This is a genomic window from Brevibacillus sp. SAFN-007a, assembly GCF_051967035.1.
In the GTDB taxonomy this organism is placed as follows: Bacteria; Bacillota; Bacilli; order Brevibacillales; family Brevibacillaceae; genus Brevibacillus.
The window spans coordinates 56,062-113,130 of the sequence record NZ_JBQCKK010000011.1 but is presented as its reverse complement, the minus strand read 5'-3'; the positions used below and the strand labels follow the sequence as shown (position 1 = coordinate 113,130).

The 57,069-nt window shown below is 56.4% G+C and carries 52 protein-coding genes, 1 pseudogene and 1 riboswitch (1 of these 54 only partly in view); of the genes and pseudogenes, 36 read left to right on the top strand and 17 right to left on the bottom strand.

What is annotated here, in order from left to right; genetic code table 11:
• Window positions 1–7 precede the first annotated feature (7 nt).
• From kdpC to ACTHO6_RS13500, 16 genes are all read left to right on the top strand, one after another.
• Complete coding sequence (kdpC, locus tag ACTHO6_RS13575) at window positions 8–568, top strand: potassium-transporting ATPase subunit KdpC (protein WP_440242108.1); 561 nt, start codon at window positions 8–10, stop codon at window positions 566–568.
• Between the two features lie 15 nt (window positions 569–583).
• Entirely contained in the window at window positions 584–2,911 is a 2,328-nt protein-coding gene (locus ACTHO6_RS13570; RefSeq protein WP_440242107.1) for a histidine kinase, read from the top strand.
• Window positions 2,912–2,923: 12 nt separating this feature from the next.
• Complete coding sequence (locus tag ACTHO6_RS13565) at window positions 2,924–3,700, top strand: hypothetical protein (protein WP_440242106.1); 777 nt, start codon at window positions 2,924–2,926, stop codon at window positions 3,698–3,700.
• Between the two features lie 167 nt (window positions 3,701–3,867).
• Complete coding sequence (locus ACTHO6_RS13560) at window positions 3,868–4,830, top strand: sporulation protein (protein WP_440242105.1); 963 nt, start codon at window positions 3,868–3,870, stop codon at window positions 4,828–4,830.
• Window positions 4,831–5,066: 236 nt separating this feature from the next.
• Window positions 5,067–5,816, top strand: coding sequence for an MntP/YtaF family protein (locus ACTHO6_RS13555; RefSeq protein WP_440242104.1), 750 nt, complete (start codon window positions 5,067–5,069; stop codon window positions 5,814–5,816).
• A 242-nt stretch (window positions 5,817–6,058) separates the two neighbouring features.
• Window positions 6,059–6,811 carry a DeoR/GlpR family DNA-binding transcription regulator gene (locus ACTHO6_RS13550; protein WP_440242103.1) on the top strand — a complete coding sequence of 251 codons (753 nt, stop codon included), beginning with the start codon at window positions 6,059–6,061 and terminating at the stop codon, window positions 6,809–6,811.
• On the top strand, window positions 6,808–7,722 hold the full coding sequence (gene pfkB, locus ACTHO6_RS13545; protein WP_440242102.1) for a 1-phosphofructokinase: 915 nt from the start codon (window positions 6,808–6,810) through the stop codon (window positions 7,720–7,722). The genes ACTHO6_RS13550 and pfkB overlap by 4 nt, the downstream gene beginning before the upstream one ends.
• A 13-nt stretch (window positions 7,723–7,735) precedes the next feature.
• Window positions 7,736–9,652 carry a PTS fructose transporter subunit IIABC gene (locus tag ACTHO6_RS13540; RefSeq protein ID WP_440242101.1) on the top strand — a complete coding sequence of 639 codons (1,917 nt, stop codon included), beginning with the start codon at window positions 7,736–7,738 and terminating at the stop codon, window positions 9,650–9,652.
• 260 nt (window positions 9,653–9,912) lie between these two features.
• Complete coding sequence (locus tag ACTHO6_RS13535) at window positions 9,913–12,717, top strand: calcium-translocating P-type ATPase, SERCA-type (RefSeq protein WP_440242100.1); 2,805 nt, start codon at window positions 9,913–9,915, stop codon at window positions 12,715–12,717.
• Between the two features lie 230 nt (window positions 12,718–12,947).
• Window positions 12,948–13,940 (top strand): copper amine oxidase N-terminal domain-containing protein, encoded by a 993-nt coding sequence (locus ACTHO6_RS13530; protein ID WP_440242099.1) that lies wholly within the window; start codon window positions 12,948–12,950, stop codon window positions 13,938–13,940.
• Between the two features lie 251 nt (window positions 13,941–14,191).
• Window positions 14,192–15,283, top strand: a complete 1,092-nt coding sequence (locus tag ACTHO6_RS13525) for an ATP-binding protein (RefSeq protein ID WP_440242098.1) — start codon at window positions 14,192–14,194, stop codon at window positions 15,281–15,283.
• Complete coding sequence (locus ACTHO6_RS13520; RefSeq protein WP_440242097.1) at window positions 15,258–15,914, top strand: response regulator transcription factor; 657 nt, start codon at window positions 15,258–15,260, stop codon at window positions 15,912–15,914. Before ACTHO6_RS13525 ends, ACTHO6_RS13520 begins: the two co-directional genes overlap by 26 nt.
• A 169-nt stretch (window positions 15,915–16,083) precedes the next feature.
• The gene (locus ACTHO6_RS13515) at window positions 16,084–17,781 is read left to right on the top strand and encodes a YcdB/YcdC domain-containing protein (RefSeq protein WP_440242096.1); all 1,698 of its coding nucleotides are present in this window, start codon (window positions 16,084–16,086) and stop codon (window positions 17,779–17,781) included.
• A gap of 205 nt (window positions 17,782–17,986) precedes the next feature.
• Window positions 17,987–18,154: a cytochrome c oxidase subunit 2A gene (locus ACTHO6_RS13510; RefSeq protein ID WP_440242095.1), complete on the top strand. Its 168-nt coding sequence runs from the start codon at window positions 17,987–17,989 to the stop codon at window positions 18,152–18,154.
• Window positions 18,155–18,178: 24 nt separating this feature from the next.
• Window positions 18,179–18,646, top strand: a complete 468-nt coding sequence (locus tag ACTHO6_RS13505) for a cytochrome c oxidase subunit II (RefSeq protein ID WP_440242094.1) — start codon at window positions 18,179–18,181, stop codon at window positions 18,644–18,646.
• 15 nt (window positions 18,647–18,661) lie between these two features.
• A complete protein-coding gene (locus tag ACTHO6_RS13500; protein ID WP_440242093.1) occupies window positions 18,662–20,335 on the top strand; it encodes a b(o/a)3-type cytochrome-c oxidase subunit 1 in 1,674 nt (557 codons plus the stop codon).
• A 227-nt stretch (window positions 20,336–20,562) separates the two neighbouring features.
• On the opposite strand, the gene ACTHO6_RS13495 is transcribed toward ACTHO6_RS13500, so the two are convergent.
• Window positions 20,563–21,318: an SDR family NAD(P)-dependent oxidoreductase gene (locus ACTHO6_RS13495; RefSeq protein WP_440242092.1), complete on the bottom strand. Its 756-nt coding sequence runs from the start codon at window positions 21,316–21,318 to the stop codon at window positions 20,563–20,565.
• Window positions 21,319–21,481: 163 nt separating this feature from the next.
• Between ACTHO6_RS13495 and ACTHO6_RS13490 the strand changes: the two genes are divergently transcribed.
• Window positions 21,482–22,114: a nitroreductase family protein gene (locus ACTHO6_RS13490; RefSeq protein WP_440242091.1), complete on the top strand. Its 633-nt coding sequence runs from the start codon at window positions 21,482–21,484 to the stop codon at window positions 22,112–22,114.
• A 198-nt stretch (window positions 22,115–22,312) separates the two neighbouring features.
• Here ACTHO6_RS13490 and ACTHO6_RS13485 read toward each other — a convergent pair whose 3' ends face one another.
• From ACTHO6_RS13485 to ACTHO6_RS13475, 3 genes are all read right to left on the bottom strand, one after another.
• Window positions 22,313–23,734, bottom strand: a complete 1,422-nt coding sequence (locus ACTHO6_RS13485) for a sensor histidine kinase (RefSeq protein WP_440242090.1) — start codon at window positions 23,732–23,734, stop codon at window positions 22,313–22,315.
• Window positions 23,721–24,431 carry a response regulator transcription factor gene (locus tag ACTHO6_RS13480; protein ID WP_440242089.1) on the bottom strand — a complete coding sequence of 237 codons (711 nt, stop codon included), beginning with the start codon at window positions 24,429–24,431 and terminating at the stop codon, window positions 23,721–23,723. The genes ACTHO6_RS13485 and ACTHO6_RS13480 overlap by 14 nt, the downstream gene beginning before the upstream one ends.
• A 71-nt stretch (window positions 24,432–24,502) precedes the next feature.
• On the bottom strand, window positions 24,503–25,864 hold the full coding sequence (locus ACTHO6_RS13475) for a VCBS repeat-containing protein (RefSeq protein ID WP_440242088.1): 1,362 nt from the start codon (window positions 25,862–25,864) through the stop codon (window positions 24,503–24,505).
• A 224-nt stretch (window positions 25,865–26,088) separates the two neighbouring features.
• On the opposite strand from ACTHO6_RS13475, the gene ACTHO6_RS13470 reads away from it, so the two are divergent.
• Window positions 26,089–27,039, top strand: a complete 951-nt coding sequence (locus ACTHO6_RS13470) for a hypothetical protein (protein ID WP_440242087.1) — start codon at window positions 26,089–26,091, stop codon at window positions 27,037–27,039.
• 59 nt (window positions 27,040–27,098) lie between these two features.
• Window positions 27,099–27,275, top strand: a pseudogene (rpmG, locus tag ACTHO6_RS13465) (50S ribosomal protein L33); the annotation flags it as partial.
• Window positions 27,276–27,440: 165 nt separating this feature from the next.
• On the opposite strand, the gene ACTHO6_RS13460 reads toward rpmG, so the two are convergent.
• The 5 genes from ACTHO6_RS13460 to ACTHO6_RS13440 form a co-directional block, all read right to left on the bottom strand.
• Complete coding sequence (locus ACTHO6_RS13460) at window positions 27,441–28,580, bottom strand: glycerate kinase (RefSeq protein WP_440242086.1); 1,140 nt, start codon at window positions 28,578–28,580, stop codon at window positions 27,441–27,443.
• 149 nt (window positions 28,581–28,729) lie between these two features.
• A complete protein-coding gene (locus tag ACTHO6_RS13455) occupies window positions 28,730–29,896 on the bottom strand; it encodes a cation:proton antiporter (protein WP_440242085.1) in 1,167 nt (388 codons plus the stop codon).
• A 378-nt stretch (window positions 29,897–30,274) separates the two neighbouring features.
• On the bottom strand, window positions 30,275–30,409 hold the full coding sequence (locus tag ACTHO6_RS13450) for a hypothetical protein (RefSeq protein ID WP_440242084.1): 135 nt from the start codon (window positions 30,407–30,409) through the stop codon (window positions 30,275–30,277).
• Between the two features lie 27 nt (window positions 30,410–30,436).
• Window positions 30,437–30,724, bottom strand: a complete 288-nt coding sequence (locus tag ACTHO6_RS13445) for a hypothetical protein (RefSeq protein ID WP_440242083.1) — start codon at window positions 30,722–30,724, stop codon at window positions 30,437–30,439.
• 98 nt (window positions 30,725–30,822) lie between these two features.
• The gene (locus tag ACTHO6_RS13440) at window positions 30,823–31,236 is read right to left on the bottom strand and encodes an Lrp/AsnC family transcriptional regulator (RefSeq protein ID WP_440242082.1); all 414 of its coding nucleotides are present in this window, start codon (window positions 31,234–31,236) and stop codon (window positions 30,823–30,825) included.
• A 122-nt stretch (window positions 31,237–31,358) separates the two neighbouring features.
• Between ACTHO6_RS13440 and ACTHO6_RS13435 the strand changes: the two genes are divergently transcribed.
• The 5 genes from ACTHO6_RS13435 (at window position 31,359) to ACTHO6_RS13415 (ending at window position 34,465) form a co-directional block, all read left to right on the top strand.
• The gene (locus ACTHO6_RS13435) at window positions 31,359–32,132 is read left to right on the top strand and encodes an MBL fold metallo-hydrolase (RefSeq protein WP_440242081.1); all 774 of its coding nucleotides are present in this window, start codon (window positions 31,359–31,361) and stop codon (window positions 32,130–32,132) included.
• Window positions 32,133–32,281: 149 nt separating this feature from the next.
• A complete protein-coding gene (locus ACTHO6_RS13430) occupies window positions 32,282–32,875 on the top strand; it encodes a winged helix-turn-helix domain-containing protein (RefSeq protein WP_440242080.1) in 594 nt (197 codons plus the stop codon).
• Window positions 32,872–33,135, top strand: a complete 264-nt coding sequence (locus ACTHO6_RS13425; protein WP_440242079.1) for a hypothetical protein — start codon at window positions 32,872–32,874, stop codon at window positions 33,133–33,135. Before ACTHO6_RS13430 ends, ACTHO6_RS13425 begins: the two co-directional genes overlap by 4 nt.
• Before the next feature lie 40 nt (window positions 33,136–33,175).
• Window positions 33,176–33,757, top strand: coding sequence for an ATP-dependent Clp endopeptidase proteolytic subunit ClpP (clpP, locus tag ACTHO6_RS13420; RefSeq protein WP_440242078.1), 582 nt, complete (start codon window positions 33,176–33,178; stop codon window positions 33,755–33,757).
• 261 nt (window positions 33,758–34,018) lie between these two features.
• Window positions 34,019–34,465, top strand: coding sequence for a metal-dependent hydrolase (locus ACTHO6_RS13415; RefSeq protein ID WP_440242077.1), 447 nt, complete (start codon window positions 34,019–34,021; stop codon window positions 34,463–34,465).
• A gap of 54 nt (window positions 34,466–34,519) precedes the next feature.
• Here the strand turns inward: ACTHO6_RS13415 and ACTHO6_RS13410 are convergent, their stop codons facing one another.
• Window positions 34,520–36,166: a hypothetical protein gene (locus ACTHO6_RS13410; protein ID WP_440242076.1), complete on the bottom strand. Its 1,647-nt coding sequence runs from the start codon at window positions 36,164–36,166 to the stop codon at window positions 34,520–34,522.
• Between the two features lie 178 nt (window positions 36,167–36,344).
• Here ACTHO6_RS13410 and ACTHO6_RS13405 point away from each other — a divergent pair, with 178 nt between their 5' ends.
• The 7 genes from ACTHO6_RS13405 to ACTHO6_RS13375 all read left to right on the top strand — a co-directional run bounded on the left by ACTHO6_RS13405 (window position 36,345) and on the right by ACTHO6_RS13375 (window position 44,231).
• Window positions 36,345–37,259: a LysR family transcriptional regulator gene (locus ACTHO6_RS13405; protein ID WP_440242075.1), complete on the top strand. Its 915-nt coding sequence runs from the start codon at window positions 36,345–36,347 to the stop codon at window positions 37,257–37,259.
• Window positions 37,260–37,380: 121 nt separating this feature from the next.
• Window positions 37,381–38,487: a citrate/2-methylcitrate synthase gene (locus ACTHO6_RS13400; protein ID WP_440242074.1), complete on the top strand. Its 1,107-nt coding sequence runs from the start codon at window positions 37,381–37,383 to the stop codon at window positions 38,485–38,487.
• A 172-nt stretch (window positions 38,488–38,659) separates the two neighbouring features.
• A complete protein-coding gene (locus ACTHO6_RS13395; RefSeq protein WP_440242072.1) occupies window positions 38,660–39,688 on the top strand; it encodes an NADH:flavin oxidoreductase/NADH oxidase in 1,029 nt (342 codons plus the stop codon).
• Window positions 39,689–39,848: 160 nt separating this feature from the next.
• Window positions 39,849–40,436 carry a TetR/AcrR family transcriptional regulator gene (locus ACTHO6_RS13390; RefSeq protein ID WP_440242071.1) on the top strand — a complete coding sequence of 196 codons (588 nt, stop codon included), beginning with the start codon at window positions 39,849–39,851 and terminating at the stop codon, window positions 40,434–40,436.
• A gap of 78 nt (window positions 40,437–40,514) precedes the next feature.
• Window positions 40,515–41,888, top strand: a complete 1,374-nt coding sequence (locus tag ACTHO6_RS13385; protein ID WP_440242133.1) for an MFS transporter — start codon at window positions 40,515–40,517, stop codon at window positions 41,886–41,888.
• A 69-nt stretch (window positions 41,889–41,957) separates the two neighbouring features.
• Window positions 41,958–43,337 (top strand): MocR-like pyridoxine biosynthesis transcription factor PdxR, encoded by a 1,380-nt coding sequence (gene pdxR, locus ACTHO6_RS13380; RefSeq protein ID WP_440242070.1) that lies wholly within the window; start codon window positions 41,958–41,960, stop codon window positions 43,335–43,337.
• 120 nt (window positions 43,338–43,457) lie between these two features.
• Window positions 43,458–44,231 (top strand): HAD-IIB family hydrolase, encoded by a 774-nt coding sequence (locus tag ACTHO6_RS13375; RefSeq protein ID WP_440242069.1) that lies wholly within the window; start codon window positions 43,458–43,460, stop codon window positions 44,229–44,231.
• A gap of 274 nt (window positions 44,232–44,505) precedes the next feature.
• Here the strand turns inward: ACTHO6_RS13375 and ACTHO6_RS13370 are convergent, their stop codons facing one another.
• The 6 genes from ACTHO6_RS13370 to ACTHO6_RS13345 form a co-directional block, all read right to left on the bottom strand.
• Window positions 44,506–45,855, bottom strand: coding sequence for a DUF4129 domain-containing protein (locus ACTHO6_RS13370; RefSeq protein ID WP_440242068.1), 1,350 nt, complete (start codon window positions 45,853–45,855; stop codon window positions 44,506–44,508).
• Window positions 45,852–47,042 (bottom strand): DUF58 domain-containing protein, encoded by a 1,191-nt coding sequence (locus ACTHO6_RS13365; protein WP_440242067.1) that lies wholly within the window; start codon window positions 47,040–47,042, stop codon window positions 45,852–45,854. The genes ACTHO6_RS13370 and ACTHO6_RS13365 overlap by 4 nt, the downstream gene beginning before the upstream one ends.
• Window positions 47,043–47,046: 4 nt before the next feature.
• On the bottom strand, window positions 47,047–47,985 hold the full coding sequence (locus ACTHO6_RS13360) for an AAA family ATPase (protein WP_440242066.1): 939 nt from the start codon (window positions 47,983–47,985) through the stop codon (window positions 47,047–47,049).
• Window positions 47,986–48,037: 52 nt separating this feature from the next.
• Entirely contained in the window at window positions 48,038–49,264 is a 1,227-nt protein-coding gene (locus ACTHO6_RS13355; protein ID WP_440242065.1) for an MFS transporter, read from the bottom strand.
• The gene (locus ACTHO6_RS13350) at window positions 49,264–50,319 is read right to left on the bottom strand and encodes an ArsR/SmtB family transcription factor (protein ID WP_440242064.1); all 1,056 of its coding nucleotides are present in this window, start codon (window positions 50,317–50,319) and stop codon (window positions 49,264–49,266) included. Before ACTHO6_RS13350 ends, ACTHO6_RS13355 begins: the two co-directional genes overlap by 1 nt.
• Before the next feature lie 233 nt (window positions 50,320–50,552).
• Window positions 50,553–51,857: a homocysteine synthase gene (locus ACTHO6_RS13345; protein ID WP_440242063.1), complete on the bottom strand. Its 1,305-nt coding sequence runs from the start codon at window positions 51,855–51,857 to the stop codon at window positions 50,553–50,555.
• An 87-nt stretch (window positions 51,858–51,944) separates the two neighbouring features.
• Window positions 51,945–52,053: riboswitch (SAM riboswitch) on the bottom strand.
• A gap of 249 nt (window positions 52,054–52,302) precedes the next feature.
• Here ACTHO6_RS13345 and ACTHO6_RS13340 point away from each other — a divergent pair.
• Together ACTHO6_RS13340 and ACTHO6_RS13335 are read left to right on the top strand one after the other, a co-directional pair.
• Window positions 52,303–52,614, top strand: coding sequence for a rhodanese-like domain-containing protein (locus tag ACTHO6_RS13340; RefSeq protein WP_440242062.1), 312 nt, complete (start codon window positions 52,303–52,305; stop codon window positions 52,612–52,614).
• Window positions 52,615–52,732: 118 nt separating this feature from the next.
• The gene (locus tag ACTHO6_RS13335) at window positions 52,733–53,356 is read left to right on the top strand and encodes an SCO family protein (RefSeq protein WP_440242060.1); all 624 of its coding nucleotides are present in this window, start codon (window positions 52,733–52,735) and stop codon (window positions 53,354–53,356) included.
• Here the strand turns inward: ACTHO6_RS13335 and ACTHO6_RS13330 are convergent, their stop codons facing one another.
• Window positions 53,357–53,695: a YqzG/YhdC family protein gene (locus ACTHO6_RS13330; RefSeq protein ID WP_440242059.1), complete on the bottom strand. Its 339-nt coding sequence runs from the start codon at window positions 53,693–53,695 to the stop codon at window positions 53,357–53,359.
• A gap of 245 nt (window positions 53,696–53,940) precedes the next feature.
• Here ACTHO6_RS13330 and rnjA point away from each other — a divergent pair, with 245 nt between their 5' ends.
• The 3 genes from rnjA to ACTHO6_RS13315 form a co-directional block, all read left to right on the top strand.
• On the top strand, window positions 53,941–55,611 hold the full coding sequence (gene rnjA, locus ACTHO6_RS13325) for a ribonuclease J1 (protein ID WP_440242131.1): 1,671 nt from the start codon (window positions 53,941–53,943) through the stop codon (window positions 55,609–55,611).
• Window positions 55,612–55,699: 88 nt separating this feature from the next.
• Window positions 55,700–56,128, top strand: a complete 429-nt coding sequence (locus tag ACTHO6_RS13320; RefSeq protein WP_440242058.1) for a BrxA/BrxB family bacilliredoxin — start codon at window positions 55,700–55,702, stop codon at window positions 56,126–56,128.
• Between the two features lie 171 nt (window positions 56,129–56,299).
• Window positions 56,300–57,069, top strand: partial view of an LCP family protein gene (locus ACTHO6_RS13315; RefSeq protein ID WP_440242057.1) — the 5' portion only. Its footprint extends 238 nt past the window's final position; only the first 770 of its 1,008 coding nucleotides appear in the window; the start codon lies at window positions 56,300–56,302; its stop codon lies beyond the right edge, outside the window.

Sequence of the window (57,069 nt, the reverse complement as noted above, 5' to 3'; positions counted from 1 at the left end):
AACCTGTATGGTCTGGAAAAATCTCCGCTTGTCTCTCGTGTTGCTGCTCGTTTGCGGCCTGGCCTACCCGCTGGCAATGACGGCAATCGCGCAGGTCGTCATGCCAGCCAAGGCGAACGGCAGCCTGATTGCCGATGCGAACGGAACCGTGATCGGCTCCGAGCTGATCGGGCAAACCTTCACCGATCCGAAGTATTTCTGGGGCCGCATTTCTTCCATCGACAACCATGCGGTAGGCTCCGGCTCGAACAACTATGCGCCGTCCCATCCAGCCTTGATTGAGCGCGTGCAAACAGACATCGCCGCTTTTCTGGCAGCCAATCCCGGCGTCAGGCAGGAAGACATTCCGGCCGACCTGCTGACCAACTCCGGTTCCGGTCTGGACCCGCATATCTCGCCGCAGGCGGCTGCCATTCAGGTGCAGCGCGTCGCGAAAGCGCGCCAGCTCGACCCGGCGAAGGTGCAGGCATTGGTTGCTGCGCATACGGAAGGGAGAAGCCTCGGCGTATTCGGCGAGCCGCGGGTGAACGTGCTGAAGCTGAATATCGCTCTGGACCAGTTGAAATAGCAGGAGGGCTGCCAGATGGTCGAGCAGTTTCGCCGAAAGTCCCCGGAGGAAATTTTGCAGTCCATCTCCAGGATGCACCGGGGCCGACTGAAAATCATTTTGGGGGCCGTAAGCGGCTCGGGCAAGACGTATCATCTGCTGATGGAGGGGCAGAGCCTGCGGAAAAAAGGGATTGATGTCGTGATCGCCGCTACCGGAGGGGACGCCTCGCCAAAGCTCGCCCAGATGCGGGAAGGGCTGGAGCAAATCCCTTCTCACGTCTGGCTTTTGCAAGGGGAGGCGCGGCACGATCTCGATGTGGAGAAAATCGTGGAACGCGATCCCGAGGTCGTGCTGGTCGACGGGCTGGCCCATCGCAATCGTCCCGATGCGCCCCGTCCGACGCGACTCGATGACGTCCGCTATTTGCTCGACCATCAGATCAGTGTGATGGCGACCGTCAATATTTACGAGCTGGCGGGCATGAAGGAGCTGGCGGAGCGGTTGACCCGGACGCAGGTGCAGATCGACCAATGTGTACCGGAAGACACGCTGTCGCTCGCGGATGAGGTGAAGCTGTTGGACGTGACCCCGGAAGCGATTCTGAAGCGGCTTCAGGAGGACGGAGCGGCCACCCGCAGCAACCATCCGCTGTTTCGCCGGGACAATCTGCACGTGCTGCGGGAGCTGGCTCTGCGCTTCGTCGCCACAGGCGTGAATGAAGATTTGGAGGACTACCGCGAGAAGCACGGCATGGTCGGCGCATCCGGGGCGACGGAGCGAATTCTCGTCTCGGCCCAGTATCATTGGAACGGCTCGATTCTGGTCCGGCGCGGACAACAGGTTGCCAAACGGCTCGGCGGAGAACTTTTGGTCGTCTGTTTTCGCCCGTTGCACAAAAAGCTGACCAAAGAGGAAGCGACGTTTCGCAGAGCGATCGTCAAGCTCGTCGATAAAGTGGGCGGGACGTTTGCGGAAGCGCCGTTGCGGCGGGAAACGGACGTGGCGGGCGAGCTGGTCGCCTACGCGATGGCCCGCAATGTGACCCGCATCGTCATGGGGCAGTCCAAGCGAACGCGCTGGGAAGAAATCTGGCGCGGCTCGGTTGTCCATAAAATTCTCAGGCAGACCCAAAACATTGATATTTTGATCGTGGCCGACCGCTCGGAGCGCGACGGGGAGCGGGTCCTGCCAGCCAGGCGCAAAGCTGCGGAAGCCGCCAACCCATACCGCCGTCTGTCGCAGGCAGAGCTGGAGCAACAGATCGGGAAAATCAGGCGCGGCACCTTGAAGGTGTATGTCGGAGCAGCGCCGGGCGTCGGCAAGACGTACACGATGCTGCGGGAAGGAAACGAGCTGGCCAAGAGCGGCATTGATGTGGTGATCGGCCTGCTGGAAACCCACGGGCGAAAAGAAACCAGCGAGCAGATCGGCGCGCTTCCCCTGATTCCGCGCAAGCGCATCCCCTACAAAAACGTGACGCTGGAAGAGATGGACACGGACGAGATTATCCGGCGCAATCCGGAGGTCGTGCTGGTGGATGAGCTGGCTCATACCAACGCACCAGGCAGCGAGCGCGAAAAAAGGTACCAGGATGTGGAAGCGCTTCTTGCGGCAGGCATCTCGGTGATTGCCACGATGAACATTCAACACCTGGAGAGCTTGAATGACAGCGTAGAGCAAATCACGGGCGTCCGCGTGCGGGAGACGGTTCCCGACCATATTTTGCACCAGGCGGACGAAGTGGAGCTGATCGACATTTCCCCCAAGGCGCTGCGGCAGCGGATGCGTGAGGGCAACATTTACGCGCGGGAAAAGGTAGAGCAGGCGCTGGCGAATTTTTTTCGGACGGGGAACCTGATTGCCTTGCGGGAGCTGGCCTTGCGCGAGGTGGCGGACGATGTCGACGAACGGCTGGAGGCGTGGGAGCGGCGAACGCTGCGCGGGCCCTGGCGACAGCGGGAGGTCATTTTTGTCTGCGTCAATCTGCGTGCGGACAGCGAGCGGTTGATTCGCCGAGGCTTCCGTATCGCCTATCGGCTGAAGGCTGTCTGGTATGTGGCGTATGTCCAGGATCACGAGCCGCTGACGGAAGAGGAAGCGGGGCAACTGGCCAAGCTGCGCGCCTTGACCGAGCGGCTGGGGGGACGCTTCGAGTCCTACAAGGCAGCGAGTCGGCGCCAGGTTTTTACCCAGCTCATCTTCCACATGAACGAAAAAGGCGCGACACAGGTCATCATCGGGCAATCGGCGCGGACGAGGTGGAAGGAAATCTGCGAAGGCTCAGTCGTTCAGCGGCTGCTGCGGGAAGCGCGGCACATGGATGTGTTGGTCGTAGCCGATCAGGCACCGGACAAAAGCTAGAGGAGGAGTAGCATGGGCACAGAAAAAGCAGGGCAATGGGCGAAAAGCCTCCGGGACGCCTACAGCCGTTTGGAGTGCCTGACCGAAGCGTGCGCCCGGCAGGGGCAGGAGGACGAGCGCCCGCGGAGGGCGGAAGCCTTGCTGTTTTTGGCGCTGGCGCGGATTTATGTGGAGGAAGAGGAAATACGCGTTCGGCAAAAGCTCAAGCGCAAGTCTTCCCAACGCATCTCGCGGGTCATTCATGAGCGGGTCGGGGAGTTTTTGGCGGGGCGAATTGCCGGATTGTCTGTTCAGGTAATGGACGGTCTGCTGTTTCTTTGGAGCAAGGACCAGTTGGTCGCGGCGCTCAAATGCATTCCCGATCTGGGCAGCTACGACACTCGCTCCTGGAACGCTACCCTGGCCCGTTTTGCCAAGCAGTATCAGAAGCGTTACAAGCTTTCGCCCGACAAGCTGCTGTTTGTCGTCTGCTCGCTCGCCAAAAGCCTGGATGCCGCGCACGCCAAGGAATTGACCGGAATCGAAGTCCGCTGCGGGACGGCGCTGACCGCTCCGCGCTATCAGGAGGCGCTGCAAACGTATGTCAACAAATGCGTGGCAGCGATGGACGCGATTCCGGCGCCGTTTCAGCAAGTGTATTTTTTGAGTCCGGGCGTCCATCCGAATACGTTTGCCTGCCGCCTGCTGCGAGGCGAGCAGGCCCGCATGCCGGAATGCTGGCTGGCGCCTTCTGTCAGCGAACTGGTGCAATCGATCCAGTCCAGGCTGTGCTGTACGGGTAATGGCTAGTTCACAAGCACGGGATTGTCTAGGGGGGAAAAGCGGCCGGTATTCCGCTGTTTGTACGAGCGTCTCATCGGGCAATTGCTCGTTCGCGCATGTGCCACTCGCGTTCCAGGCTCTTTTTCTGCTACACTATCAATATAAGTAATTGCTTATATACGGAGGAGAAGCCGATGTTCAAAAAGCTGATGGCAAAATTCGGTGTAGGAGCGGCAACGGTTGATCTCAAGCTGGACGCCCCTGGCTACCGACTGGGAGAGACGATGACCGGTGTCGTGCGAATCGAGGGCGGCAACGTGGAGCAGCGCATTTCCGAGCTGAGCGCAGTCCTCTTGATGCGCGTGAATCTGCGCGGGCAGGAAGTGACCAAGCAGGTGCAGGTCTACCCGATCAGCCGTCACTTTACGGTACAGCCAAAGCCGTTCGTGCAGGAGATTCCGTTTTCGTTTGCGATGCCGTATGGACTGGCTGCGTCGACGCCAGCGATCCAGTACGCGCTGCAAACCAAGCTCGATGTGGAAATGGCGCTCGACCCGACCGATTTTGACCGCGTCGAGATTTTGCCTCCCGAGCCGGTGGAGCGCGTACTCTGTGCGTTTGACCGCCTGAACTTGCGCCAAAAGCCAGACTCCGGCAAGCTGACGCCGTACGGACAAGAGTTCTCCTTTTTCCCGGCTGCCAACCTGGGTATTCCGCTCAAGGAGCTGGACGTAATCTTTTTCACTGCGCCAGACGAGCTGCGCATGCTGGTAGAGCTGGATCTGGCTACAGGCTTTTTGCGCCGCGAGAAGGAGTACAAGGCCGAAATCGTGGTTCCGCAGCCATTGCTCGCAGACGGACAGGAGGAAGAGCTGTCCCGCTATCTGATCGAGAAAATTCGCGAATACGCGAACAATCCGCAAGCGATTCCGTACGTGTCGCTCGCTTCCTACCAACAGGGGCATTACGGATACGGCCACCACGGCCATCGCGGCAGCGGCATGGGCGGCATGATCGGGGGCATGGCAGCCGGGTTCCTCGGCGGCATGCTGCTCGGCGAGCTGATGTCGCCGGATGAGGAAATGGCCTCCGAGGATGGCGACGCGGGCGAAGAAGAGCTGGATTTTGACTTTGGCGGATTTGACGAGGAGCTGTAACAGGCATTCCTCCTACGCATACAGGAAAGAAAGCCATTGCTTGCTGGATGACGGCAGGCAATGGCTTTTTTGGTGCAGGAAAAAAGCGAAACCGGGCGTGACCTCAGCGACGCGTCCACTCACGGCTTTTTGCAAAGCGCCGAGCGCTTCGGTGATGTGCCGATCCCTTGTTTGTTTGCACAGGAAAAGCCCCTCTCGCGTATATCTAATAGGCAATGGGAAAGAGGTGACCACATATGAGCGGATGGCTCGCACTCCTGCTCGTTTCCCTGGCCATCAGCATGGACAGTGTCAGCGTAGGATTGACGTATGGCTTGCGCAACATGAAAATGCCGTTTTTGTCGCTGGTCGTCGTTTCCGGATGTTCGTTTGCCGTTGTGTATGGTGTCATGCTCGTAGGTTCGTCGCTGACGGATTGGCTGACGCCCGAGATTGGCAAGCATATCGGCGCAGCCGTCTTGATTTTGATGGGGTTGTTTACTCTCTGGCGGCTTTTTTCTTCGCGTCAAGGGAAGGAAAAGGAGCCGAATTTGCTGCCCGCACAGTCCGGTATGCGCGCGGGGCAAGCCGACGAACGGACTGCCGCGAACGCAGTGGCGGCTGTGTCAGCTGTGCCAGTCAGAGAAACGCAGGTGGAGCTGGATCGCACCGTGCTGACGCAATTTCGTATGTTCGGCGTCATGATTCAAATTTTAAAAGACCCCTCCAAAGCCGATGCGGACCGTTCGGGGCATATCATGGGCTGGGAGGCGGTCATGCTGGGGCTTGCGCTCTCCCTGGATGCGTTTGGAGCGGGGATCAGCCTCACCTTTTTAGGGTATTCGCCCCTCGTCGTTGCGTTGTGCATCGCGGTCATGAGCGCGTTGTTGCTTGTGGTCGGACTGGCGATCGGGCGACGGGCGGGAAAAACGAGTTGGCTGGCGCGCCTGACCTGGCTGCCGCCGATTCTGCTTATTTGCATCGGATTGGCCAAAAGCTTGAAGTAACTCTCCCTTACATGCGGACCCGTCCTGGAAGAAGGACGGGTTGTTTTATTCGTTCTGTAACGAAAACCCCCAGTGCGAGAAGGGGACGGGAGAGAGATAGGCGGCCAGCCAGTCGTTTGTCGGAGGCGTGCCCCCTTTTCAACAGCATGATTGATTGGTTATGACCATTTGTGATTGTTTTTGACTGAATGTGCGTGTATAATCAAAATCATTCAGAGGGCACTGCCAGAAGGGAGGGTACGATGCTAACTCCGGAACGTCATCAGTTGATTCTTGCGCTCGTAAAAGAAAAAGATTTCGTGCGAATCCATGAACTTGTCGAAGCTACAGGAGCGTCGGAGTCGACGATTCGGCGGGATTTGAGCGAATTGGAAGAACAGCGCTTGCTCAAGCGCGTCCACGGTGGAGCATCTGTGTTGCAAAGCAAAATCGAGGAGCCGACGATCCTGGAAAAGTCGGTCAAACGGGAGCGGGAAAAGAAGGCGATCGCCAAATACGCTGCCAGCCTGGTACAAGACCGCGATTCGATTTTTATCGATGCGGGGACCACGACTTATCAGATGCTTCCGTACTTGCCCGAGAACATTATGGTCGTGACGAATGGGGTGGATATCGCCCTCCATCTGATTAACCGCCACATCCGAACGATTCTTCTGGGAGGTGAATTGAAAGCGGCTACATTGTCGCTCGTCGGGCGAGACGCGATCAAGTCGCTCAGCCAATATCGCTTTGACAAATGTTTTCTCGGCATGAATGGGATCGATCAAAGCCACGGTCTGACTACACCGGATCCCGATGAAGCGTACGTCAAGCAGTTGGCGCTGCAGTTTTCGGATGAACGCTTTGTCTTGTGCGACTCCGACAAGTTTTCGCGCGTCACGTTTGCCAAAGTGGGCGACCTGCACGGAATTACGCTCATCACGGATAGCGGTATCAGCCAAGAGGAGCAGCAAGCGTACAGCAGAATAACAACTCTCAAAGTGGTGAAAGCATGATTTACACAGTAACCCTGAATCCATCGATTGACTACCACATCTGGCTGTCTGCCCTGTCGCAAGGAGCGATTCACGAGGCGAAAAAAGAGTGGAAGGTTGCAGGCGGAAAAGGGATCAATGTCTCCAAAGTTCTCCGCGCCCTCGGTGAAGACAGTACGGCTCTGGGATTTGTCGGAGGGTTTACGGGAGAATATATACAGCAGCAGGTCGAGCAAGCCGGCATTGCTCATCAGTTTATCCAGATTAAACACGATTCACGGATCAACGTAAAAATAAAGGCGGAGAACGAGACGGATATTAGCGGGGTCTCTCCCCCCATTCCTGAAGAAGCGCTTGAGCGCCTTTTTGAGCAGATCGACCGTTTGCAAAGCGGCGATTACCTCGTCCTCGCCGGAAGCGTCCCCAAGAGCTTGCCCGCCGATATGTACCAGATGATGATGCAGCGGCTGCGCGGCAAGGGAGTCCGCATTTTCCTTGACGCCAAAGGGCGGGCCTTGAAAAACGGTTTGTCGGAAGAACCGTTCCTCATCAAACCGAATCACCATGAACTGGGCGAATTGTACGATGTGACGATTGCGACTCCTGCCGAAGCGATCGAGTGGGGACGAAAAGCGCTCCAGATGGGCGCGCAAAACGTCATCGTCTCGATGGCCGGACAAGGAGCGGTCTTTGTCAACCGGAATGAGGCCTATCTCGCCCAGATTCCACAGCGCAAACCGGTCAATTCGATCGGCGCCGGAGATTCGATGGTAGCAGGATTTCTCTACGGTCTGACACGCGGGATGAATAACGAAGCGGCGTTTCGTTTTGCCGTAGCGGCCGGGAGTACGACCGCCCTGTCGGAAGGTTTTTGCACGCGTGAAAAAATAGAAGCATTCATTCAGAACGTTACGATTACCTTCATTTCGTGATGGGGGGTTACCCATGAACCATAACATTCGCATTGGTGATTTGCTGAAGGCAGACACGATTGTCGTTCATTTGTCGGCGACCACAAAAGAAGCGGTGCTGGACGAGTTGATCGAGCAACTCGACAAAGCGGGACGCCTGAATGACAAGGATGGCATGAAGCAGGCCATTCTCGCCCGCGAGGCTCAAGGCTCTACGGGAATTGGCGAGGGAATAGCCATCCCGCATGCCAAGACAGCCGCGGTCAAGACGCCTGCCATCGCCTACGGTTTTTCCAAAGAAGGCGTGGAATTTGATTCCCTGGATCAACAAAAAGCGCATCTCTTCTTCATGATCGCCGCAACCGAAGACGCCAACCAGGCTCATCTGGCGACGCTTGCCCAGCTCTCTCAGATGCTCATGGACGAGTCGTTTCGCCAGGAGCTGATGAAAGCAGAGACGAAGGAACAGGTGCTTGCGATTATCGCGAACAAGGAAAAGGAACTTGAGAGCGAAGATGAAAGCGTTACCGAAGGCGTGGCAGCCGACCAGCAGCACGTGTCGGCCAAAGTGGTCGCCGTAACGGCTTGCCCGACCGGCATCGCCCACACCTACATGGCAGCCGATGCCCTGAAGAAAAAGGCGGCGGAGCTAGGGATCTCGCTCAAGGTGGAGACGAACGGTTCCGGAGGAGTCAAAAACAAGCTAACGTCGAGGGATATTGAAGAAGCCGCGGCCGTCATCGTGGCTGCTGACCGGCAGGTGGAGATGGAGCGTTTCGTCGGAAAAGTTCTCATCGAAGTACCGGTAGCTGAAGGAATCCGCCATGCCGAAGACCTGCTGCAGCGCGCCGTCAATCAGAGGGGGAGCGTCTACCGCGGGAGCGCGTCCAGTTATCAGGAAAAGATTCAGGAAGGCAAGGACGCGAAAAAGTCCAAGCAGCCAGCCTTTTATCGTCATTTGATGAATGGCGTGTCCAATATGCTTCCGTTTGTCGTGGGCGGCGGGATTATCATCGCGATCAGCTTTTTGTTCGGGATCAACGCGTCTGACCCGAACGATCCGTCCTTCCATCCGCTGGCCAAAGTATTGATGGACATCGGTGGAAAAACGGCATTTCAACTGATGATTCCGGTACTGGCCGGGTTTATCGCTTCCAGCATCGCCGATCGGCCAGGCTTTGCGCCCGGTATGGTGGGCGGATTGCTGGCAACTACCTCGGGCTCCGGCTTTCTCGGAGGAATCATTGCCGGCTTTTTGGCCGGGTATATTGTACTTGGGCTGAAAAAGCTGTTTGTCGGACTGCCGCCATCGCTGGAAGGGATCAAGCCGATGCTATTGTACCCGCTGCTGGGTACGCTGATTACCGGCTTTCTCATGGTCTACATTGTTTCCGATCCCGTCGCGGCAGCCAACACGGCGCTTGGCAGCTGGCTGAAAAACATGGGGACGGGAAATGCGGTGATCCTTGGTGTCATTTTGGGCGCGATGATGGCCTTTGACATGGGGGGCCCCGTCAACAAAGCGGCCTTTACGTTCGGGATTGCGATGATTGCCGAGGGGAATTACGCCCCGCATGCAGCGATTATGGCGGCCGGCATGACTCCACCGCTCGGCATTGCCTTGGCCACTACCCTGTTCAAAAAGAAATTTACAGCTGAAGAGCGGCACGCGGGAAAAACCGCTTACGTCCTGGGCGCTTCCTTCATCACGGAAGGGGCGATCCCGTTTGCGGCGGCTGACCCTACCCGCATCATTCCTTCCATTATGGCCGGTTCTGCCGTTGCCGGCGGATTGTCCATGCTGTTCGGGTGCACATTGCCGGCTCCGCATGGCGGTTTGTTCGTACTGCCGGTTGTCGGCAACTGGCCGCTGTACCTCGTTTCAATTGTAGCAGGGGTCATGGTTACGGCCCTGATGATAAAGGTACTGAAAAAAGACATGGCAGAGTAAAGCGGCATCCACGCCGTCCGGCCAGATTGTTTGTGGAGAAAGCGATGGAGCAACTGGGCAAGCTGCTTGAATCGGTTCACGAGTAACAGACAGGAAGCGGACTTCGGGGAACGACAGGGAGAAGCTCGCGTTACCATTCGATTAAAAACGGGGCGTCCAGCAGTCAGTTTTACACTGACTTTCTGGACAGCCCCTGTTTTATTTTCTGGCTCGTCTGCATACACATGACAATGAGTGAGAAGTGGATGGAGGAGATGTAGGTGGATACACAGCCAATTCGAAAATGGTACACGCTGGCAGCGGCAGACGTGACCGAAGCCCTTCATAGCGATGCGGCGCAGGGATTGACCCAGCAAGAGGCGGAGCGGAGACTGGCTAAGCAAGGTGCCAACCAGTTGGCTGAAACCAAACGCAAGCCTCTCTACTCGGTCTTTCTCGACCAGTTCAAGGATTTCATGGTGCTCATCCTGTTCATCGCCACGTTGATCTCTTACTTCCTGGGAGAGTATCTGGATGCGATTACGATTATTGCGATCATCATCATTAACGGCATACTCGGGTTCATTCAGGAAGCGAAGGCTGAACGATCCCTGCAAGCGCTCAAGGAGCTGGCATCCCCGATGGCCCGGGTCATTCGCGAGGGGCACATCTCCATGATTCCCGCTTCCCACCTGGTGCCGGGTGATTTGGTGGTGCTCGAAGCGGGGGATCGGGTTCCGGCGGACATGCGGCTGTTGACCGCCAATCGGCTGGAGGTAGAGGAGTCAGCGCTGACAGGCGAATCGGTCCCTGTCGGAAAAAACGTTCAAAAATTGGATACGGCCCAAGCTTCGACGGTTCCGCTGGGCGATCAGAAAAACCTCGCCTTCATGGGCACGATGGTGACGGGCGGAACCGGGAGCGGCATCGTCGTGGCGACGGGCATGCAGACGGAAATCGGGAAGATCGCCCACCTGATGAATACGGCGGAAGAAGCGGAGACGCCGTTGCAGGTGCGCCTGGAGCAAATGGGCAAAATTCTCGTGGTCGTCGCTTTGCTGCTGACGATTGTCGTCATTGTAGCAGGGGTTTGGCACGGACATGAGCTGTTTACGATGTTTTTGGCAGGGGTCAGTCTGGCGGTAGCGGCCATCCCGGAAGGCTTGCCCGCTATTGTGACGGTCGCGCTGGCGCTTGGCGTGCAGCGAATGATCCGGCGCAATGCAATCGTGCGCAAGCTGCCGTCAGTGGAGACGCTCGGCTGCGCTTCTGTCATCTGCTCCGACAAGACAGGCACGCTCACCCAGAACAAAATGACCGTTACCCATGTCTGGCACAGTGATTCCACGTATGAAATCACCGGAAGCGGCTACGTGCCGGAGGGCGCTTTTCACTATCAGGGAAAAATGGTGTCCCCTTCCCGCGACGGAGCGCTTGCGCAAATCATTCGCATCGCGGACCGCTGCAACAATGCGCGCCTGATCTGCGAAGAACAAGGCACACGCAACTTGCTTGGCATGGGCAAAACTACGCGGCATTGGCAGATCGTCGGCGACCCGACAGAGGGCGCGTTGAAGGTGCTGGCTGCAAAAGCAACGGGTACTGCCACGGACCGGGGCAACCCGAAGCAGCAGTCGGTGCGTGTCGAGGAGCTGCCCTTTGATTCTGACCGAAAAATGATGTCCGTTGTGGAAAAAGGGGCAGACGGCGTTCATTCCCTGTTGACGAAAGGCGCTGCCGAAGCGGTGCTGGCCCGATCGACGCATATTTTGTGGAGAGGTGAGCTACAGCCGCTGACAGCGTCCCTGCGCCATCGGGTGCTGGAGCAGACGGAGCGAATGGCGGGAAAAGCGCTGCGGGTTCTCGGCTTTGCCTACAAAACGCTGCAAGGCTATCGCCCTGGGCAGCCGATCGGCACGATGGAAAACAATCTCGTCTTCGTCGGCCTGGCCGGGATGATCGACCCGCCGCGCGAGGAGGTACGTTCCGCGATCAACCTGTGCCATCAGGCGGGCATCAAGACCGTCATGATTACAGGCGACCACAAGGTGACGGCCGAAGCCATCGCCCGCCAGATCGGGCTGATGCGCGGCTACGGCGAAGTGCTGGAGGGGCGGGAGCTGGACGGGATGTCCGATGCGACGCTTGCCGATCACGCCGAGCGGGTAACCGTGTACGCGCGGGTATCTCCCGAGCACAAGCTGCGGATTGTACGCGCCCTGCAAAGCAAAGGGCACGTAGTCGCCATGACAGGCGACGGCGTCAATGACGCTCCGGCGATCAAAACGTCGGACATCGGCATCGCCATGGGGATTACCGGCACAGACGTAACGAAGGAAGCGGCCGATCTGGTTTTGCGCGACGACAACTTCGCCACGATTGTCGCCGCCGTCGAGGAAGGCCGCAACATCTACGACAACATCCGCAAATTTATCCGCTATTTGCTCGCTTCCAATGTGGGCGAGATTCTCGTCATGTTTTTCGCGATGCTGCTCGGCTTGCCGCTGCCGCTCGTTCCCATTCAGATTTTGTGGGTCAATCTGGTGACAGACGGCTTGCCCGCCATGGCTCTCGGGGTCGATCAGGCTGAGGCCGACACGATGTACCAGCGGCCGCGCAACAAGGCGGAAAACATTTTCGGCAGGGGCTTGGGCTGGAAGATCATCAGCCGCGGCTTTTTGATCGGAGCCATGACGCTGCTCGCTTTCTGGCTGACGCTGCGCGAGAATCCGAACGATCTGGTCCACGCCCAGACCGTCGCCTTCGTGACGTTGGTCATGGCCCAGCTTATCCACGTGTTCGATTGCCGCAGCCAGTACAGCGTGTTTCACCGCAACGTGTTTGAAAACAAATACCTCGTCTGGGCTGTCATTTCGTCCCTGGTGCTGGTGCTTGGAGTCGTGTACATCGACGCTCTCCAGCCGATTTTCAAAACGACCGATCTGTCCATTCGCGACTGGGCGTTGATTCTCGTCACATCCGGTGTCCCGACGTTCGTGGCAGGAATCGGCGGCGTGCTCGCCAGCGGCCGCCCGCGCCCGGGCAAGCAACAGCGCTCCTCCATGCGCACGGTGCGCCCTGATTGAGAGCGCGTCAGCGACTACCTTTACGCCGAGGTCGATTTGCGCGTGGTTATTCCGTTTTGCGACCTGGCAGCAGACTGGAAGAGGGGGCGGCAAGCTGTCCGCCCTTTTTCTTATTCCTTTATTTGGTCAAGCTCAGTTTGTTCCGATGGGGCTGAAACGTATCCAACGCTACTCCGTCCAATGCATAGAAACAAAAAAGTAGTAAAAAACAAGCATTGGAGGAATACAACATGAAAACCATCCGTACAGGCATGATGACAATGGCGGCTTTGGCCGTGTTGGGAACGAATATCGTATCGGCTGCCTCCGAACCAGAAAAAGAACTGGCGGTCCATGTAAACGGAAGTGCGATTCAGCAAGCGGCGATTGTGGATAAAGGGCAACAGACCGTTCTGGTTCCGCTGCGCCAAGTGGCTGAATCCCTCGGGTACGAAGTAAGCTGGAACAACGAGCGGAAGGCAGCCGAAGTGCAAAGAGGCGCGATCGCAAGTTACGCAAAGGTCGGAGAGGATCGCTATCCGTTCGGGAACATGTACAAGACACTCGGAGCAAAGCCGCGTCTCCTGAACGGCAGCACCTACGTTCCCGTCGCTTTCGTAGATGAAATCCTGCAAGCGGAAGTCCATGTTACAGACAGTGCGGTGACGGTGGTGGACGAAGAGGCAGAAAAAGCGCCCGTTCGCACTGGCACAATCACGGCGATCAACAAAACAGCCGATGGCAACGTCTCCATTGCGTTGGGGGGCTATGAGACGGGCATCATCCTGCACATCAGCGAGGAAACCAAATTGACGGATGCGGCGGGCAAAGTGCTGAAGCCGGAAGACTTGAAGCTCGGCATGGAAGTGGAAGCGACGCACCAAAAATTCATGGCGATGAGCATGCCGCCGCAAACGGGGGCGCTCAGCATCGTGGTCAAGAGCAGCCTGGAATCCGCGGAAGTATTAGGGACAACAGGGAAAGTAGTCAGCATCGAGCCAGATCAGGAAGGCACCTACAAAATGCTGGTAGAGGGCCGCGGTTTGACAGCGACCTCTCCGGAAAAGGTAGCGCTGATTATCAACGACAAGACGGTCATCGTCAACGCCAGAGACAACAAAGCACTCAAGCCGGAAGAACTGAAAAAAGACATGAACGTGTTCGCGTTCTACGGGCCAAAGCTGACGCGCAGCCTGCCGCCGATCGGCGTGGCGGAGAAGATCGTCGTAGAAACCGCAGAATAAAAAGGCCAACGAGAAAAGCAGGTTCGGCTCCTGCGAAAAGCATCTTCCAGAAATGAGAAGAGAACCGGAACGGTATCTGCCGCTCCGGTTTTTTGCATCTGGTTCCTTCATTCCCGGTCAAAAAGCGTATGCCATGCAGATGATCCGGCCGCAGCAGGCCTGTCCGGGCAGGTTAAGGGAATTCCCTGATACACAACCGCCCCTGTACACTCTACAATAACACGTAGATGAGTGTCGCAAAGGAGGAGCGCATGAGTACGTGGAGAGAAGATCTGGGAACCTCCCATGAAGTCATCACCTTGATGCAGTCCATCTTTGCTCACGTCAGTGACGCCATTCTGGTGATCGACTGTGAAGGAAGGATCGTCAAAGCCAACGCCGCGCTGGAGCAGATGACGGGTTGGACCGAAGACGAGCTGATCCGGGAAAAGCATATTTGCGAGCTTTGCCTGGGGATGGCTACCTGTATGGAGGAGACGAGTTGTACGGATTGTTTTTTCAAGCGCGTACAGATGCCGTCCTTTGAAATGAAGCTCCGTACAAAAGACGGACGCGATTATCCCGTAGCAGCCAGCTCTGCCCGGCTGCCTGACGAATCAGGGGGCAAGCTGGTGATGATTTTGCGCGATATGTCGGCTCAGCAGCGTGCGGAAAAAGAGCGTTATCAGCACAAGCTGACCCATTTTGCCATTCAGGCGCAGGAGGAGGAGCGCAAGCGAATTGCCCGCGAGCTGCACGACGGCATCGGGCAGGCGCTTTACAGTATTTTGGTCGGACTGAACGTGGTCCGCCAGGGCAATCCGGGCGAGGCGGTCATGCAGCATGTAACGGAGCTGGTGAACATGACCTCTAGGGCGATGGAGGAAGTCAAGCGCATGGCCTTGGAGCTGCGCCCGTCCGCCCTCGATGACCTCGGCCTCCTGCCTGCCTTGCGCTCGTTGATGAAGCGCGTGGAAAAGACGTTTCACATCCAGGTCGAGCTGCATGTGCAGGGAGAGAAGCGCAGGTACTCGGCTCCGATGGAGACTGCGCTGTACCGGATCGTGCAGGAGGCGATGACCAATACGGCGAAATACGCGCAGGCCAGCCAGCTCGGGATCATGTTCGAAAATCGGGAAAAAGAAGTAGTGGTAACGATCGTGGACGACGGTATCGGCTTTGAGGTGGAGAAGACGTTGCTTGTCGGCAAAGGGCTCGGCGTGTTCGGCATGAAGGAACGGGCGCAGCTGCTTGGGGGTACGGTCGATATTCGCTCGGCGCCCCAGGAGGGGACGACGGTCATCGTCCGTATTCCGTTGCCTGAGGAGGAGGTTTTGGATGACGATTCACGTCTTGATCGCTGACGATCACGCGATTGTGCGGTCCGGATTGGGGATGCTAATCAACGCCCAGGAGGACATGGAAGTCGTCGGCTACGCGGCTGACGGCAAGGAAGCTTGCGAAAAAGCCCTGGAAATTCGCCCGGACGTGGTGCTGATGGATTTGAGCATGCCGCCGGGGGAGAACGGCCTGACCGCGACCGCGAGACTGAAAGAAGCGGCGCCGGACATTGCGGTGCTCGTCCTGACGATGCACGACGACGAGGAATACTTGTTCCGCGTGTTGCAGGCCGGAGCTGCCGGATATATTTTGAAAAGCGCCCCTGATCTCGATCTGATCGCCGCCATCCGCTCGGTGAACAGCGGCATGGCGTATTTGTATCCGTCGGCGACCAAATCGCTGATCGAGGAGTTTTTGCAGATGGTCAAGAACGGCGAGGAGCAGGCCAAGTACGAGATTTTGACCGACCGGGAAAAAGAAGTGCTCGTGCTGATCGCCAAAGGCTTCAGCAACAAGGAAATCGCCGAGCGGCTCACCGTTTCCGTGAAGACCGTCGAGTCGCACAAGGCGCACATCATGGAAAAGCTGCATCTGCGCACGCGTCCTGATCTGGTGCGCTATGCGATCAAAAAAGGCTGGCTTGATTTTGAATAAGTCTACACCCAGCCCAAAGCCTTGCTCCTGCTTCCACACGCCTATTTCATTCTGCGGGCGTGTTTTTTATTGCGTCAAATAGTGGGAGAATATGTAACTTACTGGCTCTCTTCCCCGTCTTATGTGAGAATGTAAACAATATCCAAGATCACGATTCAGGAGGGGCGAGATGAAGAGGATCAACCAATCTGTCATGACAGGCATTGCGGCTTGCTTGCTCGCTGCAACGCCAATGGGGACGGTCCCATCGAAGGCAGAAGTAGCGGACCGTGTGCAGGAGCAACCGTCTCAGCAAAAGGAGCTTTCCAAAGAGGCGCAAAACACGCTCGACAAGCTGATGGAAGCGATTCCGGAATGCAAGCAGCTTCGCCTGGAAAGTAAGTCGGTGGGCAAGCATCCCTTTCGCGCTTATCCAAATCCGGTCTGGAGCCTGAGGTTGACGGATCGGCCAGAATCAGGCGCAGGGAAAAATCGCTCCGCTGATGTAACAGTCAGAATCGAGCTGGATGCAGCGACAGGTCGACTGCTTTACCTGGATGTACAAAATCCGGCCTGGGCGTCAACCGATTACCCGGAAGAAAAGCTGGCGCGCGAAAAGGCCGATGCGTTTCTCGCCAGCATGCTCGGCAAGGATGCCAGCCAATTCAAGCAGGCAGACGCAGTGAGCAGAGGAACAGCGGGGACAGGCGACGGGAAAGGCGGAATGATCAACTGGGCATTTTCTACCGTCTACTACCAGACGCTAATCAACCAGATTGCGCTGGATGGCTATGCCCTTTTGGTGTCGGTCGACCGCGCCGGACGCATCGTCCATTTTGACGCGTACAACCAAATCCGCCCTGACGAGGTAAAATGGCCCGACCCGCAAAAAGCGATCTCCCTGGAAAAAGCAAAGCAAATGTATCAGGATAAACTGAAAATGGAGCTGGAATACGTAGCCGAGCAGCCGACCTCCTTTTCCGCGCCTGGCAGACCGGCCGGGAAGAAGCCGATGATCGTTTATCGGTCATACGATGTGTCTAAAATCGATGCGCTCACAGGAGAGGTGCTGGGCACGGCGGATCATCAGGCAAGCGAAACCGTGCAGGTAAAAGGCGAAGGAAAGACCGTCAAGATTGCTTCGCAAACAGAGGCCGAGCAATGGCTAAAGGCGCAGTTCGGCATTGATGTCGCAGGTGCTGCCTTTGAATACAACGATAACAAGAAGGATCAACGGGAAGGATGGCAGCCGATTGCATCGTATCACTGGCTAAATCTTGCGGACAACGACGAAGCGGCCTTCGACACCATCACGATCACGACTGACGCCGTCAGTAACCGCTTGACCGATTTCAGCTTGGATCAGCAGAGAAAAAAGGAGCAAAAGCCAACAATCAGCGTCGATGAAGCGAAGAAAAAAGCGCTTGCCACGTTGCAGCCATACCTCGATCCGACTGTTTCCGAGCTGACGCTGGTTACGCTCCTGCAAGGGGAAGCAATCCCGGAGTGGGTGGACAAGAGCAAGCTGAAAAAACGGGAGGAGCCGCGGGAGTTCACCTTTTTCTTCCAGGGGAAACGCAGCGGAATTCCCGTAGCGGATGAGTTTTACCGGGTTGTGATCGATCAGGTGACGGGCGCGATTACAGAGTTGAGTTTCCACCCGATCCCCCCTGACATTGTCTTGCCTGCTGCCACGAAGCTGGTCAGCGCCCAGGAAGCCAAAGAAGCGTATCTACAAGGAGTCGAGCTGGAGCTGGTGTATAGCTGGGAACAGTACGAAGATCAACGCGCACCTGAGCCGAGGCTGGTCTACCAGCCAAAGCAGGAAGGTAGCTTCCGTTTCGTCGATGCCACTACTGGAAAGGTAATCGAAGTCAAATACCCCTAAGCCTCGTGCATACCGATAAAGCCGATCTGCTCTTGCAGAAATCGGCTTTTTTTGTCGAATCTGTGACACAAATCGGGCAGAATCAGGAGTTTCCCCGAGCATTTTAGGGGATTTCCCCGAATTACTTCCATCTGGTTCCAGGAGTAGAATGAAGGCGTAAAAGACAGGATGCGCTTGCGCGGCACACAGAAAGGAGAACCGTGTGATGGAGACGCAAATCGACAAATGGAAGCAAAGCAAAAAGGCAAAAGAAAAAAAGACGCAACCGGAACAAGAGGAGCTGAAGGGAACGTTTGTCGCTGTGCTGATTGTAGGAGGCACCATTCTCGTCGGTTGGCTGGGTGTATTCGGGCTTTTCCTGGAACGGGCGTAAAAGAAGGAGAGAAGGAGGAGACGTATGCATTTGCACCGTTATGAAAAAATATGGCTGATGCTGGGGGCTGGCGGGCTGGCATTGTTTATCGTGTTGCTGTGCGTCAACGCGTTTGCGATGGGCATGGCCCCGCCAAGCAGTATGGAAATGATCGACCCCGAACAGGTGACGGAAACCCCTCCTTTTGACAAACCTGGTCTGAAGCAGGTAGGGGACAAGGAGTACGACGCTTACATGACGGCGTTTGCTTTCGGGTTCTCGCCGACGAAGATGGAGGTTCCGGCAGGCTCGACAATCAACTTCCACGTTACCAGTCCGGACGTTATTCACGGCTTCCAGATTCCGGAGACCAACGTCAACTTCATGGTTTTGCCGGGACATATCAGCTCGGCCAGTTATACGTTTGACAAGCCAGGCGAATACTTGATTCTTTGCAACGAATACTGCGGCGCAGGCCATCAGGTGATGGCGACGACGATTATTGTGAAATAGAGGCAGGTGAACCCTATGGTAATCGCACGAAAAATAGACGATTCGATTCCCCATGTTCCGATACAGCGTTCAGCGGCAAGGCTTAGTCTGTCGTATGTATGGGTGGCGTATATCGCCTTCGGGCTGGCTGCATTGGCAGGGATGCTGCAGGGAATGGTGCGCGGCGGTATCATAGAACTGCCAAGCTGGACGAACTACTATCAAATCTTGACCGCTCATGGCGTATTGATGGCACTCATTTTTACCACGTTTTTTATCGTCGGCTTTCTTTTCTCCGGCGTCGCCCGCACGACAGGCGGTTCCTTGCATGGAGCGGCGCTGAAATTCGGCTGGACGGGCTGGATTCTCATGGTGACGGGCACGTCAATGGCGGTCGTCACGATCTTGATGAATGAAGCTTCGGTCTTGTACACCTTCTACGCTCCGCTGAAAGCATCGCCGTATTTTTACATCGGCTCGGCCTTGCTCGTCGTGGGCAGTTGGCTGGCGGGCTTCGGGGTTTTTGCCAGCTACCGCAAATGGAGACGGGAACATCCGGGAAAAAACTCTCCGCTGTTTGTCTTCATGGCGGTCACGACGTACATCATGTGGATCATCGCGACCCTTCCGGTAGCAGTCGAGGTACTGTTCCAGCTCATTCCGTGGTCGCTCGGACTGGTGCCGACAATCAACATCATGCTCAGCCGCACGTTGTTCTGGTTTTTCGGTCACCCGCTCGTTTACTTCTGGCTAATGCCGGCTTACATGGCCTGGTACGTATGCGTTCCGCGTATTATCGGCGGTCATGTGTTCAGTGACTCGCTCAGCCGCCTCGCCTTTATTTGTCTCTTGTTGTTCTCCATTCCGGTCGGGTTCCACCACCAGTTGATGGAGCCGGGAATTTCCGCCGGATGGAAAATGATTCACGTCACGCTGACGCTGATCGTAGTCATTCCGTCGCTGATGACAGCGTTCTCGATGTTTGCCGTCTTCGAGACGACAGGCCGCAAAAAGGGCGGCGGCGGTTTGTTCGGCTGGTTCAAGAAACTGCCTTGGACTGACGTTCGCTTCTTCGCCCCCTTTGTGGGTATGCTGTTCTTCATTCCGGGCGGTGCGGGCGGAATCATCAATGCCAGCAACCAGCTCAACGCCGTCGTGCACAATACGATTTGGGTGACCGGGCATTTTCACATCACAGTCGGCGCCGCGGTTGCGCTCACCTTTTTCGGCGTCAGCTTCTGGTTGGTGCCGGCCTTGACCGGGCGCAGGCTGACCAAGACGGCGAACCGGATGGGGATGGTGCAGACCGTCTTCTGGGCAGTAGGGATGTTCCTGATGTCGCTCGCGATGCATACGATGGGCCTGCAAGGGGCGCCGCGCCGCACCGACTATACGACGTACATGGATCATCCGACCGCGCTCGGCTGGATGGATTACCAGCGCGTCATGGCGTTTGGCGGAGGGCTGTTGTTTGTATCGGCGATTCTGTTGATCCTCATTCTGCTGTACCTGACGTTCTACGCGCCAAAAGGCAATACGGAATATCCGATTGCCGAAACGGAAACGACCCAAGAAGTTCCGCGCATTCTGGAGCGTTGGCCCGTATGGATCGGACTGGTTGCTTTCCTGATCGTTCTGGCCTATGGATACCCGATCATGGAGCAAATCCAGCATCAGGCGCCAGGCTCGCCTCCGTTCCGAACCTGGTAGCCATGCAAAGGCAAAGAGCCGCTTCCCGTGCAGGGGAGTGGCTCTTCCTTTTACCCGTATTACCAATAGCCAAGGGCGGCGAACTCCGTGATGGCGAGAATCAAAAAGCCGATCGCCAACAGCCAGAGGGCAATCAGCCTGAGATCTTCCTCTTCGAAAGACATCGAACTCCTCCTTTATCTCTCGTTACCCACAACGTATTCAGGAGGAGAGGCATTGGTTTAGCTTTATGGCTCGTAAATCATTTTGCGCGTCATGCCTCCATCGACGACCAGCTCTGTGCCGGTAATGAAGTCGTTGTCCTTGCTCGTCAAGAAAAGGCAGGCGCGTGCGATATCGTCCGGCGTGCCGACTCTTCCTGCGGGATGCTGCGCATGATCCTGGGGACGCAGGGCGGAGTAATCGCCATTTTCGATCCAGCCTGGCGAAATGGCGTTCACCCGTATCCGGTCAGGTCCAAGCGACACGCTCAGAGCGTGGGTGAGCGCCAAAATGCCCCCCTTGGACGCGGCGTATGCCTCGGAGTGCGGTTCGGACATATGCGCTCGGGTAGAAGCCAGGTTGACGATCGCGCCGCCGCCGTTTCGCCGCATGATTTTGGCCGCTTCCCGCGACGCGAGGAAGACGCTGCGCAGGTTCGTGTTCAGAATGCGGTCCCACGCTTCGACGGTCAGGTCGTAGGGGGACTCCCAGACGGACAAGCCGGCGTTGTTGATGAGCACGTCGAGCCGTCCCCAGCGGGCGTCGACGGTTTGCATCAGCCGCTCGATCTGCTGCGGTTCGCTCACGTCGGTTTGGACAAAAGTAGCCGAGCCTGCGATCGCTTCTGCTCCGTTTATGTTCTGGATGGCAGCTTCGCCAGCGGCAGGATTGCGCTCCGCGATGACGACGTGAGCGCCGTGCGCGGCGTACATGGTGGCGACGGCTAGTCCGATGCCCTGTCCGCCACCTGTGACGATGACAATGTTATCCGTGTATTTCATGCAAAACTCCTCCAAACAATAAGGTAGGTAACAACGTGCCCCTGTTCGTCTTCCGTCAAACTGTAATCAGGAAGAAAAAGGGATTGCATGGCGTTTGTAACTATATTAAAGTAAGTTATAGGTTTGGAACAGGATTTTTTACAGATGGAGAGGAGAGAAAACTTTGAATACAGAACTGAAAATGACCGTCGAACAGGTAATGGAAGCACGCCACAGCGTGCGCAAATACGATCCGAACGCAACGATTCCACAGGGAGAACTGAACGAGATTTTGCGTCTCGCGGCAAGCGCTCCTTCCTCCTGGAACCTGCAGCATTGGCGTTTTCTCGTCGTGACGGACCCAGCCATCAAGGAAAAGCTGTTGCCGATCGCATACGGCCAGCAGCAGGTTGTGGATGCGTATGCCACCATTATCATCCTCGGCGATTTGGAGGCGTACAAGTCGGCGCGTCCGGTCTATGACTCCGCTCTCGAAAAAGGCTACGTGACCGAGCAAGTGCGCGACACCTTGATCGCGCAAATCGAAGCAGCTTACAAAAACAATCCGGAGATTGCCCGCGATGAAGCCATCCGCAATTCCTCCTATGCGGCCATGCAACTGATGCTGGCGGCAAAAGCCAAAGGCTACGACACATGCCCAATGGGCGGGTACGATCGCGATGCGCTCGTCAAAGAGCTGAACATCCCGTCCCGCTACATCCCGACGTTGATGCTGACGCTTGGCAAAGCTAGCGTGCAAGCTTATCCGACAGCCCGCTTCGGACTGGATGAGCTGGTCATTACGAACCGCTTCTAATTCAACCTTAGGAAAAAGATACCTTGATGGGATATGGCCCCCATCATCGACGGAGAAAAGCAAGTCCTTCCTCTGTCGATGGTGGGGGATTTTTCATGGAAAAGACACGTCCTGCTGCCATCGGCGCATAACCGTCGCGCCAAGGAACTCCAGCTTTCCGCCTGGACGGGGGGAGAACAAGCGGGACCGACAGCCTGGTCAATCTGCCGGAGGATTTACCGCAAGGGTAGGGGCAAGGGCGAGAGGCAGCTCTACCATGATCGAAGTGCCCTGCCCCTGCTTGCTGCTGACCAGAAAGCGCCCCGCGTGCAGGTGAACGATCTCCTTGCAGATCGCGAGTCCCAGTCCGCTGCCAGACAGCTTGGAGCGCCCTTTGAAAAATTTTTCCGTGACGTGCGGCAAATCGTTCGGGTGAATCCCTTCTCCGCTATCTGCGACGGTGACCGTCAACCTTCCCTCCGAGGCCGTCGCTGTCACGGAAATCGTGCCGCCCTTCGGCGTAAATTTGAGGGCGTTGTCCAGCAGATTGACGAACACCTGCTTCAGCCTGTTGCGGTCGCCCATGACGGTCAGGGGAGAGGATGGCAGCGTCACCTGAAAATTCATTTGCTTTTCCTGGGCGCGGATGGCGAACTGCACGCGCATGTCGTCGAGAATCTCGCGCACATCGAGCAGCTCACGGGAGAGCTTCATTTCGCCGGACTGAAACTTCGAGAAGTCGAGCAGCTCTTCCACCAGGCCGATGAGGCGATCCGTTTCTTTGGAGATGACTTCAAGTCCGAGCATGGTTTCCTCCGGGTCCTCCAGGCCGCCGGAGATGAGCGTCTCTCCCCAGCCCTTGATCGAGGTCAGCGGCGTGCGCAGCTCGTGGGAAACGGAGGAAATGAAGTCGTTTTTCAGCTTTTCGTTTTTGCCGATCTCCGCCGCCATGTAGTTGAACGTATCGGCGAGCGTCCCTACCTCGTCGTCATAGCGTTTGGGGGCGCGGGCGGTGAAGTTGCCCTCCGCCATTTGCTTCGCCGCTTTGGTCAGGTCTTCGATGGGGTCGACGATCCGCTTGGCGATGAGCAGGCTGAGGGCGAAGGCCAGCAGAACGACTCCGGCCCCGACGCTCAGTCCGTACAGGGCGATGCGGTTGACCGCCTGGTACAGAGGCTCTGCCGAGATCGTGTAACGCAGGACACCCACGTATTCAGACCCGAAGGTGAGGGGATTGGATATCGCGATGACCCGCTCGCGGGAGTGCGGGGTTCTGCCCACGAACCGTCCTTTTTGCCCCCGAATCGCATCGGTGACGTCGGAAGTTTGGATCAGCTCTCCCGTCTGGAAGCCGTAGGAGTTGAGAATGACTTTGCCGTTCAGGTCGAGAACTTCGATTTTGGCGTATTCCTGGCTCGATACGTTTTCCAGAATGTAACGGGCCTTGTCTTTCAGCCGGTAGCCGGTTGCGTACTTGTTGATAAAATTGGTGAAGGTCGTGCTGCGCGTCTCCAACGCTTCGGTAGCGGTCCCAAAGTAGTACGTATGGACGGCCCAGTAAAACAGTCCTTCCAGCACAAGCACGATCAACAAGAGGATCATGCCGAAATAAAAAACGAGTCTGCTTCTAATTCCTTTCATCAGGAGCGTCCTTCCGCCAGAGGTAGCCGTACCCCCAGACCGTTTCCAGGAAGGTCGGGTGGGCAGGGTCATCCTCGATTTTTTGGCGAATGCGGCGAATGTTCACATCCACAATTTTCAAGTCCCCGACGAAAAATTGCCCCCAGACCTTCGTTAAAATCTCATCGCGACTGATTGCTTTGTTGGCATTTTCGGCCAGCAGCTTGATAATGGCAAACTCCTTGGGGGTCAGGACGATTTCCTGATCCTTTTTAATCAGCTTCCGCTCATCGAGCAGCAGGGTGAAGGGAGCGATATCGATCGTATGTTTGTCCTCGACAGCGGAGGAGAGGGGAGCCAGCCTGCGGTGCAATGCCTTTACGCGGGCCAAAAGCTCTGCCGGACTGAACGGCTTCGAGACGTAATCGTCAGCCCCGAACTCCAGCCCCATGACTTTGTCCAGCTCCTGGCTCTTGGCGGTAAGCATGATGATCCCGAGGCGCGGGTATTTTTGGCGCAGCTGCCCGCACACCTCAAAGCCGTCGATGCCAGGCAGCATCACATCCAGGATGGCGATTTCGATATCGCTTTGTGTCTGCGCGATTTCCAGTGCTTCTTCGCCTGTCGCCGCCTCAATGACCTCGCAGCCTTCGCGCCGCAGGTTGATGCGCACAAAATCGCGGATCGATTTTTCGTCTTCCAGCACTAAAACCTTCATATGGCAAATCCCCTTGATCTGTTTTCGACTTGTTCAGTGACAGTAATGGGATCAAGCAGCATCGGCCTTTATCACGGAACGGATAAAGGCTTGTAGAGCTGACGTATCTCGTCTGCCGTAAGTTGCATGGAGCGGTACTCCTGCATGGCAGACTTGCCCAGGCTCGGTGTCGTTTGCGGAAGGAGTGCGATCAGCACCTGCTTTCCTTCCTCCTTTAACAGAACGTACGGCACCTGCTTTTGCTTGAGTCCGCTCTCGAATTTGTTCCATTCGGTTTGCGGAATGGTTTGGAGCGTCAAAAGCTCGGCTTTGTTCTTGCCGTTTTCGCCGTAGTAGAAAAAGCGGATGACGGGCGAATTGGCATGAGAACGGACGGATATCGTGAATGTCTTGCCCCATTTTTCCGGGATTTTCAGATCGAGCCCGAGAGCAACGTTTTGGTAATGATCCTCGACGTGCTTCAGCCCGGTCTTGCCGTCCCATTGAAAATAGGAGGAGATCCAGGGGATTTCGACCATCGGCAGCTCTTCTGTGCCAGGCGGCTGTGTTCGGGTGCCGATCTCGATGATGCCGTCCCCGTTAATATCCTCACTGTACAGAGGGTAGGGCTTGAAGGTCAAATCCAGCTCTCCCTCGGCTTGGGCCAGTGGGTTGTGCAAGGTGCCATTTTCCCACAATAGCAGGTCGGTGGCGGCCGAGTGTGCCCCCACCCCGGCTTCGATGAACAGGGCATTTTGCGTGGGGGAGGCTTTGCCGATAAGCGCTTGCTCGTATCCATTCACGTAGCCGTCGAGCGCTGTCTCGGTCAGCTTGGCGATGTGACCGTCTTTGGTGCCGAACAGCTCGGCTTTGGAGGTGAAGTTGTTATGATCGTGCAGGACCAGGGCCAGCTCCGCCTGCTGATCTCCCGTCAAATCGCCAACAGCCATGACGGAATAGGGCCGCTTCAGCAGTTCTTCGGTTTTGCCGTCGGCAAGCGAGTAGACCGACAGCTCCCGGTTCAAACCGTCACCGCCGCCCAGCCCAATCAGCATCTCGGGAATCTGGTCGCCGGTCAGATCGTGAAACGAGGCATGGTCGAGTTCATTGCCGATCCCGGTGAAGGAGGTCAGCTTTTGCCAACTGCCTTGCTTCTGGGAAAGAACCAGCACGCCGATTTCGTAATCCGTTTTTTCCGACTTGTAAAAGGCGACAACCTCTGGCGATCCATCGCCGTTCAGGTCTTGCAGAGAGACGGCGCTCGCCTCTGCGGGGTGGAGCGGCATAGCAAGCTGTGAACCCGCCGGCAAAAACTGCATGACAGCCTGATTGATCGACTGTTGATCGCCGTCAGCAGAGGGGGCGCGCATCAATTCGTTAGGGGTATCTGCCAGGCCGCAACCGCTTGTGAGAGTGGCGCAGAGCGCGGCAGACAAAAGCCAAGCCTTTTTCATGGGGAATGGTTCCTTTCTGCAGTTGCTTCCATTTTGACTCTATTGTAGCGTGCCTTTTCTCAGAAGTTGTTGCAAATCGGTAAAAACGAAAGAGAAAACGTAGGCAGGAATTCCTTGCAACATTTGACCTGTCCATCTCGTTTAGAGAGAAGAGGGGGAAAAAAGACAGGGGTACAACCATCTGGCAAGAAATAGCATGCCCATTTGCATAGGAGGAGAATATCATGAAACCTTGGCAAAAAATGATGGCAACAATCGTATGGAGCGGCGCGATTCTCATTACGTCAGGACTGGGGGCCGTTCCGGTTCATGCGAATGCCCTTTCGTCCCAAACGTATGCGCCAGTTGTCCTGCTGCAACCACAGCACCACATTCCGTTTTCCGTTACGTTTACCGATGGGTTTCAAGCGAAGGTAACCAACTTGCGCACAAAAGCAGTCAGTACATTTGACTTGTCCGGCAATAAAGCCACGTACCTGAATCAAGGGATTTATCAGCCGAACGGCAAGCTGCAAAAGCCGACGAACGGCTACGTGCAAAAGCTGGTGGAGTTGGTGCCTTTCCGCGATGGCAAAGGCAATCTGCGCTGGATGGGCAAGCAAATCATTGGGGGCGTAAACAATCAGGATCAGATTGCCGTGGCGACCAGCGTGTGGAAGATCGTGGACCAAAAGCCGCAGCTGCTCGCAGTCACACTGGAAAAAGCAGACGTCGACAATTTGCCTTCGCCGGATGTTTCGATCAACAGCGGGTTTAAAATGAAAAGCGACAGTACGTTTGTGCTGGATACCAAGTACGCCGATGTGACAGGGGATGGAGTCAAAGACCACATCTTTCTGGTCGGCGACAAGATGGGCCTCTCGATGAACCAGACCGCGGAAAATCTGCGGCTTGTCGTTCGCGAAGGAAAAGACAACCAGCAGACATTTATTTCCGTAGGCGCGCGCGACCGTGGTCTGCTGCCGAAGCTGCATATAACGGATGGCAACAACGATCAGGTCAAGGATATTTTGGTCACGATGCCGACTGCTTCCGGCAATATCTACAGCCAGATTACATGGAAAAGGAATCGGCCGACCCCGGTGGTGGATCAGGATCAGCTGAACAACCGCAGCCTGTATCAGCCGATCATCGGAGCGCATGGGGAAGCCGTTGCGATGAAGCGAGTAAAGTAGAGACGGAAAAGAGGGTTCGCCCGTTGGGGGGCGCCCTCTTTTTTATTTGGTTCCGATAAATGGGGATGGAGTATGGTGTCCGGCATGGAAAGCAAGGTTACTGGACGCTGCAATGCACAGAAACGGGAGATCGCAACTACATCACGACCAAAAACAAGCGAAACAATCCCGAGCGGCTGGAGCTGAAAAAGTATTCGCCCCGCCTGAAGCGCTATACCTTGCATCGGGAAACGAAAAAAGCTCTCGCTTGGCAGCATGACGCTGTTGCTGAGGAGAGCTTTTTCGTTGCAAAAGGGCAGGCTACGCGTGGCGAGGACAAGCCGGGGGCGAATGCAAGCGAACGGGGCTTGCGTACAAACCAGCCGCCATCGTGACCACTACTGCCATGCCATCCACTAGCCTCAATACCCCCTCCGAATCGCATACATGCGCATGACTTGCTCGGCAGTCTGTGCCAGAAGCGCCGCGCTGTCCCGCATGGATTCCTGTAGCGTCATCGGCCTGTTGGCGATACTGAATACGGCCGTCACGCCTTTTTCGTACAGCGCTTCGATCCCCGCGCCGACAGAGCCGGCCAGCACGATGACAGGGATGCCGAACGACTGTGCGAGCTGGGCTACGCCGCACGGTGTTTTTCCGTGTGCGGTTTGTGCATCTACCTGGCCTTCTCCGGTCAGGACGAGATCGGCTCCATCCATGGCTTCCGCGAGACGGGTTATGTCCATGACGATTTGAACCCCTGCCTGGAGTGTGCCGCCGAGAAAGGCGAGGAGCGCCCCGGCTACACCGCCTGCGGCCCCTGTTCCCGGCAGATCGTGAATGGCGATCCCCTGGCTTGTCTCGATCACGTCTGCGAAGTGGCGCAAATGGTCGTCCAGGGCGCGGGCCATGTCCGGGGTGGCTCCCTTTTGCGGACCGAATACATGCGAAGCGCCGTTTGGCCCGACAAACGGGTTGGTGACGTCGCAGGCAATGACAAACTGACATTCAGCGAGGCGCTCGTCTTTTTGGCTGCCATCGATGCGGCTCAGGCGGGAAAGCTCTCCGCCGCCAAAGGACAGAGGCTGATCGGCTTGGTCAAGCAGCCTGTAGCCCAAAGCTTGCAGCATGCCCGCGCCCCCATCGTTCGTAGCGCTGCCGCCGAGTCCGAGAATAAAGCGGCGGCAGCCGAGATCCAGACCGGCGAGGATCAGCTCGCCGAAGCCGTAGGTGGTGGTGCGAAGCGGGTTGCGCTCCGCCGGGGAGAGCAGATACAGGCCGGACGAAGCCGCCAGCTCGATGACACAAGTGGCGCCGTCGCCCAAAATGCCGAATGCGGCGGAAACGGGGCGGCCGAGCGGGTCTTTGACAGTGGTCGTCATGATTTTTCCATGGGTCGCGTCGACAAGGCATTGCAGCGTACCTTCTCCGCCGTCTGCCATCGGCTTTGCGACGATCTCGGCATCGGGATACGCGCGGCGCACGCCTGTGCCAATCGCTTCGCTGACTTGCTGGGCAGTGAGGCTTCCTTTGAACGAATCCGGGGCCACAACGATTTTCATGGGCGGTCCACCCTCCTTTGCATGTGCTTATCCTCTTCGACGGCAGGGTGAAAAAGCCCCTGCTTGAAGCGGCACAAATCGCGCAGGAAAGACAGATGAAAAAAGGCTGCTCCGCCGTCATCGGACGGGGAACAGCCCGGCTCTTTTGCCTATGCGTTCTTTTTCATCAAAAGCTGTTCTTCTTGTGTGTTTTTCTCCGCGAACAGCCATTTCATCAGCGGCGGTGTGACAATCGTCGTCACCAGGACCACGACAATCAAGACAGCAAACATGTCGTCAGAAAGCAGGTTGTTTTCCAGCCCAATCGCGGCGATAATCAGCGCCACTTCGCCACGCGATACCATGGCAGCGCCGATGGCGAGCGAATGCTTCCAAGGGAATCCGGTGATTTTGGCCCCAATGGCGCCACCCACCAGCTTGGAAACGATGGCGATCACACTCAAAATCAAGATTAGCCACCAATTTTCCATAATCCCGGAAAATTGGGCGGCGACGCCGATCGAAGTGAAAAAGACGGGCACAAAGACGGCGTAGCTGATCGTTTCGACCTTCCGGGTGATTTCTTGCTTGAAGCTGGTCAGACTGATTGCGACACCCGCGATATAGGAGCCGATAATAGCGGCAACGCCTGTGTACTCGGCAAAATACGCGAACAGGAAACAAATAATCAGGGCGGCGGAGATCAACGATTCGCTCACTTGCAGCGAGGCGAATCTTCGCAGAACCCACGGGACGGCTTTCCAGGCCAGCAGGAACGCAATCGCGAAAAACGCGAGCTTTTTCGCAATGACCAGGCCGAGGTTCACATCGCCGCCAGCGAAGCTCATCAAGAACGCCAGCGCCAAAATGACGAGCACGTCGTCAATGACGGCAGCCCCCATGATGGTTGCGCCCTCTCGTGATTGCAGCTTGCCTAATTCCTTCAGCGTTTGCACCGAGATGCTCACGCTGGTCGCCGAGAGCAACAGCCCCAAAAAGAGTGACGCAAACGGGGAGAGTCCCATCGTGACCCCGGCCAGATAGCCGAGTGCCAATGGCGCGATAATGCCGGCTACCCCCACGCTGGTAGAAGACTTCGCGGTGCGCTTGAACTCGTCGATATCGGTCTCCAGTCCGGCGATGAACATGAGCAGAATGACGCCGATCTGGCTGATTTCCTTCAAAATGTCCGTGTCGGTCACCAGTCCAAGTACGGTCGGACCGAGCACGATCCCGATCAGCAGCTTCCCCAAAACGGACGGCTGTCCGAGGCGCACGCTGATGTCTCCGGCGATTTTGGAAGCGATCAGGATGACGGCCAGTTGAAAAATAAGCATGCGATTTCCCCCTTTGGTTTGTGTGTACCAAGCAAAAAGAGCCCGTCATCGCGGTTTCTTTTTGTCGGCCGAAAAAAGACAAAAAGAACCCTACGATGACAGGCTCCACCATTAACAAATCCCTATTCATTTTGGTTACGTTTACATTCTAGCACAGGACTCGGGAAAAGTAAAGAAACGCTAGAAAAGTGGCGGAATTATGCCGTTACCACGATCGCTCCCTTTTTCTATGTTCAAAAGAAACGCACAGAAAAGCGCAGAAAACCGCTTCTGCCTCAGTTTTGCTGCTCGTCGCGCCATTTTACCGAAACAAAAAGCCTGACGGTCGTTTCAAACAGACAGTCAGGCTTACTTTTGTGCGCCTGCAAACGGGCGCGTTTATTTCCAGTGGATGTAATCGGACATTTGCGCGAAGGCGTCAGCCAATGCGTGCAGGCTTTCTCCGGTCTGGTAAGCGAAGAGCGGCAAACCTACCACAAACAACAAAGCTTCTCCGATATATTTGGCGATCATACGATCTACCTCCTTTTGGATTGGCGTTCAAGCAGTCAGATCCAAAAGGAAACGGTCGGTATCCTTGTCGCCATTCGCATGCCGCGCGCGCCGGAGCATGCGGAAGCGCAGCGGTTGCCTTGCTGCCATCGGATAAGTCTCAACCAGGCACGGATTGATCGAAGGGCGATAGGTGTCGCTGGCACTCCAGCGAAACGCCTGCATTGGCGGGTAGTGCCAACGTCCCAGCCAAAAGGCCGACGTAAAGCAACTCACCAAGAGGCCGAGCAAGGCGAAGAAATCCTCCAGTGAAGGCAGCAACAGCATATCTTCCATGGCGATTCCCCTCCTTTCGTACCCATCATTCTACTCTTGTTCACATCATCAGGCAATACGCAAAAGAAGGGAGGTTGCGTTTGGTCGCAATTGCTGCACTATTTGAGCTGGCCGATAGACAGGTTGACGCGGTAATTGCCAAAGGGCAGGAGGTCGTCCAAAAAGCGGTTTAAGGCGGTGTGATCCGCGACGTTGATTTTCAGCGTGTAGCAGCCTTCCCCGCTGATGCGATGAGCTTCGATGACTTCCCTGCGGCTTGCGACAAAGCGGGCAAAGCGCGAATGGTCAGTCGTCTTCATGAACATCGTGACCATCGCGGTGAGCGAAGGAGCCAGCTTGGCCTCGTCGACGATGGTCGTGTAGCCGATAATGACGCCTTGCTCCTCCAGTCTTCTGATCCGGTTGCCGACGGCTTGCCCGCTCAGATGGACCTGCTCGCCGATGTCTTTCCACAAAAGACGGCTGTTTTGACGCAGCAAAGCCAGAATGGCATGGTCGGTTTGGTCGAGCATGAAAATCTCCTTTCGCGGTGAAAGTGAGGCGCCGGATTTGTTTCGCGGCTACCTGCGCGCGTCTTTTACAATAAAAGCAAGGTACCACGATTATACGCCTGCGATGGGAGGAAAGAGAAGACATGCACATCCAACTTGTTCGACATGCTACGCTCAAAGTGACCTACGGCGGCCGCACGTTTTTGATCGACCCGATGTTCAGCGCGGCGGGGGAGCTGTCTGCTGTGCCAAATACGCCGAATCAGCGAGCGAATCCGCTGGTGGAGCTGCCTGTTTCCACGGAAGAAGTGCTGGAGGGTGTAGAAGCGGTTTTGGTGACGCATACGCACAGAGATCATCTGGACGAAAAAGCGCTCTGCTTGCTGCCCGACGACTTGCCTGTTTTTTGCCAGCCGCCGGATGTAGGCATGCTGCACCAGCGGGGCTTTTCCCATGTATCCGCGATTGAAAGCGAGCAGGAATGGCAAGGAATTCGCCTCTACCGCACAGGCGGAAGGCACGGGACAGGCGAGATCGGGAAACAGATGGGGCCAGTGTCCGGCTTTGTATGGCAGGCACCTGGCGAGCCGACGCTGTACGTGGCAGGGGATACGGTCTGGTGTGCCGAGGTGGAGGAGGCCATCGGGCGGTTTGCTCCCGACGTGATTGTCGTGTTTGCCGGAGCGGCCCGGTTTTTGACGGGAGACCCGATCACCATGACGGGGGAGGACATCGCTCTTGTAGCGGCCGCCGCCCCGGACAGCCACCTGTTCGTCGCGCACATGGAGACGTGGAATCACTGTCTGTTGTCACGCGCCGAGTTGCATGCGTTTTTGGCGGAACGAAAGCTCCAGGACCGGGTGCGGATACCCGCAGATGGAGAGAGAATCGCTTACCCTGGTCCCGGTAAAGCGTGACGGAAACGGACAGATACGAGCAGCTTTGCGAACAGGCGGAGCTGCTTTTTTTCGTGCGATCCTTTTTCGGGCTTGTCCAGCATTTGACAAATCGAATCTAACGTAATAAACTATTTTTACGTAAATGATTAATGTCATGAGGTGTTGTTGTGGCGCACGAACAGCTGGATACGTATATCGTCGAGACGCCGGAGCAGGCGATGGCGCTGCTGAATCCGCTCCGGGCGGAGATTTTGAGCCGACTGGTGGAGCCTGCTTCGGCGGCGGAAGTGGCGCGGGCAATCAATGAGATTCCGCAGCGTGTCAATTATCACTTGAAGGCGTTGGAAAAAGTCGGGCTGGTCAGACGGGTGGGCAGTCGGCAGGTTCGCAATCTGGTCGAGGTGCTGTATTTGGCGATTGCCCGGACTTACGTGCTCTCCGAAGGGCTGAACTGGGCGAACGACACGGTGCAGCAGATGAAGGACCAGGGGGCTTTGTCGCATTTGATCCATACGGCGGAGCGGATCAAGCGCGACGCCCTGCTCCTGTTGGAGCGCTCGGATCAGGAGAAAGAAATTCCGAGTGCCACACTCGATACCAGCATTCGCCTCGCCAGCGAAGAGGAGCGGAGCGCTTTTGTCGAAGAATATGTGCAGTTGGTGAATCAGTTGGTCAAAAAGTATCAGACAGCAGCGCAGGGGCAGGAGACGTATCAGGTCATTCTCGCGGTGTATCCAAAAGAAGGGGGCGATCAGTCATGAAGGCGGAAGCCAGAGCAGCAGGCCAACCAAGGCCCGTCGTCGTGTGGGAAAATCGGACCGAATCAAAGCGGGGCAATGTCATTGCGCTGCCTGTAAGAGACGGTAGCGGTGGCGCTGTCGACAGGGAAGCCGCTGTGACCGCATGGACAGTGGGACCCGCCGACAACCCGGCTGTCGTCACGCAGGTTTCATCCGGGTTTGGCAAAAGCAAGGCGGCGGTTGCGACGCCGCAGGCCAACAGCTTGAGACTGGCAGCGTAATCCGTTCCATCCGTAAACAAATGATAAAGGAGGGTTTTGCATGAATCTGATTCCGGTAGTGGTCGAGCAGACGAGTTATGGAGAGCGGTCGTACGATATTTACTCCCGCTTGCTAAAGGACCGCATCATTTTTGTGGGCAGCGCCATTGACGACCAGGTGGCGAATGCGGTTGTGGCCCAGCTGTTGTTCCTTTCGGCGGAAGATCCGAAAAAAGATATTCATCTGTACATCAACTCACCTGGCGGCTCTGTGACAGCGGGAATGGCGATCATCGACACGATGCAGTTCGTCGCCCCGGACGTATCTACGATTTGCACGGGAATGGCGGCCTCCATGGGCGCGATGCTCTTGGTGGCGGGAGCGCCGGGCAAGCGCTACGCCCTGCCGAATGCGGAAGTCATGATTCATCAGCCTTGGGGCGGCAGCCAAGGGCAGGCGAGCGATATCCAGATCGCCGCAGAACGAATCCTCAGGCATCGTAGCATGCTCTATTCGATAATCGCGGAGCGTACCGGCAAACCAGTCGAGAAGATCGAAAAGGATGCCGACCGGGATTACTTCATGTCGGCAGCCGAAGCGCTTGACTATGGCTTGATCGATCAAGTAATCGAAAAACGATAGCACCAGGAAGAATAGATGGTTTCGTCAGGCATCCACGGACTGCGCCGCGGGTGCTTTTTCTTTTGGGCCAAACGCAGTCGTGCGGCAAAGCTTCAAGGCGTGAGGAAACAAAAGAGCAAGAAAAGCAGCCTGGATGGCTGTCGGGTCTGTCCCAGATGCGGGAAATGCGCTAAGATAAAAGTTCAGCGACAAACGATGGGGAAGAGACTACTCTTCACACCAACTGAGCAAAAGCGAACGAGAACATCTGGGAAAGTCGGTGTGAAACAACCAATGACGTGGAAGACACACATGCTCCTGGGCGCAATCGCAGGCTACGGGGCATACCCGTCCTGGGAGGGCAGCGTGATCGGAGCAACAATGGCGCTGGTGCCGGATATCGACCAGGCGCGAAGCAAGCTGGGACATCTTCTTGGGCCTATCTCGAAAATGCTGCAAAGAGGGCTGGGCCACCGGACGATCACCCATTCCTGGGTCATCCTGCTGCTGCCAGCCCTTTTCTGGGGCGATACGCCAGCGGGCTGGGCTGCTCTCTGGGGGCTGCTGTCGCATCTGGTCAGCGATATGCTGGTCGGGCGCATCCAGCTTTTTTGGCCGCTGCGAACAGGATGGATCGGCCTGCGTCTGCCGAAGACGCTTTATCGCACGGTAGATCGGCTCGTCTTTTACGCAGCGATCGGATTCATTATTTACACGGGATATCGGTAAAACAAAGAACCCTGTCCACAAGGCAGGGTTCTTTGTTGTAGGCAAGGACGATGCTTACGGCATCAAGAAGGGCTGTATCCACTCGGCATTTTCCGCCAAAAATTTTTGTGCCCCGGCTTCTGCCTCCCGCTGAATTTCCATCATTTGTTCGTCAGTGAGGGTTGCGAGGTTAATGGCATTGTCGGCCGTCATCGCCGGGATTTCCAGCGCTTTTCCGAATTCTTGCTTGGACTTCACTTTCAGGCTGAATCCTTTTGGCATGTCAGGAGTCGGATTGTCGAAGGTGATTTTCACACTGCTATCGGAATCGCGCCCGCTGTCTGTGGTCGTCTCGGATACGGTGACGTTCCCGTTCAAAGCAACAGGCTCGGAGTATTCATCCGCCAGGACAAGGGCGAAATGGTACGTGTCGGTTCGTTTTTGTCCTTCCTTCACCTGTTCGAACGTGGTTGCCAGATCGAGAGCCGGCTGCTCGCTGTTTTTTACCAACACGCTCAGCTTGCCGTTTGTTTTGCCGTTTTGCTCGGTCGCTTTGTACGTGTAGGACAGCTCGCCGTTTTTCGGGTCCTCCGGATTGTGGAGGGAGTAGCGATAGAAGCTGTCCGCGCCTTTTTGGTAAGCGATGCCGCTAAAGAACAGCTGCTCGTCTTTGGCGTCTGCTTCGGCAAACAGCAGCTTGCGGGACAGGATTCGGTGATCGCTGTCTACGAGCATGGTCATTTTCAACTGCTGCTTGCTTGTCGTGGTGGTGTCGCGAATGTCCTTCAGCAAGTCGTCGAAGCCTTGCTCGTAGATTTTCCGGGATTCTTCCTTGGAAACTTCCTCTATGGCATAGCCGCTATCTGCCAGCAATGTCGCAACATTTTGGTAGCGGGTGTAGAACAAGTCAAACAGCTTCTGGTCCGCTTTCGCCTTTTCCGCAAGCTTCGTCGCGAGCGCTTTCGCTTCTTCATCGGTAAAGGTTACCGTGATCTCGCGCGCGCTTTCCGTAAAACCTTCCGCAGAGAAGGACGCATCCTTGGTGATGGTCACCTGGCTGTCCTTGATCGAGTCTGCGTACAGCATCGCGTAAGGCGCAAGCGTGCTTCTCACTTCATCCTGGCTAATGCGGACAGCGGCGATCAGGTCACGATAGGTGAGAAAACGCTTCGGCAGCTCTTGGCCGAACTTTTGGTTGAGCGCATCGCGGTCTTTCAAGTCCATGTAACCGTATTTGGAGTAAAACGCAGGCAGGCGGAAACCGAATTGTGTGTCGTTGAGAAAATATTCAAGGGTAGCCAGCTTCTTGTCCTTGAGCTGGACTTCGAAGTTGCCTTGCTGTTGATGTTTCTGCTCGTCCATGTTGCTTTGCATGACGATTTTGGCATTTTTCAACAGTTCGAGTACCTTTTGGACTTGCGGGTCGGGGATTGCAGCCTCTACTGTGATGTCAGACAGCTCGGTCGTAGAATGGACAGGCTTCTCCAGGTAAGGCTTCATGTAGTCTTCGTATTCCTCATAAGCCTTGGCGACGTCCGATGAGAACTGTAGCATGCTCTCTGCCTCGGATTGCAGGTAGATGGTTTTCGCGCTTTTGAACAAGTCGAACTTGGCGTAGGCTGTTCCGAATCCGCCCAAGATGACGACAGCAGCCGCTCCGGCAATCCATAGCGGCTTTTTCAGGCTTTTGCGTGGCGGCTTCACGTTTGTTGTGGATTCCATGAGTTCCTCCCCTTTGTCCCTCTCTCTTTGGCGTGCGAATTGGCAAATGGGTTTTTCGCACTCGATTTTGTATTGTACCATAAGGAGGATGGAGGGAAGAGATTTCCAGTAAAATATTTCAAAAATGAGGAGAAATGACCCAATAGCAGGGGGAAAGGGATGGATAGGAGGAGATCGTGTGGACTTTCGCGTGCTGCAAACATTTCTGGTGGCGGCTGCAACCGAAAATTTTCATCAGACGGCTGAGGCGTTGTTTATTGCGCAGCCCACTGTCAGTCAGCATATCCGGCAACTGGAAAGGGAGCTGGGGATCAAGCTGTTTGAGCGAGTCGGGAAACGCGTTCGGCTGACGGCAGCAGGCAAGCACTATCTGCCGCATGCAAAAGGACTTTTGCAGCAGTGGCACCACAGCATGGAGGATTTGCAGGCGTGGCGCCAAGGGTATCGGGAGAAGCTTCGGGTGGCTGTCTCGCCAATCATTGCCCGCGCCCGCTTCTCCCATTTGCTCCATCGTTTTACCAAGCAGTATCCCGATGTGGACATCTCGATCAAAATCGCCGACTCCGTCGAAATCGGCCCGCTGGTACAGAGCGGACAGGTGGATCTCGGGCTGACCCGGATGATGCCCGGATTGTTCCAACTGGACACGTATCTGCTGTACGAGGACCCGGTCGTATTTGCGGTCCCGCACAACGGCGGGGACATGGACGCGCCGTTGCCCGATTGGGAGCAGGAGGTACAGTCCAACCGTTTGTTGACCCACAATCATCCGGGATATTGGGACGAGCTGCTTTTGCATTTGCGCCAGAGGGGGCTTGCCTTGCGCACGATGGCTGTCTCGCAGGTGGACATTACCAAGCGTTTCATTGAAGACGGGCTGGGTGTCTCGTTTTTGCCTCGGTCGGCAGTGAGTCGGGAGTTGTTCGAAAATCGTTTTATCGAACTGCCCACGCCCGGACTCGCATTGCCCACGGTCGCCTCCTACCTGCTCGTGCCCAAAGCCGGCATGAGCGAGCCTGCCCGGCACTTCATGGAGATTTTGCAGGCGCTGTATCCGCCGATGCCCCCGGTCATGCAGGGAGGCAAGGGGTAGCCAGGCTGCCTCTATCCCGAATAATTACGAAATGTGATTAATAGCGGGTTTTTATTCTATTTCCCTTTCAGAATGATAATCGATATACTGAAGGAAAAGAGAGGAAAAGGGAGTGGCGATCATGACAAAGCAACATCCGTTGGCCATTGGTTTGGAAGGAATCGCCGTAGCAGAAACAGACCTGAGCCTGGTCGATGGCATCAACGGTCTGTTGGTATACCGCGGGCATTGGGCACGCGATCTCGCTATTCATCACACCTTTGAAGAAGTTGCTCACCTGCTCTGGTTCGGACACTTGCCAAGCGAGCAGGAGCTTGTGGCATTCAAGAATACACTCAAAGCAAACCGCGAACTGCCTACGCCTGTCAAAGAAATCCTGAAGCTGATTCCGGCAGATGTCGATATGATGAGTGTGCTGCGTACCGGAGTGTCCGCTCTGGGCAGCTCCTCCCACGGCTTCCCGCCAACCATAGAGGAGGTCATTTCCCTGGTTGCGAAAATGCCTACGATCGTCGCGTATCGCTTCGCTTGCCTGGAAGGCCGCCAGCCGCTTGACCCGAATCCGGAGCTTGACCATACGGCAAACTACCTGTATATGCTAAAAGGCGAGAAGCCGAATCCTGCCCATGTGCGGGCGCTGGATGCGTATCTGATTTTGACGCAGGAGCACGGCATGAATGCCTCCACCTTCGCAGGACGCGTCGTCAGCTCTACCGAGTCTGACTTGATTTCTGCGGTAACGGCTGCCATCGGCACCTTGAAAGGTCCGCTGCACGGAGGAGCACCATCCGAAGTGACGGAGATGATCGAAGCGATTGGCACGAAGGAAAACGCAGAGCCGTGGCTGCGCAACAAGCTGGAAAACGGCGGCCGCCTGATGGGCTTCGGACATCGCGTCTACAAAACGGTCGACCCGCGGGCAACGGCATTGCGCGTCGTCGCTTCCGAGCTGTCGGCCAACGATCCGTGGTTTGACCTGGCGACACACGTGGAAAAGGTAGGCTTGCAGCTTCTGGAGGAATACAAGCCAGGCCGCAAGCTGAACACAAACGTAGAGTTTTTTGCCGCAGCCGTGATGCGTGCGGTAGGGCTGGACGACAACCTGTTCACGCCGACCTTCGCCGTGAGCCGCGTGGTCGGCTGGAGCGCTCATATTTTGGAGCAAGCTGCGAAAAACCGGATCATCCGTCCGCAATCGAATTACATCGGCACGATGCCGGAATCATAAAAAGGGCGTTTTGTCTTTTAGTAGGGAGAAAAGCTATCCGTTTTTGCGGGTGGCTTTTTTTGTTCCTGCGATCCATTTTCCAACGACAGGAAAATTTCCAAAGTGCAGCCAAGGGATTGCAGACTACGCTAACTTTTGGCATGATAATGAAAAAAAGTAAGGAGTGGAACAAATGGCCTTGTTGTCTACCCCGTTTCAATTCAAAGGATTGACCTTGAAAAATCGCGTGGTCATGCCGCCGATGTGCCAATACTCTGTGGAAGCGCAGGATGGCACGCCGACAGACTGGCATTTCGTTCATTACGTGTCCCGCGCAGTAGGAGGCACGGGCCTTATCATTGTAGAGATGACAGACGTGGAGCCGGACGGTCGTATTTCCAATTACGACCTCGGGCTGTGGTCTGACGAGCAGATCCCGGCGTACAAGCGAATCGTCTCCGAGGTTCACAAGTACGGCGCGAAAATCGGCATTCAAATCGGGCATGCCGGCCGCAAAGCGGAAGATGCGGAAGTGCCCGTGTCCGCATCCGCGATTGCGTTTCCAGGCTCCCGCTACAAAACGCCGCGGGCACTGACGACAGAGGAAGTCAAAGCGATGGTCGTCAAGTTTCGCGAAGCGGCAAGACGCGCGGTGGAAGCAGGCATGGACACGATCGAGATTCACGGCGCTCACGGATACTTGATCCACCAGTTCCACTCCCCATTAACGAACGTGCGGGAAGATGAATACGGACGCGACAAAGCTTTATTTGGCGTGGAAGTCATTGCCGCGATCAAAGAGGTGATTCCCGCAGACATGCCGCTCATCATGCGCATCTCTGCCGTGGAATACGTGGATGGCGGATACGGCCTGGACTACAGCACAGAGCTGTGCCGCAGATACAAGGAGGCAGGCGTGGACATTTTCCATCTGTCGAGCGGCGGAGAGGGGCCGATCGGCTCTGGAGGACGTCCGGGCATCCACCCCGGCTATCAGGTTCCGTTTGCCCGGGCGATCAAGCAGGCGCTCGATGTTCCGGTCATCGCGGTAGGGAACCTCGACGATCCGAAGCTGGCAGAAGCAGTGATTGGCAACGGCGACACGGATCTGGTCGCAGTAGGCCGCGGCATGCTGCGTGATCCGTACTGGGCGCTGCATGCAATCCACGCGCTGTCGGCTGAAGAAGCCCAGCCGCCACGGCAGTATGCGCGCGCGTTCTGATCGAATGAACGGGGAAAGGATCAGAGGCATCCTTCCATGCCGCCGTGTGGCGGACAGGGAGGGGTGCCTTTTTCTTGCAAAGCGATTGACATCATCTGGAAAGTGATATAAGATGAATGTCAGTCAGCACTGACAATCATTTCGGGGAATGAGGGGAAGCATGGACAGCAATTATCAGAGCAGCAGGGAACGACTGATGGCCGCAGCCATTGATCTCATCGCGGAAAAAGGCTACAACGGGGTCACGACGCAAGAAATCGCGACAGCCGCAGGCTTGAGTGAAAAGACGCTGTTCCGCCAGTTCGGCAGCAAACGCAATCTGCTGGAGAGCGCCTTTGACCACTTCCATTACGCGGAGGAGATGACCAAACTGTTTGCGGAGAAGCTCGTGTGGGATTTGCGGGAAGACCTGCTGTTGGTCAGCCGGACGTACCATCAGCTGATGAACCGGAACCGGAAGATGATCTGGATCAGCATCAAAGACGAGGGGCATCTGCCTGGCTTTCGCGAACGCACGCAAAAGCATCCCCGGCAGCTGTTGACCGGGCTTGCGAATTACTTCGCGGAGATGGGCAAAAAGGGCAAAATCGTGCCAACCAATCCGGAAGTTCAGGCGACGGCTTTTATGATGATGCACTTTGGCGCCTTCATGAACAACCTGGATGCGTCGGAAAGCTTTTCGGGCGTTACGCTGGAGGCGTTTATCGCGGAAAGCGTGGAGATGTTTGCTAGGGCGTTGACTCCCTAGTTTTTTTATTCAAGAGCTGTCAGTCAGCGCTGACAGTCAAAAATCAATCCAAGGGAAAGGTGGAGAGTGGACGTGTCTATGGAACAAAGCGAGGCAAACAAGCAGGTGTTGGTGCGCATTTTGATGTTCACCCTGACGATTTCTTCCATAAGCGGCTTGATGTTCAACATCGTCCTGCCGGAAATCAGCAAGGAGTTTCACCTGACGATCTCCGAGGTAAGCTGGCTGACGACGGCGTACGGCTTGCTCTACGCAATCGGGACGGTCACCTACGGGAAGCTGGCAGACCGCTACAAGCTAAAAAATTTGCTTACCTTCGGGCTGCTCGTGTTTGCTGTCGGCTCGCTGATCGGGCTGGCATCCCAATCGTTTGCGCTGGCGCTTTTCGGCAGGATTTTGCAGGCGGCAGGGGCGGCCGCCATTCCGGCTACGGCGATGCTCATTCCTGTCCGCTACTTCCCGCCAGAGAGGCGTGGTTCTGTCCTCGGCATGACGGCCGTCGGGCTGGCGCTCGGCGGGGCGCTTGGGCCTGTGCTGTCGGCGCTCATCGTCAGCTTTGCGCATTGGCGCTGGCTGTTCGCCGTGCCGCTGTTGATTCTCACGACGCTGCCGTTTTACCGCAAATATTTGGCGGAGGACGAAACGCTCGCGCGCGGGTCTTTTGATTGGCTGGGCGGCGCTCTGCTCGGGGGTTCGGTCGCGCTGTTGCTTCTCGGAGTCACGAACGGTACGTGGTGGTTCCTGCTTGGCAGCCTGCTCACGCTGGTGCTGTTCATTGTGCGGATTCGCCGGGCTGCCGATCCGTTTGTGCAGCCGAAAATTTTTGTCAACAAACGCTACACGGCAGGACTTGTGCTTGCGGTTCTTATCAACGGAATGGGGGTTGCCCTGTACTATGTCAGCCCGCTGCTGCTTTCGTCCGTGCAGGGACTGTCGACAAACTGGATCGGTTTTGTGATGGTTCCGGCCGCGATTGCCTCCGCGCTTCTCGGCAGCGTGGGCGGGAAGCTCGCAGACCGGAAAGGGAACGCGTATCTGTTTTTTCTGGCGTCGGGTTTGCTCGTGGTCTCTTTTGGACTGCTTTCTACCTTTACGGGCATAGTGGTCATCGGGATCGCGCTCTTTTTGATCTTTGGCAATGTGGGGCAGTCGTTCATGCAAATCTCGCTGGCAAACGCGATCTCCCAGTCGCTGGCGAAGGAGCAGGCGGGAGTAGGGATGGGGATTTTTTCGATGGTCAACTTCATCTCCATGGGCGTTGCTTCGGGCATTTACAGCAAAGTGATCGACCTTGGTTCGGCGACCCAGTGGAATCCGGCAAATCCGTACGCGGTCGGCTTTGTTTACAGCAATATCTACCTGGTGCTTGCCGCTCTGCACGCGCTGATTTTCCTGTTCTACTATTTCCGTTTCGGTAAAACCCGTAGCTCCGGCTTGCAGGCCAACAGTTGAAGCGAATCCCCCAAAACGGCCAGTATGATAGACTAAGGAAAAAAGGACGGCTGGAAAGGGGGAGGCGGTTTGCGGGAGCTGTCTGCCATCCGGTTTCGTGAAAAAGAACCGCTTTTTACGCAAATTTATCACTATCTAAAAGACGAAATCAGGCACGGCCATGTGCAGGACGAGGAATTTCTGCCTTCGATCCGCAGTTGTGCGCAATCGCTCGGCGTCAGCAAAAATACGGTGGAGGTCGCATACCAGTTGCTCGTCTCGGAAGGCTACGTCAGGAGCATCCCGAAAAAAGGCTACCAGGTCGTGTCTCAGGGGGAGCGTCCTTCGATCACACCAGGCACAAGTCCGGAGGAAGCGCAAGCGGCGGACATTCGCATCGATTTTCGCTACGGAGATATCGAAATGGGGCGTTTTTCGTTTCAGCAGTGGAACAAACTGCGCAACCGCGTAATCGCTGACCACCAGCAGCGCTATATGGTCGAGGGGCAGCCACAGGGCGAGTTTGCCCTGCGCAAAGAACTGGTGAAGCTGCTGCACGAGACGCGCAAAGTCGCGGCAACGCCGGAGCAGATCATCGTCGGCGCGACTCCGCAGCAGCTTGTGTCGGTTCTCGTTCAGTTGCTGGACAGGGAAAAGCAGGTCATCGGCGTGGAAAACCCCGGCTATGACGGGGCGCGCAACACGTTTGCAAACGGCGGCTATCAGGTACGGGGGATATCGCTTGGGGCGGACGGCGTTTCCATGCAGGAACTGGTCGATAGCGGCGCCGACGTCATGTACGTGAGTCCGTCGCAGCAGTTCATCCACAAGCTGGTCATGCCGCTCGAAAAACGGTATGCGCTGAGCGAATGGGTGCAGTCCCGGGCGTATATCGTGGAGGATGACTACGAGTGGGAGTTCAAGTACGAGGAAAGCTTTCTCCCCGCGATCCAGAGCCTGTCTCCGCAAAAGGTAGTCTACATCGGGCGGCTTTCCAAAGCGCTGCTGCCTGTCTGCAACGTCAGCTATCTCGTCCTGCCGTATGAGCTGTTGGCGTGCTTTCACCAGCGGGTGCCGGAATACGATCAACCTGTATCCAGACTCGATCAGTTGACGTTGGCTGCGTATTTGGCGGACGGCTATTGGCACAGGCACGTCCAGGCCATGCGCAAAAGCTATGCCGACAAACGCAAGGCTTTTCTTCAGGCCGTCTCCCGCTGGATGGGCGAGCGCGTGGAAGTGGAAGGAAAGGACACGGGCTTGCACGCTTTTTTGACCGTGATGAAAAAGGGCAGCGAAGCGGAGTGGATGGAGCGTGCCGCGCGAAGCGGCGTGAAGGTGTATGGAACAGCCAGGTACTGGGTGCATGACACGCGGCAACATGCGACGGTATTGCTTGGGTACGGCGCCTTGACCGAGCAGGAGATCGAGGAAGGCATTCGCCTGCTCGCTTCTGCCTGGTTCGGGTGACGGTCCCTTTTTTTCTGTCCCACTCATCTTGTTCCATCTGTCCCTTCAAGCAGGGGCCCTTGACCCTCTATGATGGACGAGAAAGCGACAAAGCGACAAAGCAAAGGGGACAAACACGAGATGAGATTTATCTTCGATCTGGACGGGACAATCTGCTTCAAAGGCCAGCCGATCTCGGCCGACATACTGGACAGCCTGCTCTGGCTGGAGCAAGAGGGCCACACCGTGGGCTTTGCGTCGGCGAGGCCGTGCCGGGATATGCTGCCTGTTTTGGATGAGCGCTTTGCCCGGCATCTGCTCATCGGGGCAAACGGAGCCATGACCTATCAGCACGGACGGCTGCAAGCCTACACCCCCATTCCCGCTCCGCTGGCGGCAGAGATCCTCAGCATCCTGACCGATCACCGGGCGCAGTTCTTGATTGATGACAAGTGGGACTACGCGCACAACTGCACGGACGACCAGCCGATCCTGCGCCATATCCACAGCGGGCGATTAGCCAGCCGCCTTGCCTTTGACCAGCTCGATGCGGTCCTGAAAATCTTGATTGTATCGGCGGAACGAATGGACGAGCTGTCTGCGAGGCTGAGAGAGTTGGATGTCACGCTTCATTCCCACTCTGCCGAGGGGATTCTCGATCTCACCTGCAAAGGGGTGAACAAGTTCGCCGCTTTGCAACAGGCGGCGCCTGAAGAGACGTTTATCTGCTTGGGAAACGACATGAACGATCTGCCGCTGTTCGAACAGGCGCATCATTCCGTTTTGATCGGCGAATACGCTCCGCTTGTTCCGCTTGCGACCGAGCAAATTCCCGTGGACGACCAGGTGGAGCATGCAATTGTTTCCAAAATCAGGGAATTAGGCGTGGCGTACAGGACTGTTCGCACGTCGTGAGAATCAGGAGAGGGAGCGGGAAAGCCGCCGCTTGGCTCTGGGGGGGGGCAGGCGTTTTTGGAGAAGAAGGACTTATGGGCAGTACCAGCTTCTCGGCCAGGGGGTGGCCTGGCAGTTTGGGGGAACTAGCACTGACAAAGCGCCGCTTTGTACGGGTGCGCTCATGAATCCGAATTGACTGACGAAATGACCGCCTTAGCCTGTCAAGGCTTTAAGGGCGGTCATTTCGTTTGGTCAGGGGTGGCGAGCGCACGGTTGCTCATGATCGTGCCCGTTACACTTCTTTTGATTCACGCGGACTGCCGGTCTGCTCATAGGCCGCCAGCGCTTGGACAGCTTGCTGCATGTCCGCAAGCTCTTGCTCTGACAAAGCATGCTCCTGGTAACGATACTGCTCGTAGAAGCCGGTGATTTTGCCTGCCAGCTCCAGTTGTGCCCCCGTCAGCGCAGGGTGCTTTTGCAGCCGCTGCAAAAACTCCTGCGTCGTCTCATGTGGGTGGATCGTGACACCGTGCTTGTCCATCGTCTGCAAAAACTGGAAGTAGGCGTAGCGGGTCGCGTCATCTGCGGGGCCAAGCGGTTTTTTGAACCAATTCGAAACATTCCATTCCGCCGTGTCGCCTTCCGGAGAGAGGGGCAGCGGGGCCAGTTCCATTGCCGGGGCTGCCGTGACTGCTTTTTGCTCCGCCTGCCAGTTGCGATTGCGGCGTATCCACATGTACCTGCCCAACAGAAACAGCGCTACGACGACGACAAGCGAGATCAGATAAGGCTCCAGCACGGAAAAGAGCGATTCGCCCTGATGGACGGGGTCCAGGAGCAGATTGCCTCCTTGCCCTTCTTGGTTCAGCATTTGATGAATGCGCTGGTCTTTGTCCAACACTTGCGCCAGCCCGGACATCCACTCCGCCAGCAGCTGCAAGGCAGGCTCGATCAGCATGTAAAGCCCGGTGCCAAGCGGTCCTTTCACCCACGACCAGAGCAGGCTCCACACACCGAGCAGGGCGGAAGCAGCCGCCACATAGCCCACTGTCGCAAGCAGGCGCGTCCCCAGCACCTGACCCGCAAGCATCAGGCGGAGGCGGGCAGGCAGACGGATAGGAGGGGCTTCCTCCCGCAGCAGGTAAGCCCCGGCCGCGATCAGCACGTAGCTGGCGGTCACGAGCGCGAGCATGCCGAAGTAAGGGGCAGGCGAAAACGTCTCCGAATCAACGGCAGTTCCGTACAAAGCCGCGACAACCAACTGGATCAGGCAGACCATAAAGGCCAGGACGAACCGCCGCAGCAGACTGACATGGTTGATCCCGTTCGCAGCCGCTCCCTGAATCCGCCAAAAAAAGACGCCTGCCAGGACGAGAGCGATCAGCCATGAGCCGAACAGAACGAAGCTGAGCACTCCGACGCCAAGCACAAACGGATAGAGCAAGAGATGCAGCACGGTGTGGCGGCCGCCGTGGTGATACAGCCAGCTTCCCGCGATCAGGAGCAGACAGCCGACGAGGCAAAAGAACAGCAACGCGCCAAAGTCTGCCGTCATCCGGCCAAGCATCATCAGCGAACTGCCAACGAGCAGCGCTTCCAGCCAAAATGTCAGCGTCCATCGGCTCACGAGGGAAAAGCTCATCGCGCCATCACGCTCCTTTTGTCCAGACGCGCCTGCTCATACCGCTTGAACGCAGCCTGTTCCCCGGATACGTCGAGCACGGCAATGTTGTGTCCGCGCCGCACCAATCGCTCCAGAGTCGTCTGAGGCAATTCCTCCGGCCGCGCCGTCACGAGGATGATCGCTTCCTTGGCCGGACTTTCCTCCAGACGGCGGAGCAGGCTGGCTAGCGGCGTCGTCACGTAATGGTGCATGTGCGCAAGCTGGGTCATGACGTGCAGATGGTGCGTCTTGCCGCTGCCGGCAGGCATGTGAAAATGCTCGCGGCCGCGTTGCTTGATGGTGAGCAGCAGCTCGTAGCCAATCGACTTTTTCCGGCACAGCATGGACAGTGCAGCAAGGCTGGATATAATCCGTTCATTGACGACATCGTTATGCCGCTGCTGCAACGGTTCGTAGGACGGCAACATATGGCCGACGATTCGCCAGTTTGGATGGGCGGTGTGTTCGAACAGCCTTGTTTCGAGCGTGCCCGTCTTCGCAGTCGCTTTCCAGTGAAGATGCTTGAACCGATCCCCCGGCCTATACGGCCGCGTCCCTCGCAAAAAAGTGACATCCTCCTGTTGCCGTTGGCGCGAGAGCCTGCCTCCGTCCGGTTGTGTCTCTTCCAGTGACAGCGGCGGCAGCGGTAGCGGCAACGGGTAGACGAGCAGGGAAAACGACAGCGACAACGGCAAGGAAGTGACTTCCCTGGCGAACAACGGCATTGTCTCCGATTGAATCTCCGTCAGCCAGACGGTGCCGCGCTTGTGGGGAGTAAGCGTCAAGGTTCGGGCTGCGCTCTGGCGCATGGGCAAGTCGAAGCGCAGTCGCACAATCGTCCGCTGGTTGCTCGTTTTCACTTCGTCCCCGCCGTCGACCGTGACGTGCTCAGGCAAGGAAAAGCGCAGCCATGTCGAGGGCAACGGCAGCCAGGAGCGATTGGACAGGCGAACGGTAATCGTCACAGGCGTGCCAGGCATGACGCGGGTTTGGTCGCTTGTCCACTCCAGCTTGATGCATTGGGGGAGCGAGTCGGCCCACCACTTTTGGGCGGCAGGCATGAAAAAGAAAAAACCGCCGAGCAGCCAAAGAAACCAACTGCCGGAAAACAGCGCGAAAAGCAGAAGCACAAAGCCGATCACGTGAAAAGTTTGCTTCGTATCCATCCGGCTACACGCTTTCCTCGACGGGGGCGGGCACGCTCGACATGATCTGCGCCACCACTTCCTGCTCGGTTACATGCAGCTCCGCTTCCATCGACAGGCGGATGCGGTGGACGGCGAGGCTCGGGAAAACGGCCTTCACGTCGTCTGGCAATACGTAGGCGCGGCCGGAGACAAACGCGTAAGCCTGGGCTGCGCGCAAGAGGGCGAGCATGGCGCGCGGACTGATGCCGACATCGACGGAGCGGTGGCTGCGCGTCGCTTCCGTCAGGTCGATGACGTAATCTTCTACCGCCTGACTGACATGGACGGCCGTCACTTCTTTTTGCAGGGCGGCGATTTGTTCCACCGAGATCACTGGCTGCACCGTCTCCAAAGGAGAGGTGCTGCGGAATCTGCGGAGGATTTCCTTGGCGTCCTCGCGCGTGCCGTAGCCGAGGGACAGGCGGAACAGGAAGCGGTCCAACTGGGCTTCGGGCAGGGGATAGGTCCCCTCCGATTCAATCGGGTTTTGGGTGGCGATCACCAGCATCGTCGAAGGCAGCGGCAGCGTGACGCCTTCGATGGTGACCTGGCGTTCTTCCATGCATTCGAGCAGGCCGGATTGGGTGCGTGGCGTGGCCCGGTTGATTTCATCCGCGAGCAAAACGTCCGCGAACACGGGTCCTTTGCGCAGTTCAAATTCGCTCGTCCGCTGGTTGAACACGTGCAGTCCGACTACATCGGAAGGCAGCAGATCAGCGGTGAACTGCAGGCGGTTGTACGTCCCGCCCATGGCCTGCGCCAACGTTTTGGCAAGCACGGTCTTGCCCATGCCAGGCAGGTCCTCCAGCAGCACGTGCCCGCGCGCCAACAGAGCGGTCACCAGCAGGTGCACCTGCTCTTCTTTGCCGACGATGACGCGATTTACGGAAGCGAAAAGGCTATCCAGAGCGGGATGAGTCATGGAAATTCTCCTTTAACGTAGATAGGATGGAGAGACAGTTGCTCGGATTTCATTATACATGGAATATCCTGTATTTTACAAAATTTTGCAAAACAATTCCGCTGACGGCAGCGATGACGATGATCGCGCCGATGGCGACGTAGAGGGGCCGGATGCCGACGCTGTCGCTGAGCATTCCGCCCAGCCAGATGCCTGCGGGCATGGTCGTGCGGACGACGAGCAGGCGCACGGAGAAGACGCGCCCCATCATGGCGGGCGGGACGTGGAGCTGATAGAGACGGGTGCTGTGTAGCTGAAAAAACGGTGCAGCGATACCCGCCAGCACTTCTATCAAAATCGCCAGTTCGATCCTATGGGTAAACCCTAACGCGCCGAAGCTCGCCCCGCCTGCGACCAGAGAGCCTAGCATGATGAGTGGCTGCTCCCGCCCCTTGTCCAGCCGCGGCACGAGAAACGTCCCAAGCAAGTAGCCGAACGGATAGCTGGCCAAAAACAACCCGACGTGAAAGGCCGTTCCGTGCAGCTCTCCCGCCACAAACGGAAGGTTGAGCACGAGCGTGACCCCTACCGCAAACTGCACGAGAGCCGAATACAGACTCAGATAGAGAAGCAGCGGTTTTTCCCGAAAAATCGCGAGGCCGGCTTTGAACATGGAAAACCACGATTCGGCCACCCGGACAGGGAAGGCGGGAGCGTTTTTGCACGGGAGGAGAAAAGCTCCACTGAGCGCATATCCGACGGCGACCCATGCCAGCACCTGATCGCCGCCGATGCTGGCGACGAGAATCCCGCCCAGCGGCGGACCTGCGATCATGGCGATGCGCAGCGCGCTATCCAGATAGGCGTTGGCTTGCAGCAACTGGTCTTTTCGGACGAGAGCAGGCAGCAATGACTGGCTTGCCGGGACGTACAGCGGCTGGACGAGGCCGTTCACGAGAGCGGTCAAGTAGAGCGGCCACAAGGAGCCGGGCGTGGTCGCAATCGCGGCGAAGGAACAACCGAACGCGATGCTGCGCATCCATTGCGAAAACAGCATGACGCGTTTTTTGTCATAGCGGTCGAGATACGGTCCGGCCACAATCTGCACGACGAGCGATGGTACAAAGTAGAGCAGCCACATCTGCCCGACGGCTGCCTGCGAGCCGGTCACCTGGTAGATGAGCCAGCTATTGGCGAGCGTGCCGAGCGAGGCGCCCAGCTCGGAGGCGAGCTGACCGAGCAGGATGCAGCGGTAGGAGCGGTCTTTCCAGAGGGTCGATGTGCTCGTGGCTGCTGTCATCATTGATCCCTGCCGAGAAACTGCCCGAGCAGCAGCGGGAGTTGCGAGAGCGCTTGGCTGCGCAGGCGATAGCGGGTTCCGCTCGTCTCGACCAGCCGGGCGGAGCGCAGCATCGATAGGTGATGATGCACCGTCGATTTGGCCATCTGGAGCGCTTCTGTCAATTCTTGCAGCGTCAGCTCCCGCTGCGCGAGCATTTTTGCCATGCGGAGCCGCTGCTCGTCTCCGAGCGCCTTGAAGGATTGGACCAGCGTCTGCGGCGGCTGATACGGGTCGATTTGCTCGCGCAAGTTTTCATCGGCAACCGGGTAGTAAAAAATTTTGCAGCCTGCGTCATCGGCCTGCACCGTCCAGGGGCGATAGACCGCCTGCGGGATCAGCAGAACGCGGGTGACAGTCGGCTCAGGTGGATAGCTTGCTCCGGTCGCCCATTCCACCAGCGCTTCCGGGTCGAGCTTTTCTTGCATGCCGCGCTTTTGGGCCATCTCCCGTTCGAGCATGCGGCAGATGAGTTCCTCCTGCGGCTCGATGTGCGCCTGATACCAGCCTTCCATCAGTACGAGCAGGTGCTGGCGCAGTTCCTCCGCGTCCACCGAAGTAATATGGGCGATATACCGTTCGAAAAAGAGGTGGCCGCGACAGGCTGCCTGCAACAGCTCGCGATCGGCGCTGCTTCCTTGCGCGGCTTTTCGCCGGGAAGCTTGCCGCGCTTCGCCCAAAAAAGGCAGTGCCTGATAGCGCAACTCTTCTTCTGGCAACTGCCTGACGTAGCCAAGAAACGTCCTCAGCTCGGCAAAAGGCTGCTGGCGGTACTGGTGAAGCAGATGCAAAAGCGCCTTCCATGTGTTGTGCGCCTTGGCGTAAGCGACCTCGCGCTGGACAGCAGGGGACAGTGCTTCGATCAGCTCGCGCCAGTAGGCGGGCGGCTGCTCCAGTGTGTGATGAATCTGCTCGTAAGTGGCAACGGCGATGCCCAACGCTGCTTCAAACAGCGGCGAAAAGGCGAATTGCACCTCGTAGGTCGTGCGTTCGCTCCCGATGTTCCATACTTGCAAGAGGCGATCATCCTTCCAATATTTGTAGTACGTCTCATTTTAAATGGTTCGAATTGTAAATTCAATATTTTTCGTATGATAGGTTAGATAGATTTCGAACGAGGATGTTTGCGTGTGGCAGGATGAGGGGAGATCGTCTGAAAGCAGCGAACAGAAAACAGCACCCGAAACTAGAAAAGCGGCACGCTTCTCCACGAGAGTTGCGTGCCGCTTTTTACGAGACAAAAACAAGCTTAGTTGACAGTAGAAGGCTGGACGGCGCGTTGCAAGGCCTGTTCCAGATCGCCAATGATGTCGTCGATCGCCTCTGTGCCCACCGACAGCCGGATCAGCCCCGGCGTTACCCCGGCCGCCGCCTGTTCCGCTTCATTCAACTGCTGGTGCGTCGTGCTGGCCGGATGGATGATGAGCGACTTGGAATCACCCACGTTGGCCAGGTGCGAGAACAGTTTCACGGATTCAATCAGTGTTTTGCCTGCCTTCACGCCGCCGCGAATGCCAAAGGTGAGGATGGCGCCAGCACCTTTGGGCAAATATTTTTGCGCCAGCGCGTAGTGGGCGTCGCCTTCCAGGCCAGGGTAGCTGACCCACTCGACCGCTGGATGCGCGGCGAGGAATCGGGCGACAGCCAGTGCGTTTTGGCTGTGCCGCTCGATACGCAGGTGCAGCGTCTCCAAGCCTTGCAGGAACAAAAAGGAGTTGATCGGGGCCACGGCTGCGCCGATATCGCGCTGCAACTGGACGCGGGCCTTGATGATGTAGGCGAGCGGTCCGACGGCTTCCGTATAGACGACGCCGTGGTAGCTCGGGTCCGGTGTCGTCAGGCCCGGGAATTTGCCGTTGTTCCAGTCGAACTTGCCGGAATCGACGATGATGCCGCCAATCGCTGTGCCGTGCCCGCCGATGAACTTGGTCGTGGAGTGGACGACGATGTCTGCGCCATGCTCGAATGGACGGCACAAGATCGGCGAAGCAAACGTATTGTCCACGATCAGCGGCACGCCGTGTTCGTGCGCGATGTCAGCGATTGCCTGCAAATCCGCTACGTCGATGCGCGGATTCCCGATCGTCTCGCAAAAGAGCGCTTTTGTCTTTTCATTGATGAACGCCCGGAAGTTTTCCGGATTGGACTGATCGGCAAAATGAACCTTGATGCCAAGACGCGGGAGCGTGTGCGCAAAAAGGTTGTACGTACCGCCGTACAAACTGCTCGATGCGACAATTTCATCCCCGGCTTGGGCGATATTCAAGATGGAAAAGGTGATCGCTGCCTGACCGGAGGAGGTTGCCAGAGCGCCGACGCCGCCTTCCAGGAGAGCTACGCGTTTTTCAAAGGCGTCCTGGGTCGGATTCATGATGCGGGTGTAAATGTTGCCGAACTCTTTTAAGCCAAACAGGTTGGCGGCATGCTCGGTGTCGCGGAAGACGTAGGAGGTCGTCTGATAGATCGGAACGGCGCGCGAACCTGTTACGGGATCTACTTCTTGCCCACCGTGTACAGCGAGGGTTTCCGGTTTCCATTGTTGCTGCTCAGACATGCGAATCTCTCCTTTATAGGGGGGATGGGGATAAAAAAACGGAGCCATCCTCTGAGTAGAAGTAGGCTCCGGTTAGACACGGGTATGCACTCATCTCTCAGAATCTATGGATTCTGCAGGAATTAGCACCGCGCAAGGCTCGCTTGCTGGTTGCCGGGTTTCATGGGGCCTGTCCCTCCACCGCTCTTGATGAATCTGTCGCTTCAATTGTTGTCATAATTGTATGAAAAACAACACTTCCCTGTCAATATCAAAAATATAAGTTATCAGGTTGGAATTGGTGGGATTGGAGGCGTCATCATAAACTGCCCGCAGCTGTCACAAATTTGTCCTCATCTATCGCCGCTTTCGCCGCCTGCGTCGTTAGAAAATGGCAAGACCCTATGATATGATGGGAGTGGCAGAAAACGACGAAACGATTGTCTTTATAGGAGGAACATACGCAATGAGCCAAGGCGTGAAGGAAATGACCCCGCAGGAGCTGTTGGAAAAGCTCGCGGCCAAAGAAAAGCTTCAGGTGATTGACGTACGTGAGGTGGAGGAGTGGAACGAAGGCCATATTAAAGAAGCCAAGCTGATTCCGCTCGGGTTTTTGCCGCATCGCCTCGACGAGCTGGACAAGGAGGTCCCCATCGTCATGGTGTGCCGCAGCGGCGCCCGCAGCCACAGGGCGACCGAATATTTGAGTGAGCTTGGCTTTGACGCTGCCAATATGGTCGGCGGTATGCTGGCTTGGCCTGGCGAGAAGGAAGTGTAAGCGAAACGCTCGCGACCGTGCTTGTAACGGCGAGACGCGATGGACGCGAAAAAGCAGCATGCGCCATGTACGCGGCAAAGCGGCGGACGCATGAGTCGAACAGGGGAGGAAGAAAATCGTGAGTGAAGAAGCACAGCAACAAAGGTCCGCGTTGCAGCGCCATTGGTTTGTGGTGCTTGCAGGCGTGATAATTCTCGCGATTGTAGGGGTGTTGGGCTACACATACATGGCAAAAGAGCCGATCCCCGTGATGAAGCCGATTGCCGATTTTACGTTGGACAACAGTGACGGCACTTCGTTTACGTTTTCGGAAGGCAAAGGCAAGGTGCGATTGGTCGAGTTCATGTTCACCAACTGTCCGGACATTTGCCCGGCGACGACGTACAACATGTCCAAGCTACAGGAGCAGCTCAAGGAGAAAAAGCTGTTCGGCGACAAGGTCGAGTTCATTTCCATCACCTTTGACCCGGATTTTGATACGCCAGAGGTATTGCAAGCATATGCAGCGAAGTTCAAGGCGGATCAGAGCGGCTGGAAGTTTTTGCGCGGCGATGCCCAGGCGGTGGAAAAGGTGACGAAGGATTTCGGGATGGCGGTAATGAAGCAGCCAGACGGTTCTTTTGCCCATACCGCTCGCATGTTTCTCGTCGATGGTGACGGTAACATGCGCCGCGCCTACGGAATGGCAGCCGACATGGACATGGAGCAGATGCTAAAGGACATGGAGCAGCTTGCGGACTAATCAGGTTGATTCCTCGTACGTGATCTGCACGACATGCTCGGTTTGATTTTCAAATTCAATATGCACCAGTAACGCCCACCTGCGATTGCCCTCCTGGAGCAAGAGCTTGAACGTCTCCTCCGACGTGGTGGGCGTTTTTGCTGTGCGCCCGACGTGTTGGTAGTCGACGATCTCGGCATGCGGATATTTTTTCAGCGTTTCCTGCATCGCCAATCGGCCCCATTTGGCGTAGGGCGGCTGAGCGCAGGCCGGGTCAATGGGGAAGAAGAAAACAAGCAGGATCGCTGCAACGGTGGTCAGGACGCTCCGCGCGAGGTGGATGGCTACAGAGGCTTGCATGGCGTACGACCTCCCTTTTTGTGTGGAAAACAAGCTTGCCATGTAGTTTGAAGTCTTTTTCCGTTGTCATTCGTAGAAAATAGTTACAGTGGGGATGATCGGACAGGTCGCGATCGGGTATCAGTTTGCGGCGATTGACCGAAGATGAATGTGTGGAATTGACAAGACTGGGTGAAACGAACGCTTCGCGTTGTGTTACAATAAGAATGGCATGCTTGGTTCGGGTTCCAAAATCATGCACGATGATGTTAGGAGGAAAAAGTTTGAGTGACGTTAAGATTTTCGCGATGGGCGGCCTCGGCGAGATCGGAAAAAATATGTATTGCGTCGAGTACGAAGATGAAATCATCATCATTGACTGCGGGGTGAAGTTCCCTGAGAACGAAATGTTCGGGATCGATCTGGTCATCCCCGATATCTCCTATTTGGTGGACAACCAGCACAAGATTAAAGCACTCTTGTTAACGCACGGACATGAGGATCACATCGGAGCGATTCCTTATATTTTCAAGCAAATCAACGTGCCGATCTACGGTGGTCGTCTGACCCTGGGCTTGGTCAAGGCGAAGCTGGAAGAGCATCGCATGCAAAATGACGTGAAGATGATTCCGATTTCGGAAGATACGGAGATCCCTTTCCAGCGATTGAAGGCGACCTTTTTCCGCACCAATCACAGCATCCCGGATTCGTTCGGGGTGGTGATTCATACGCCGGAAGGAATGGTTATCCATACCGGCGACTTCAAATTCGACATGACGCCAGTCGGACAGACGACCGAGTACGGCAAGATTGCCAAAATCGGGGCGAGCGGCGACGTGTTGGCGCTGCTTTCCGACAGTACGAACAGCGAGCGCTACGGTTTTACCATGTCGGAGCGCACCGTTGGCGAAGGGATTCTCGACGTGGTGCGCAAAGCGCGCGGGCGGATCATCCTGGCGACATTCGCGTCCAACGTGCATCGTCTCCAGCAGGTGGTAGACGCTGCCGAGCAGTGCAATCGCAAAGTAGCGGTGATCGGCCGCAGTATGGAAAAAGTGTTCCTGATCGGGCAAGAACTGGGCTACATCCAGATGCCGGAGGGGATGCTGATTGATATCAAGCACATTGACAACTACGCCGACAACCAGGTGCTGATTATTTGCACCGGTAGCCAGGGCGAACCGATGGCGGCACTGACCCGAATCGCTTCCGGATCGCATCGGACCGTGTCGATTTACCCGGAGGATACGGTCATCATCTCGGCTTCGCCGATTCCGGGCAACACGATCAATGTGAGCCGGACGATTGACAAGCTGTACCGCGCAGGCGCCAATGTCGTACTCAGTCACGTGTTTGACATTCACGCGTCCGGTCACGGCAGCAGCGAAGAGCTGAAGCTCATGCTCAACTTCATCCGTCCCAAGTATTTTATTCCGATTCACGGGGAGTACCGGATGCTGAAGACGCACGCGAAGCTGGCGCAGCAAGTAGGCATTGACGAGAGCAACATTTTCCTCATGGATAATGGAGACGTGCTGAACTGCAACCGCGAAAAGGCATGGCTCAGCAAGGTTCCCGCCGGCATCGTGCTGATCGACGGCAGCGGCATCGGCGACGTGGGCAACATCGTCCTGCGCGACCGCAAGCATTTGGCGGAGGACGGTTTGATGGTCGTGGTCGTCAGCCTCGATATGAAAAACTTCAAGATTTTGACCGGACCGGACATTGTCAGCCGCGGCTTTGTATACGTGCGCGGTTCGGAATCGCTCATCCAGGAAGCCACGCTGTTGGTTCGCCAGCGGCTCCAGGAAGCGCTGGACAAGAAGATCAAGGAATGGTCGGAGCTCAAGTCCCAGATCAACGAGGTTATCAAGCCGTTTATTTATGAAAAGACAGGCCGCAATCCGATGATTCTCACGATATTGATGGAAGTGTAGCACGGAACCACTTCTTCATTCTCCTGGGGACACGATCAGGTTATAATAATACGTAAATGGAAACGTGATACAAAGGAGAGGTTGCCCCATGATGTCTTATGAAGCGTATATGAGCCAGGTCATTCAACCGATGCGCGACGAACTGACTCGCAACGGATTTGTGGAACTGCGCACGGCAGAAGAGGTCGAAGAGACGCTGCCGAACGCAAAAGGTCTGACGCTGGTAGTCGTCAACTCTGTTTGCGGCTGCGCAGCAGGGCTGGCTCGTCCGGCCGTGGTTCACTCCTTGAACCATTCCACCAAGCCAGACAACCTCTACACCGTATTCGCAGGACAAGACAAGGAAGCGACAGCGAAAGCCCGCGAGTATTTCGAAGGCTACGCGCCATCTTCCCCGTCGTTTGCAATCATGAAGGATGGCAAAATCATGACGATGATCGAGCGTCATCAGATTGAGAACAACGATCTGCAAACCATCGCAAACCTGCTGACCAACGCTTACGACACGTACAAATAAGCACGCTATCGCGCAGACAAAAAGCAAAGGCCTCTTCCGGATCATCCGGGAGGGGCCTTTGCTTGCATCACCCAAATAAAGGCTGCTCCACATTTTGTAGATTCGAGTATACTAAACAAGTGGTGAGATGTGTTCATGTGATCCAAAGAATAAAAGGTGGAGTAGTTCTTTATGCGAATATGGAAACGGGTATTGCTCCTGATGCTGGTCGTGATGGCCGCGACAGCAGGTTATTACGGATACTCTTTTTATCAGTTTGCTCAACATATTCAACAGCCGAATGTCATTACGCCCGCCCCGCCGGATGGGGGAGCGGCGACGAAAGCGGCGGAGATTCCGGAATGGGATGGCCAGGAGCGCGTGAATATTCTCCTGATGGGGGTTGACCGCAGGGGAATGAAACAAAACGGGCTTCCCCGCTCTGACTCGATGATGCTGGTCAGTATCGACCCGGTCGCCAAACGTTACGACGTATTTTCCATTTTGCGCGACACGTACGTAGACATTCCGGGAAGCGGCAGCGCGCGAATCAACTCGGCGATTGTGGACGGAGGACCGGAACTGGCGATGAAGACTGTCAGCCAGTTTACAGGGCTTCCGGTAGACCGCTATGTCATCACTGACTTTGAAGGCTTCAAGGCGTTGATCGATTCTATCGGCGGTGTCGAGATTGATGTGGAAAAAAATATGTACTACCACGACCCGACCGACAAAGGCATCTACGACATTCAGTTGAAAAAGGGTTTGCAGCGATTGGATGGCAACAAAGCTCTGCAATACGTTCGTTTTCGCCACGACGCCACATCGGACTACACGCGTACGGAGCGTCAGCGCAAGCTGCTGACGGCTGTCGTGAGCCAGATGAAGAGCGGCACAACCTTGATTCAATTGCCGTCCATTCTGAAAGAAGTGACGCCGTACATCCAGACGAACATCAGCTC

What these genes read in the sequence shown, in the direction of transcription:
- kdpC (WP_440242108.1), top strand. Translation starts at nt 8, where the DNA reads ATGGTCTGGAAAAATCTCCGCTTGTCTCTCGTGTTGCTGCTCGTTTGC.
- ACTHO6_RS13570 (WP_440242107.1), top strand. Translation starts at nt 584, where the DNA reads ATGGTCGAGCAGTTTCGCCGAAAGTCCCCGGAGGAAATTTTGCAGTCC.
- ACTHO6_RS13565 (WP_440242106.1), top strand. Translation starts at nt 2,924, where the DNA reads ATGGGCACAGAAAAAGCAGGGCAATGGGCGAAAAGCCTCCGGGACGCC.
- ACTHO6_RS13560 (WP_440242105.1), top strand. Translation starts at nt 3,868, where the DNA reads ATGTTCAAAAAGCTGATGGCAAAATTCGGTGTAGGAGCGGCAACGGTT.
- ACTHO6_RS13555 (WP_440242104.1), top strand. Translation starts at nt 5,067, where the DNA reads ATGAGCGGATGGCTCGCACTCCTGCTCGTTTCCCTGGCCATCAGCATG.
- ACTHO6_RS13550 (WP_440242103.1), top strand. Translation starts at nt 6,059, where the DNA reads ATGCTAACTCCGGAACGTCATCAGTTGATTCTTGCGCTCGTAAAAGAA.
- pfkB (WP_440242102.1), top strand. Translation starts at nt 6,808, where the DNA reads ATGATTTACACAGTAACCCTGAATCCATCGATTGACTACCACATCTGG.
- ACTHO6_RS13540 (WP_440242101.1), top strand. Translation starts at nt 7,736, where the DNA reads ATGAACCATAACATTCGCATTGGTGATTTGCTGAAGGCAGACACGATT.
- ACTHO6_RS13530 (WP_440242099.1), top strand. Translation starts at nt 12,948, where the DNA reads ATGAAAACCATCCGTACAGGCATGATGACAATGGCGGCTTTGGCCGTG.
- ACTHO6_RS13525 (WP_440242098.1), top strand. Translation starts at nt 14,192, where the DNA reads ATGAGTACGTGGAGAGAAGATCTGGGAACCTCCCATGAAGTCATCACC.
- ACTHO6_RS13520 (WP_440242097.1), top strand. Translation starts at nt 15,258, where the DNA reads ATGACGATTCACGTCTTGATCGCTGACGATCACGCGATTGTGCGGTCC.
- ACTHO6_RS13515 (WP_440242096.1), top strand. Translation starts at nt 16,084, where the DNA reads ATGAAGAGGATCAACCAATCTGTCATGACAGGCATTGCGGCTTGCTTG.
- ACTHO6_RS13510 (WP_440242095.1), top strand. Translation starts at nt 17,987, where the DNA reads ATGGAGACGCAAATCGACAAATGGAAGCAAAGCAAAAAGGCAAAAGAA.
- ACTHO6_RS13505 (WP_440242094.1), top strand. Translation starts at nt 18,179, where the DNA reads ATGCATTTGCACCGTTATGAAAAAATATGGCTGATGCTGGGGGCTGGC.
- ACTHO6_RS13500 (WP_440242093.1), top strand. Translation starts at nt 18,662, where the DNA reads ATGGTAATCGCACGAAAAATAGACGATTCGATTCCCCATGTTCCGATA.
- ACTHO6_RS13495 (WP_440242092.1), bottom strand. Translation starts at nt 21,318, where the DNA reads ATGAAATACACGGATAACATTGTCATCGTCACAGGTGGCGGACAGGGC.
- ACTHO6_RS13485 (WP_440242090.1), bottom strand. Translation starts at nt 23,734, where the DNA reads ATGAAAGGAATTAGAAGCAGACTCGTTTTTTATTTCGGCATGATCCTC.
- ACTHO6_RS13480 (WP_440242089.1), bottom strand. Translation starts at nt 24,431, where the DNA reads ATGAAGGTTTTAGTGCTGGAAGACGAAAAATCGATCCGCGATTTTGTG.
- ACTHO6_RS13475 (WP_440242088.1), bottom strand. Translation starts at nt 25,864, where the DNA reads ATGAAAAAGGCTTGGCTTTTGTCTGCCGCGCTCTGCGCCACTCTCACA.
- ACTHO6_RS13470 (WP_440242087.1), top strand. Translation starts at nt 26,089, where the DNA reads ATGAAACCTTGGCAAAAAATGATGGCAACAATCGTATGGAGCGGCGCG.
- ACTHO6_RS13460 (WP_440242086.1), bottom strand. Translation starts at nt 28,580, where the DNA reads ATGAAAATCGTTGTGGCCCCGGATTCGTTCAAAGGAAGCCTCACTGCC.
- ACTHO6_RS13455 (WP_440242085.1), bottom strand. Translation starts at nt 29,896, where the DNA reads ATGCTTATTTTTCAACTGGCCGTCATCCTGATCGCTTCCAAAATCGCC.
- ACTHO6_RS13450 (WP_440242084.1), bottom strand. Translation starts at nt 30,409, where the DNA reads ATGATCGCCAAATATATCGGAGAAGCTTTGTTGTTTGTGGTAGGTTTG.
- ACTHO6_RS13445 (WP_440242083.1), bottom strand. Translation starts at nt 30,724, where the DNA reads ATGGAAGATATGCTGTTGCTGCCTTCACTGGAGGATTTCTTCGCCTTG.
- ACTHO6_RS13440 (WP_440242082.1), bottom strand. Translation starts at nt 31,236, where the DNA reads ATGCTCGACCAAACCGACCATGCCATTCTGGCTTTGCTGCGTCAAAAC.
- ACTHO6_RS13435 (WP_440242081.1), top strand. Translation starts at nt 31,359, where the DNA reads ATGCACATCCAACTTGTTCGACATGCTACGCTCAAAGTGACCTACGGC.
- ACTHO6_RS13425 (WP_440242079.1), top strand. Translation starts at nt 32,872, where the DNA reads ATGAAGGCGGAAGCCAGAGCAGCAGGCCAACCAAGGCCCGTCGTCGTG.
- clpP (WP_440242078.1), top strand. Translation starts at nt 33,176, where the DNA reads ATGAATCTGATTCCGGTAGTGGTCGAGCAGACGAGTTATGGAGAGCGG.
- ACTHO6_RS13410 (WP_440242076.1), bottom strand. Translation starts at nt 36,166, where the DNA reads ATGGAATCCACAACAAACGTGAAGCCGCCACGCAAAAGCCTGAAAAAG.
- ACTHO6_RS13400 (WP_440242074.1), top strand. Translation starts at nt 37,381, where the DNA reads ATGACAAAGCAACATCCGTTGGCCATTGGTTTGGAAGGAATCGCCGTA.
- ACTHO6_RS13395 (WP_440242072.1), top strand. Translation starts at nt 38,660, where the DNA reads ATGGCCTTGTTGTCTACCCCGTTTCAATTCAAAGGATTGACCTTGAAA.
- ACTHO6_RS13390 (WP_440242071.1), top strand. Translation starts at nt 39,849, where the DNA reads ATGGACAGCAATTATCAGAGCAGCAGGGAACGACTGATGGCCGCAGCC.
- ACTHO6_RS13385 (WP_440242133.1), top strand. Translation starts at nt 40,515, where the DNA reads ATGGAACAAAGCGAGGCAAACAAGCAGGTGTTGGTGCGCATTTTGATG.
- ACTHO6_RS13375 (WP_440242069.1), top strand. Translation starts at nt 43,458, where the DNA reads ATGAGATTTATCTTCGATCTGGACGGGACAATCTGCTTCAAAGGCCAG.
- ACTHO6_RS13370 (WP_440242068.1), bottom strand. Translation starts at nt 45,855, where the DNA reads ATGAGCTTTTCCCTCGTGAGCCGATGGACGCTGACATTTTGGCTGGAA.
- ACTHO6_RS13365 (WP_440242067.1), bottom strand. Translation starts at nt 47,042, where the DNA reads ATGGATACGAAGCAAACTTTTCACGTGATCGGCTTTGTGCTTCTGCTT.
- ACTHO6_RS13360 (WP_440242066.1), bottom strand. Translation starts at nt 47,985, where the DNA reads ATGACTCATCCCGCTCTGGATAGCCTTTTCGCTTCCGTAAATCGCGTC.
- ACTHO6_RS13355 (WP_440242065.1), bottom strand. Translation starts at nt 49,264, where the DNA reads ATGACAGCAGCCACGAGCACATCGACCCTCTGGAAAGACCGCTCCTAC.
- ACTHO6_RS13345 (WP_440242063.1), bottom strand. Translation starts at nt 51,857, where the DNA reads ATGTCTGAGCAGCAACAATGGAAACCGGAAACCCTCGCTGTACACGGT.
- ACTHO6_RS13340 (WP_440242062.1), top strand. Translation starts at nt 52,303, where the DNA reads ATGAGCCAAGGCGTGAAGGAAATGACCCCGCAGGAGCTGTTGGAAAAG.
- ACTHO6_RS13330 (WP_440242059.1), bottom strand. Translation starts at nt 53,695, where the DNA reads ATGCAAGCCTCTGTAGCCATCCACCTCGCGCGGAGCGTCCTGACCACC.
- rnjA (WP_440242131.1), top strand. Translation starts at nt 53,941, where the DNA reads ATGTTAGGAGGAAAAAGTTTGAGTGACGTTAAGATTTTCGCGATGGGC.
- ACTHO6_RS13320 (WP_440242058.1), top strand. Translation starts at nt 55,700, where the DNA reads ATGATGTCTTATGAAGCGTATATGAGCCAGGTCATTCAACCGATGCGC.